At 58.4% G+C, this 57,671-nt stretch carries 49 protein-coding genes and 1 tRNA gene (1 of these 50 running past the window's edge); 20 read left to right on the forward strand and 30 right to left on the reverse strand.

The window, feature by feature from the left end:
• Nucleotides 1-179: 179 nt before the first annotated feature.
• The 7 genes from pqqB to ptaA all read right to left on the reverse strand — a co-directional run bounded on the left by pqqB (nt 180) and on the right by ptaA (nt 8,263).
• Complete coding sequence (gene pqqB / locus TU81_RS28405; protein ID WP_048397792.1) at nt 180-1,091, reverse strand: pyrroloquinoline quinone biosynthesis protein PqqB; 912 nt, start codon at nt 1,089-1,091, stop codon at nt 180-182.
• Between the two features lie 84 nt (nt 1,092-1,175).
• The gene (gene pqqA / locus TU81_RS30000) at nt 1,176-1,250 is read right to left on the reverse strand and encodes a pyrroloquinoline quinone precursor peptide PqqA (RefSeq protein WP_009045898.1); all 75 of its coding nucleotides are present in this window, start codon (nt 1,248-1,250) and stop codon (nt 1,176-1,178) included.
• Between the two features lie 156 nt (nt 1,251-1,406).
• Nucleotides 1,407-3,845: a pyrroloquinoline quinone biosynthesis protein PqqF gene (gene pqqF / locus TU81_RS28410; protein ID WP_048397798.1), complete on the reverse strand. Its 2,439-nt coding sequence runs from the start codon at nt 3,843-3,845 to the stop codon at nt 1,407-1,409.
• A gap of 38 nt (nt 3,846-3,883) precedes the next feature.
• On the reverse strand, nt 3,884-4,678 hold the full coding sequence (locus TU81_RS28415) for a carbon-nitrogen hydrolase family protein (RefSeq protein WP_048397800.1): 795 nt from the start codon (nt 4,676-4,678) through the stop codon (nt 3,884-3,886).
• A gap of 12 nt (nt 4,679-4,690) precedes the next feature.
• Entirely contained in the window at nt 4,691-6,373 is a 1,683-nt protein-coding gene (locus TU81_RS28420) for a flavin monoamine oxidase family protein (RefSeq protein WP_048397802.1), read from the reverse strand.
• Between the two features lie 229 nt (nt 6,374-6,602).
• Nucleotides 6,603-7,064 (reverse strand): Lrp/AsnC family transcriptional regulator, encoded by a 462-nt coding sequence (locus tag TU81_RS28425; protein WP_007980298.1) that lies wholly within the window; start codon nt 7,062-7,064, stop codon nt 6,603-6,605.
• Nucleotides 7,065-7,165: 101 nt separating this feature from the next.
• Entirely contained in the window at nt 7,166-8,263 is a 1,098-nt protein-coding gene (gene ptaA / locus TU81_RS28430; RefSeq protein WP_038981211.1) for a pyoverdine biosynthesis transaminase PtaA, read from the reverse strand.
• Between the two features lie 202 nt (nt 8,264-8,465).
• Between ptaA and TU81_RS28435 the strand changes: the two genes are divergently transcribed.
• Nucleotides 8,466-9,113: a zinc metalloprotease gene (locus TU81_RS28435; RefSeq protein WP_082157894.1), complete on the forward strand. Its 648-nt coding sequence runs from the start codon at nt 8,466-8,468 to the stop codon at nt 9,111-9,113.
• 19 nt (nt 9,114-9,132) lie between these two features.
• Here the strand turns inward: TU81_RS28435 and TU81_RS28440 are convergent, their stop codons facing one another.
• Nucleotides 9,133-9,924 carry a helix-turn-helix domain-containing protein gene (locus TU81_RS28440; RefSeq protein ID WP_038981213.1) on the reverse strand — a complete coding sequence of 264 codons (792 nt, stop codon included), beginning with the start codon at nt 9,922-9,924 and terminating at the stop codon, nt 9,133-9,135.
• Nucleotides 9,925-10,063: 139 nt separating this feature from the next.
• Between TU81_RS28440 and TU81_RS28445 the strand changes: the two genes are divergently transcribed.
• The 3 genes from TU81_RS28445 (at nt 10,064) to TU81_RS28455 (ending at nt 11,822) form a co-directional block, all read left to right on the forward strand.
• Nucleotides 10,064-11,167: a polyamine ABC transporter substrate-binding protein gene (locus TU81_RS28445; RefSeq protein ID WP_048397803.1), complete on the forward strand. Its 1,104-nt coding sequence runs from the start codon at nt 10,064-10,066 to the stop codon at nt 11,165-11,167.
• Nucleotides 11,168-11,226: 59 nt separating this feature from the next.
• Nucleotides 11,227-11,412 (forward strand): hypothetical protein, encoded by a 186-nt coding sequence (locus TU81_RS28450; protein WP_038983593.1) that lies wholly within the window; start codon nt 11,227-11,229, stop codon nt 11,410-11,412.
• 164 nt (nt 11,413-11,576) lie between these two features.
• Nucleotides 11,577-11,822: a hypothetical protein gene (locus tag TU81_RS28455; RefSeq protein ID WP_038981217.1), complete on the forward strand. Its 246-nt coding sequence runs from the start codon at nt 11,577-11,579 to the stop codon at nt 11,820-11,822.
• Between the two features lie 490 nt (nt 11,823-12,312).
• Here TU81_RS28455 and TU81_RS28460 read toward each other — a convergent pair whose 3' ends face one another.
• From TU81_RS28460 to rpsU, 7 genes are all read right to left on the reverse strand, one after another.
• Entirely contained in the window at nt 12,313-12,555 is a 243-nt protein-coding gene (locus tag TU81_RS28460) for a hypothetical protein (protein ID WP_048397804.1), read from the reverse strand.
• Between the two features lie 10 nt (nt 12,556-12,565).
• Complete coding sequence (locus TU81_RS28465) at nt 12,566-13,066, reverse strand: hypothetical protein (RefSeq protein WP_048397806.1); 501 nt, start codon at nt 13,064-13,066, stop codon at nt 12,566-12,568.
• Nucleotides 13,067-13,537: 471 nt separating this feature from the next.
• Nucleotides 13,538-13,614, reverse strand: a tRNA-Ile gene (locus tag TU81_RS28470).
• Between the two features lie 15 nt (nt 13,615-13,629).
• Nucleotides 13,630-17,376, reverse strand: a complete 3,747-nt coding sequence (locus TU81_RS28475; RefSeq protein ID WP_038981223.1) for a bifunctional diguanylate cyclase/phosphodiesterase — start codon at nt 17,374-17,376, stop codon at nt 13,630-13,632.
• A gap of 123 nt (nt 17,377-17,499) precedes the next feature.
• Nucleotides 17,500-19,347, reverse strand: coding sequence for an RNA polymerase sigma factor RpoD (gene rpoD / locus TU81_RS28480; RefSeq protein ID WP_038981225.1), 1,848 nt, complete (start codon nt 19,345-19,347; stop codon nt 17,500-17,502).
• A 67-nt stretch (nt 19,348-19,414) separates the two neighbouring features.
• On the reverse strand, nt 19,415-21,388 hold the full coding sequence (dnaG, locus tag TU81_RS28485; RefSeq protein ID WP_038981227.1) for a DNA primase: 1,974 nt from the start codon (nt 21,386-21,388) through the stop codon (nt 19,415-19,417).
• A gap of 482 nt (nt 21,389-21,870) precedes the next feature.
• Nucleotides 21,871-22,086, reverse strand: a complete 216-nt coding sequence (gene rpsU / locus TU81_RS28490; protein WP_002551877.1) for a 30S ribosomal protein S21 — start codon at nt 22,084-22,086, stop codon at nt 21,871-21,873.
• Between the two features lie 199 nt (nt 22,087-22,285).
• Here rpsU and tsaD point away from each other — a divergent pair, with 199 nt between their 5' ends.
• Nucleotides 22,286-23,311, forward strand: coding sequence for a tRNA (adenosine(37)-N6)-threonylcarbamoyltransferase complex transferase subunit TsaD (gene tsaD / locus TU81_RS28495; protein ID WP_038981234.1), 1,026 nt, complete (start codon nt 22,286-22,288; stop codon nt 23,309-23,311).
• Nucleotides 23,312-23,334: 23 nt separating this feature from the next.
• Here the strand turns inward: tsaD and plsY are convergent, their stop codons facing one another.
• On the reverse strand, nt 23,335-23,904 hold the full coding sequence (gene plsY / locus TU81_RS28500; protein ID WP_048397809.1) for a glycerol-3-phosphate 1-O-acyltransferase PlsY: 570 nt from the start codon (nt 23,902-23,904) through the stop codon (nt 23,335-23,337).
• Between the two features lie 74 nt (nt 23,905-23,978).
• On the opposite strand from plsY, the gene folB reads away from it, so the two are divergent.
• Both folB and folK read left to right on the forward strand, forming a co-directional pair.
• Complete coding sequence (gene folB / locus TU81_RS28505) at nt 23,979-24,335, forward strand: dihydroneopterin aldolase (protein ID WP_038981239.1); 357 nt, start codon at nt 23,979-23,981, stop codon at nt 24,333-24,335.
• Nucleotides 24,326-24,844 carry a 2-amino-4-hydroxy-6-hydroxymethyldihydropteridine diphosphokinase gene (gene folK / locus TU81_RS28510; protein WP_048397811.1) on the forward strand — a complete coding sequence of 173 codons (519 nt, stop codon included), beginning with the start codon at nt 24,326-24,328 and terminating at the stop codon, nt 24,842-24,844. Before folB ends, folK begins: the two co-directional genes overlap by 10 nt.
• Before the next feature lie 100 nt (nt 24,845-24,944).
• Here folK and TU81_RS28515 read toward each other — a convergent pair whose 3' ends face one another.
• The 11 genes from TU81_RS28515 to TU81_RS28565 all read right to left on the reverse strand — a co-directional run bounded on the left by TU81_RS28515 (nt 24,945) and on the right by TU81_RS28565 (nt 39,096).
• On the reverse strand, nt 24,945-26,174 hold the full coding sequence (locus tag TU81_RS28515) for a multifunctional CCA addition/repair protein (RefSeq protein ID WP_048397813.1): 1,230 nt from the start codon (nt 26,172-26,174) through the stop codon (nt 24,945-24,947).
• 64 nt (nt 26,175-26,238) lie between these two features.
• Nucleotides 26,239-27,801 (reverse strand): SpoVR family protein, encoded by a 1,563-nt coding sequence (locus TU81_RS28520; protein ID WP_048397815.1) that lies wholly within the window; start codon nt 27,799-27,801, stop codon nt 26,239-26,241.
• Complete coding sequence (locus TU81_RS28525) at nt 27,798-29,069, reverse strand: YeaH/YhbH family protein (protein ID WP_038981246.1); 1,272 nt, start codon at nt 29,067-29,069, stop codon at nt 27,798-27,800. The genes TU81_RS28520 and TU81_RS28525 overlap by 4 nt, the downstream gene beginning before the upstream one ends.
• 203 nt (nt 29,070-29,272) lie before the next feature.
• Nucleotides 29,273-31,195 carry a PrkA family serine protein kinase gene (locus TU81_RS28530; protein WP_038981248.1) on the reverse strand — a complete coding sequence of 641 codons (1,923 nt, stop codon included), beginning with the start codon at nt 31,193-31,195 and terminating at the stop codon, nt 29,273-29,275.
• Between the two features lie 297 nt (nt 31,196-31,492).
• On the reverse strand, nt 31,493-31,822 hold the full coding sequence (gene glpE / locus TU81_RS28535) for a thiosulfate sulfurtransferase GlpE (protein ID WP_030130002.1): 330 nt from the start codon (nt 31,820-31,822) through the stop codon (nt 31,493-31,495).
• A 33-nt stretch (nt 31,823-31,855) separates the two neighbouring features.
• Nucleotides 31,856-32,737 carry a symmetrical bis(5'-nucleosyl)-tetraphosphatase gene (locus tag TU81_RS28540; protein ID WP_048397817.1) on the reverse strand — a complete coding sequence of 294 codons (882 nt, stop codon included), beginning with the start codon at nt 32,735-32,737 and terminating at the stop codon, nt 31,856-31,858.
• Nucleotides 32,737-33,117 carry a Co2+/Mg2+ efflux protein ApaG gene (gene apaG / locus TU81_RS28545; protein WP_048397818.1) on the reverse strand — a complete coding sequence of 127 codons (381 nt, stop codon included), beginning with the start codon at nt 33,115-33,117 and terminating at the stop codon, nt 32,737-32,739. The genes TU81_RS28540 and apaG overlap by 1 nt, the downstream gene beginning before the upstream one ends.
• A 115-nt stretch (nt 33,118-33,232) precedes the next feature.
• Nucleotides 33,233-34,051: a 16S rRNA (adenine(1518)-N(6)/adenine(1519)-N(6))-dimethyltransferase RsmA gene (gene rsmA, locus TU81_RS28550; RefSeq protein ID WP_038981253.1), complete on the reverse strand. Its 819-nt coding sequence runs from the start codon at nt 34,049-34,051 to the stop codon at nt 33,233-33,235.
• Nucleotides 34,048-35,037 carry a 4-hydroxythreonine-4-phosphate dehydrogenase PdxA gene (gene pdxA / locus TU81_RS28555; RefSeq protein WP_048397820.1) on the reverse strand — a complete coding sequence of 330 codons (990 nt, stop codon included), beginning with the start codon at nt 35,035-35,037 and terminating at the stop codon, nt 34,048-34,050. Before pdxA ends, rsmA begins: the two co-directional genes overlap by 4 nt.
• Nucleotides 35,034-36,350: a peptidylprolyl isomerase SurA gene (gene surA, locus TU81_RS28560; protein ID WP_038981255.1), complete on the reverse strand. Its 1,317-nt coding sequence runs from the start codon at nt 36,348-36,350 to the stop codon at nt 35,034-35,036. Before surA ends, pdxA begins: the two co-directional genes overlap by 4 nt.
• Entirely contained in the window at nt 36,331-39,096 is a 2,766-nt protein-coding gene (locus tag TU81_RS28565) for an LPS-assembly protein LptD (protein ID WP_048397822.1), read from the reverse strand. The genes surA and TU81_RS28565 overlap by 20 nt, the downstream gene beginning before the upstream one ends.
• A 130-nt stretch (nt 39,097-39,226) precedes the next feature.
• Between TU81_RS28565 and TU81_RS28570 the strand changes: the two genes are divergently transcribed.
• The 3 genes from TU81_RS28570 to TU81_RS28580 are packed head-to-tail and all read left to right on the forward strand — an operon-like array spanning nt 39,227 to nt 41,683.
• Nucleotides 39,227-40,246 carry an aminoglycoside phosphotransferase family protein gene (locus TU81_RS28570; RefSeq protein ID WP_048397824.1) on the forward strand — a complete coding sequence of 340 codons (1,020 nt, stop codon included), beginning with the start codon at nt 39,227-39,229 and terminating at the stop codon, nt 40,244-40,246.
• Nucleotides 40,243-40,914 (forward strand): N-acetylmuramate alpha-1-phosphate uridylyltransferase MurU, encoded by a 672-nt coding sequence (gene murU / locus TU81_RS28575; protein WP_038981260.1) that lies wholly within the window; start codon nt 40,243-40,245, stop codon nt 40,912-40,914. Before TU81_RS28570 ends, murU begins: the two co-directional genes overlap by 4 nt.
• Before the next feature lies 1 nt (nt 40,915).
• Entirely contained in the window at nt 40,916-41,683 is a 768-nt protein-coding gene (locus TU81_RS28580) for a TerB family tellurite resistance protein (RefSeq protein ID WP_048397826.1), read from the forward strand.
• Nucleotides 41,684-41,822: 139 nt separating this feature from the next.
• Here the strand turns inward: TU81_RS28580 and TU81_RS28585 are convergent, their stop codons facing one another.
• On the reverse strand, nt 41,823-42,815 hold the full coding sequence (locus TU81_RS28585; RefSeq protein WP_048397829.1) for an alpha/beta hydrolase family protein: 993 nt from the start codon (nt 42,813-42,815) through the stop codon (nt 41,823-41,825).
• Nucleotides 42,816-42,888: 73 nt separating this feature from the next.
• On the opposite strand from TU81_RS28585, the gene TU81_RS28590 reads away from it, so the two are divergent.
• The 10 genes from TU81_RS28590 (at nt 42,889) to trpE (ending at nt 55,399) form a co-directional block, all read left to right on the forward strand.
• Nucleotides 42,889-45,285: a PAS domain-containing sensor histidine kinase gene (locus TU81_RS28590; protein ID WP_038981265.1), complete on the forward strand. Its 2,397-nt coding sequence runs from the start codon at nt 42,889-42,891 to the stop codon at nt 45,283-45,285.
• A 118-nt stretch (nt 45,286-45,403) separates the two neighbouring features.
• Nucleotides 45,404-46,045: a response regulator gene (locus TU81_RS28595; protein ID WP_173667515.1), complete on the forward strand. Its 642-nt coding sequence runs from the start codon at nt 45,404-45,406 to the stop codon at nt 46,043-46,045.
• A 366-nt stretch (nt 46,046-46,411) separates the two neighbouring features.
• Nucleotides 46,412-47,536: an ABC transporter ATP-binding protein gene (locus TU81_RS28600; RefSeq protein WP_030130015.1), complete on the forward strand. Its 1,125-nt coding sequence runs from the start codon at nt 46,412-46,414 to the stop codon at nt 47,534-47,536.
• 48 nt (nt 47,537-47,584) lie between these two features.
• Nucleotides 47,585-48,628: an ABC transporter substrate-binding protein gene (locus tag TU81_RS28605; protein ID WP_038981267.1), complete on the forward strand. Its 1,044-nt coding sequence runs from the start codon at nt 47,585-47,587 to the stop codon at nt 48,626-48,628.
• A gap of 207 nt (nt 48,629-48,835) precedes the next feature.
• On the forward strand, nt 48,836-50,083 hold the full coding sequence (locus TU81_RS28610) for an ABC transporter permease (protein ID WP_038981269.1): 1,248 nt from the start codon (nt 48,836-48,838) through the stop codon (nt 50,081-50,083).
• Nucleotides 50,084-50,095: 12 nt separating this feature from the next.
• Entirely contained in the window at nt 50,096-50,920 is an 825-nt protein-coding gene (locus TU81_RS28615) for an ABC transporter permease (RefSeq protein WP_048397832.1), read from the forward strand.
• 202 nt (nt 50,921-51,122) lie between these two features.
• Nucleotides 51,123-52,271 carry an iron-containing alcohol dehydrogenase gene (locus TU81_RS28620; protein WP_038981272.1) on the forward strand — a complete coding sequence of 383 codons (1,149 nt, stop codon included), beginning with the start codon at nt 51,123-51,125 and terminating at the stop codon, nt 52,269-52,271.
• A gap of 86 nt (nt 52,272-52,357) precedes the next feature.
• Nucleotides 52,358-53,032 carry a ribulose-phosphate 3-epimerase gene (rpe, locus tag TU81_RS28625; RefSeq protein WP_007906892.1) on the forward strand — a complete coding sequence of 225 codons (675 nt, stop codon included), beginning with the start codon at nt 52,358-52,360 and terminating at the stop codon, nt 53,030-53,032.
• Entirely contained in the window at nt 53,029-53,847 is an 819-nt protein-coding gene (locus TU81_RS28630) for a phosphoglycolate phosphatase (RefSeq protein ID WP_038981273.1), read from the forward strand. Before rpe ends, TU81_RS28630 begins: the two co-directional genes overlap by 4 nt.
• A gap of 70 nt (nt 53,848-53,917) precedes the next feature.
• A complete protein-coding gene (gene trpE / locus TU81_RS28635; RefSeq protein WP_048397836.1) occupies nt 53,918-55,399 on the forward strand; it encodes an anthranilate synthase component I in 1,482 nt (493 codons plus the stop codon).
• Nucleotides 55,400-55,571: 172 nt separating this feature from the next.
• Here trpE and estP read toward each other — a convergent pair whose 3' ends face one another.
• Both estP and TU81_RS30385 read right to left on the reverse strand, forming a co-directional pair.
• The gene (gene estP / locus TU81_RS28640) at nt 55,572-57,479 is read right to left on the reverse strand and encodes an esterase EstP (RefSeq protein WP_048397837.1); all 1,908 of its coding nucleotides are present in this window, start codon (nt 57,477-57,479) and stop codon (nt 55,572-55,574) included.
• On the reverse strand, nt 57,476-57,671 hold the 3' portion of the coding sequence (locus TU81_RS30385) for a hypothetical protein (RefSeq protein WP_156320540.1). The gene runs 167 nt beyond the window's last position; 196 of the gene's 363 nt are visible here — the last part of the coding sequence; its start codon lies beyond the right edge, outside the window; the stop codon is at nt 57,476-57,478. The genes estP and TU81_RS30385 overlap by 4 nt, the downstream gene beginning before the upstream one ends.

Genomic DNA, 57,671 nt, shown 5'->3' on the forward strand with positions numbered 1-57,671 from the left:
ACAACCAAGCGAATGGCTTCTGCTTTTTCCTCTGACGTTACAACCCGATAACCCATGATGCTTCCTTAGATCGACGCTCCTACATCATGGTCTAAAAACATTCGACCACAACAGCCTCGCTCCTACAGAGATAGCGCTATCTCTGTAGGAGCGAGGCTTGCCCGCGAAGAGGCCGTCCGCTACAACACAATACTCATGCCGTCATACGCCACTTCAACCTCGCGCCGAACCAGCTCCGCGCGCTCCGGCGAATCCTCGTCGAGAATCGGGTTGGTGTTGTTGATGTGGATAAGTACTTTGCGCTGCTTGGGCAACTGTTCCAGTACTTCGAGCATGCCGCCGGGGCCGTTCTGCGCCAGGTGACCCATCTCCCGGCCAGTGCGCGTGCCGACACCACGGCGCTGCATTTCGTCGTCGTCCCACATCGTGCCATCCACCAACAGGCAATCGCTGCTGGCCATGATTTTCATCAGCGCTACGTCGACCTTGCCCAGGCCCGGTGCATAGAACAGTTTACCGCCGGTGCTCAGGTCTTCGACGATCAGGCCGATGTTGTCGCCCGGGTGCGGGTCGAACCGATGCGGCGAGTACGGTGGTGCGGCGCTACGCAGGGGCAGCGGGGTGAAGCGCAGGTTCGGGCAGGCCGGGACGGTGAAGCTCTGATCGAGTTCGATACGGTTCCAGTTCAACCCGCCATTCCAGTGAGTCAGCATGGTGAACAACGGGAAACCGGTGCTCAAATCTTCGTGGACCATGTCGGTGCACCAGACCTGATGCGGGCAACCTTCGCGCAGGCTGAGCAGGCCGGTGGTGTGATCGATCTGGCTGTCCATCAGGATGATTGCACTGATGCCGGTGTCACGCAGCGCGCGACCTGGCTGCATTGGAGCGAAGTTCTGGAGCTGGGCGCGGATGTCCGGCGAAGCATTGCACAGCACCCAGTTCACGCCGTCATCGGAAATCGCGATGGACGACTGGGTACGCGCCTCGGCCCGCAGGCTGCCGTCGCGAAAACCTGCGCAATTCACGCAGTTGCAGTTCCACTGGGGGAAACCGCCGCCGGCGGCGGAACCTAGAATCTGGACAAACATGGCCGCTCCATCATTGAAAGCTGAAAATAAAAACGCCCCGGCGAGCCGAGGCGTAGCACTGCATTCTCTACCAGACGGCAGAGCTTAGCGGCTTGCGAAGTACATGGTGACTTCGAAGCCGATACGCAGGTCGGTGTAAGCAGGTTTGGACCAGGACATAGAAGCGCTCCTTCAGGTGGATGGGACAGTTGAGACCTATACATATAGTCCACCTCCAGTCGGAGATGTTCAGATAGTTAGGCGGCTATGTTACTCAAAATTACAGAGCGATTGGCCACGAATCTTTGAGAAAGCTAATTGCAGCACCGGTAATGATCATTTTGCCACTTGCCAAAGCTCAGTGGGGCACGTTCCGTTGGCCAGGCAGCGCCATCCGCCGTCGGCCCGATTCAGTCGTTGTGCCGCCGCCAGCAAGGCTTCACGGTCGATCATCAGAATTGCCTGAGGCAGACGATTCAGGTAGTCAGACGAATGGCCGGCCAGTTTGCCTTGCCAGAGCAGTTCGGCGGCCTGGGCGTTGGGCAGGGCGGTGTTGTCGAATTGATCGGCCAGAGCTTGGCGCTGATCGATGTAGGTCGCGTCATCGATGCTTTCGATCATCCCTTCCAATTCGCTGAGGAACTGTTCGATGTGCTCCAGCAAATCCAGAGGCGCGACGCTCGGCGATTGCACGCCGAACAGCAGCCCGGCGTGACCGTTTATCTGGCGTAGTCCGCTGAACACGGCGTATCCGAGTTGCAGCTCTACCCTGAGGCGCTGGTAGAACGGCGTCTGGCACATGTGTGCGAGCAAACGCCAGGCAGCTTCATCGACGATGTCATGGGTTGCCGTCGGACAAAAGAGTAACAGCGCGTGTTCGCTGGAGCCGGTATCGACGGAGTTCCACAGATGCTGCGAGCGAATCGACGGAGACGGCGTCAGTTGACTGTCCGCAGTGCCGGGAATACGACTCAAGGCAAGCCCCATCGCCGCTTGAGTCTGGGCAGACAGGCCTATCGCCAGGCCATCCCAGCGTGCGCCCGACCAGAGTTGCTGCAACTCATCTGAGGCTTCGGTGTGCTCAAGGCATAGATCAGGCAATGCCTTGAGAAGCTGTCGAATCGGCATCAACGCAATGGCCGCCGACTCTTCCTGTGAGAAATCGGCATCAGGTTTTGTCAGTTCTTTCAGCGCATGTTCGAGGACTGTCGGCATCGGTTCCTGCAGGCCCGTCATCTTCAGCAGCCATTCATTGCCCGAAGCGCTGAAGGAAAAGTCGACACCGGCCTGACGCGCATCTTCGCGCAGCATTCGCAGGCGGCTCTCCAGATTCGACTGAAGGCGATCGTGAGGTGCGAACTCCAGACGCCAGCGCAGATAAACCGCACCTTCATCCGTGTTATCCGGCAGCGCCTGGCTGAATTGCATCGGCGATCGTTCGCGGCGACTGCGTGAGCGATCCTGGGCAAAAGTCCGCAGGCCGCGATGGGCGCTGGTCTGGCCGCGAATCAATCCGGCATTCGAGGGTGGAGTCTCGGCGCGCAAAAACGGGTTGGGGGTCGGCAGTTGCCACTGGCCGGTGAAGTTATCCACAGCGCCAATTTGTTTGAGGATTGCCTTGAGGGCGACAACGCCCTGTTCGAATAACTCGGGTTCAAGCTGTTCGCTGTCTCGTCGGGCCAGTTGCAAGGCGCTGCTGACTTGCTGTTGGCGCTGCAGCAGAGCTGCATATTCTTCGCGCAATTCGGCCCAATCCTGATGAGAGGCAAAAAAGCCCAGCCAATCCAGGAGCCGATCGCGGATCACGTTGGCCGGTTGGGTGGCATGGGCGGGCCGTGTGAATTCGATGTGCAGCAAGGCTTGGTCAGCGTAGTGATAGAGCGACGCGGCTTTCAGATTGTCCGCCAGCCCATGCTCTCGCAGCTGCGCCAACAGGCCGCCGGGTTTTTCGGCATTCAGCCAGTGGCACAGGAAGGCCAGCGCTTCGGGCGATGAGTCGGGCAGTGCTTCGAAGGCGAACAGCAGATCAAGCCGACGTTCTCCAGCCTGTTGATAACTATTATCTGAAGAATCCATCAACGGGGTGGATTTTGCCTGAGAGACTTTTTCGCCGGGGGTAATAGCAGCGGCAAACGCCTGAGCCATCCCCTTCAATTCATCGAGATTCTGTGGCCCGGCCAGGCTCAGTGTCATCTGCCCGGTCTGATAAAACTGCTGATAGAAACCCTTCAACGCTTGCTGGAATTCGGGCTGCGGCACCGGCAGGCTGTAACGGTTTCCCGCATGAAACGCCCGCAACGGATGAGCCGCCGCGAGCCCGTCGAACAAAGCAAATTGCTGCTGAGCTGTCGCATCCCGCGACCAGGCGACAAATTCGGCGTGGAGCACTTCCCGTTCCCGCCGCTGATCGTCCGGATTCATACGCGGATGAGCGAGCATGTCTGACAGACGCTCCAGTCCATCCCTAAACGCCTGAGGTGGCAGCTCGAAAAAGAAGTCCGTCGTACGTTCGCTGGTTCGCGCATTCACCTGCCCGCCATGACTTTGTACGTAGGCCATCAGCCCTTGCTCTGCGGGAAAGCGCTCTGTACCCAGGAACAGCAAATGCTCAAGAAAGTGCGCCAGCCCCGGCCAGGCCAGTGGCACGTCGTGACTGCCGGCATCGACCCGCAACGCGGCGGCGCAGCGCTTCAAATCGGGAGCATGACGCAGCGTCACCCGCAGGCCATTGGCGAGGGTTTCAGTGTGGAGGCGAGGGTGATTCAGCGCAGGCATGAGCACTTCCAGAACAGAGAAGCGCTAATGCTAGCGGATTAGGGCTTGTTCAGCTCGCCGTATAGCTCAGGACGGCGGTCGAGGAAGTAGCGATTGGCGGCGCGGGAATCGATCATCAGCTGACGATCCAGTTCACCGACAATCAGCGCTTCATCAAGTCCGGCCTGGGCGATGCGGCTGCCATCCGGTGCGGCGATGCTGCTTTGGCCGCAATACTGGATCTCGCCTTCGTGCCCGCAGTAGTTGGCGTAGGCCACATAACACTGGTTTTCGAAGGCCCGTGCGCGGACGGTGACGTCGGCGATGAAATCGTAGGGAATCATGTTCGCCGTCGGCACCAGAATCAGTTCGGCGCCGGCCAATGCCAGACGCCGGGCGTTCTCCGGGAACTCCAGGTCGTAGCAGATCAAAAAGCCTAGCTTCCAGCCGTTGAGTTCAATCAGCGGAAACTCATCCGGCCCGGCGCTGAACATCGAGTGATCGAGGTCGCCGAACAAGTGAGTCTTGCGGTAGTTGCACAACCGCTCGCCATTGGCGTCGATCAACTGCACGGCGTTGTAGATCTGCCCGTCTTCGGTGCGCTCCGGGTAGCCATACAAAATGGCGATCCCCGTCGCTTTGGCAATGCGCGCGATTTGCTGCGCCGATTCACCGTTGTGCACCTCCGCCAGTACGCTGACGGCATCGATGCCGATGTTGTAGCCGGTCAGGAACATCTCCGGCAGCACCAGCAAGTCTGCGCCCTTGGCCTCCAGCGCCAGTTGATGCAGGCGTTGCAGATTACCTGCGACATCCAGGGGCAGCGGTGGGCATTGGTAAAGGGCTACGCGCATTTCGGATTCCTCTTACTCGGGCAGGGCGATCGGACCGATTTCGTTGAACACATCTCCTGGACCCGGGTTTTCGGCGTGAGTTTCACCGCCGAAGTGTTTCATGATCCCCCACACCGCGTTGAGCGAGGTCTGCACCGCGCCTTCGACCCAGGCCGGCGTCCACGAAACGTCGTCGCCGGCGATGAAAATTCCGCGTTGCTCGGCCGGCATGTCGTCCTGCATGAAGTGCGCGTACATGCGCTGGTTGTAGCGGTAGTGGCCGGGCAGGGCGCCTTTAAAGGCCCCGAGGAAATGCGGGTCGGCTTCCCACGACACGGTGATCGGATCGCCGATGATCCGCGCGGCGATGTCGACTTTCGGGTAGATCTTCTTCAATGCGTCCAGTGCCAGTTTTACGCGTTTTTCCACCGGGTGCGGGAGCATTTTCAGCGCGTCGCTCATCCACGAGTACGACAGGCAAATCACCCCTGGCTTGTCGTCGCCGTTGTCGAAAAGGTAAGTGCCGCGTGTCAGGCGATCGGTGAGGGTCATGCTCATCAGGTCGCGACCGGTTTCAGGGTCTTTGTCCTTCCAGAATGGGCGATCGACCATCACGAAAGTCTTCGATGATTGCATGTAGCGGGTGCGGTCCAGGGCCATCCACATCTTTTGCGAGAACAGGCTTTCGTCGCATTCGATCTGGGTGGTCAGCAGCCAGCTCTGGCAGGTGGTCAGTACTGCTGCATATTCACGGGTGTCGCCGTAGTTATCGGTAACGGTAAAACGCCCGTTCGGTGCATGGGCAATTTTTTTCACGCCGGAGCGCGGCGCGCCACTGTGCAACGAACTGAGACTGGTGCCTTCAGGCCAATGCACGCAACGCTCCGGCACATGGCGCCAGATGCCCAGCGGCACTTGTTCCACTCCGCCGACCACCAAGTGCTGGTGATCGTCGCAGTTGGTCATCACCACACGGAAGATTTCCAGCATCGAGTTGGGGAAGTCCGAGTCCCAGCCGCCAGTACCGAAACCGACCTGGCCGAACACTTCGCGGTGATGGAACGAGAGCTTGGCGAAGGCTTCGGAGGTGGCGACGAAATCATAGAACGTGCGGTCGTCCCACAGCGGCACCAAGGTGTTCCACAGTTCCTTGAGGCGCGGCACGTCGCGGTCACGGATCGCTTGCTGGATATCGGAGAACTGCGAGCCGGCTTCCAGAGCATCCGCCCAGGCGTCAGCAACTTCCTGGAACAGTGCAGGAAGATCCGCCAATTTCTGTGCGTAATGAGTTTTGCCTTCCAGATCGATCACCGTGCTGCCCGACGCAGGTGTCAGCGGGTTCGGGAAGGGTTTGGTCTGGAGGCCGAGCTTGTCGACGTAGTGATAAAACGCGGTCGAAGACACCGGGAAACGCATGCCGCCGAGTTCGGCGATGATGCCTTCAGCGCCGTTGAAGGCCTGTGAGCGCAGACGGCCACCCATCTTCGAGGCTTCGTAGACGACGGGTTTAAGACCCAGCTTCATCAATTCGTAGGCGGCCACCAGGCCTGCAATGCCAGCCCCGACTATCGCCACTTCGGCGCCATGGTTCTGCGCAGGAATGCTGCCCAGCCCGGCCGGGTGTTCGATCCAGTCGTCGAAGGCGAAAGGAAAGTCCGGGCCGAAAACGGTGACCGGTTTTTTACCGTCTGCAGGATGGCGATTGTTCTTGTTCATGGCTGACCTTGCTGGCGACCTGACGCAGAGTGCGCGTCTGAGTATAGGAAAAGATGGCAGCCATTCTAGAGAGCGTAGAACACGTTAATAAGACGCAATGTGTCGTCATTTTGCTTTGCGTCTACACATTGTGACGACACAGCGCGGCGTTACGACGAAATTAGTCTGTAGGAGCGAGGCTTGCCCGCGAAGAGGCCCGACCAGATACCCAAGACCTAACGGCGGAAACTCAAACCGGCTGCCCCCGATCAATCTTGCTACTCAAGATGATCGAAGTCGTCGTCTTCTCCACGCCATCCACACTGCCAATCTGATCCAGCAACTGATCCAGTTGCTCCGGCGAGTCGGTGCGCAACCATGCCACATAATCAAATTCGCCACTCACCGCACACAACTGCTGAACCTGCGCCATGGCGCTGAGACGCCGCAGCACTTCCTTGCCGGACCGCGGTTGCACCGTAATCCCGACGTACGCCTGCAATCCGCCATCCACCACGCGCTGCCCCAGACGCACACCATAACCGGTGATCACTTTGGCCTTTTCCAGCCGCGCCAGGCGTGAAGTGACGGTGGTGCGGGCGATACCCAGTTGCCGGGCGAGCATGGCCACGCTTTCGCGGGCATTGATCTGCAAGGCCGCGATCAATTGGCGGTCGATTTCGTCGAGAACGGGCGGGCGGGTGTCAGGCAAAGGGGCATCTCCAGCGGCACAGATCAATGGGCAGGCATGTTACAGGCACATCCTGCGCGGTGCTCGTGGCGGTTGTCTGAACCAGTCCCACCTTCGTCCTTTTAGTCTTGGGTGACCTGCGCAAACGCCTCACGAAACCGCCGCATCTGCTCATCTGTACCCACACTGACTCGAACCCAGGTCGGCCAGCTCTGCCACACCCGACCAATCCGCACACCGCGATCGGCAAGTGCTTTCACGACTTCGTCTGCCGGGCGCCGGACATCAATCATGAAGCAGTTCGCCTGCGATGCCGTGCAGCGAAAACCGCGTGTTTTTAGCCAGGCGCTGGTCTCATCACGCAGTCGGGCATTGTTCTGTTTTCGCTGGGGCAACAGTTCGGCGTCCTCAAGGCTGGCAATCCCGCCCAGCAATGTCGAGACGGCTGGCACGTTGTAATTGCCGAACACTTCCAGTTGCTCAAGCAATGCCGGATGACCCACCGCCACGCCGAGGCGGGCACCGGCCATGCCATAGATCTTGGAGAACGTGCGCAGCACCAGCAGCTCAGGGTGATCCTTGACCAGCGGAATGCAGGTAGGCTCATCCGAAAAGTCGAGGTAGGCCTCATCAACCAACAGGATCGAGCCTTTGGGCTTCTCGGCGAGCGCCCGTTCGATGTCCGCGCGCGGGGTGATTGTGCCTGTCGGATTATTCGGATTGCACAGGTAGATCAATCCGGCATTCGAGTCAGCCGCCAGCATCCCTTGAACGTCGTGGGCGTGTTGAATATTGAGCGGCACTTCATGCACCGAGACTTTTCTGCCGCGCGCCGCTTCAACGGGATCTTCGTAGGAGGGCGTAGCGACCACCAGACTCCCGTTTTGTGTAAAAGCGTGCACCGCGTGCTGCAGGGCTGCTTTGGAGCCGCTATAAGTCTGAACGTACTCTTCCGGCACGCCTTGTTGGCGGGCGAACAGGGCATTGAGTTTATATTGGGTTTTATAGGGGTAGCGCCCGCATAAGGCGATCCCTCGTTCCATCGCTTGCCGGGCAGCAGGCACAGGCCCCCACGGGCTTTCATTGAAGTTGATCAGCACTTCATCGGACGGAACGGGCTCGGCGACCGTCGGGCTCTGCGCGCGAACCCACGGTGTGTGCGCCAGAAAGGGCAGGGCGGCAGCAAACCCCATGATTGAACGACGCGTGACATCAACCATAAAAATTCCTTTTTCGGATCATCAGATACGCCTCGGTCGGGTTACCAGGACACTGATGTAACGAAATGGTTAATGGCTGATTTAAGCTGGCGGAATGGCTGGAGTAATGATGCGGAGCGGGCTCTACATCGATAGCATGGACACGAGCCGTTACTCTCATAGTCGAATACGCAACGCAGGGCTGTGACGGGAGATGATGGGAATGATGAAGAAAATGCCTCCCGCTATACGGGATCATGCATTGCAGATTGCGAATCACGAAATGGGGCACTACGTGGTTGCCCGAGCCTTGGGCTTTGAAACGGGTGATGTGACGCTGAAAGTCACCATGGACTTGAGGCATCAGGCCGGGGCTTCCATTATCTTGACGCGGTCAATTTCCTCGATAGAAGAAATGAAGGAACATTTGGAAGGTCGGTTGATAGTCCTTTTTGCTGGCGCTATGAGTCAGACCTTACCTGCAAAGCATTCAGCCAGGAAACTCGTCGATAAAACGAAAGCGACAGCCATCCTGAATGGAGAACTTGGGGCGGAACAGGATTACGCAAAAGTAAGGGAGTTACGGCACTTGTTGCGAAATATCTCCTACCCCGATACGGATCCAGCGTCGTCCGAGCGCATAACTGCCGAGCTTAAAGAGATTACTGATCGTGTGTGGTTGCGGACCCAACAAATCGTAGAGGCATTGGCCGACACGATTACCGGCTTGGGCGCGGCGCTGGTAGACGGCATGGTCATTGTGGAGCAGTGGGGGCGGCCGGCGGATACTTATGAAGTCGTGTTGACGGGGGAAATGCTTGAGCGGTTGCGGCCTGTGCAAGCCATTCCATCGTTGAGTGTTTGGGCCTGAAAAGTGCCAGGCGCTGACTTCAATTTGTAGGGCAGATATCCTGTTTTGGCATAAAGAATCGAGCAAATAATTCGGGTTGTGATTTGATGTTCAATTTAGCGTAAATATTTCGGCGATGAACTTTTATTGTTTCTGCCGACAAGGAAAGTTTTCCTGCTATCTCTTTGTTAGAGAATCCGCTGAGTAATAATTGGAGAACGTCCTTTTCGCGCGTTGTTATTTGTGTGCCAAGCTGGAGAATCGTTTCTGGCCATAGAGTCGGTTCTGGGAGATCTTTTTCTACGTCAACCTCAAAGCACATGCGTTGATGCATTAATGCAGTTACCCATGGTTTGATAATATCAAGTATTGTTATTTGCTCTTGGTTAAAGCGGGCGTTACTGCCAAAGGAAATGCATAGCGTTCTATCGGAGTCGAGCTGGACATTGTACTGTGCTTCATCTACAGAAATGTACTGTGCGAAATATTGATGATAGTACTCAGTTTCAAGGAAGTGCTCGGGTGCAATATCCAGCATATGAAAGAAACCGCTCTGTGGGTTTTCTCGATTAGCTATATAAAATGGATCGAGCATATAAAGTCCCTTCACGTAGCGATGAATGAATGCATCTACCTCTTCTGTGTCTGCTACTTCAGGAAGACTAACAACTTGCACTTGTTGATTGCTGAATATTAACACCACCCAGTTATCGATCTGCACATATTCATTTAAGGTACGAATAAGTGAACTCCAGAATTCTGGGCGATTCAACTGCATGATCAGCTTTCCAATTGATCGATGCCAAGCCAGGCTATGAAGGTCGAGTGGCATTTTCTACCCCTTTAGGGTTAGGGATTCGTAGGTCGCGGGTAAGTATTCGTAGGTATTTACTATTCGTCAATGCCGGGTATATTCACGATCAGGATTCACGATGGCCATGAGGGCATGTCGTCTTGACAAGGATAGTTGTATGAGCAAATCACCTTTGCGAACCCTTTTTGCAGCCTCGCTTCTCTGTGCAGGGATCAGCACATCAGTGGGGGCTGTAGAGCCTGGGGTGTATCTGTACAACTGGTTCGGGCTTATCGCACCGGAAACTCCAGAGGAGTTTGAGCAGGAAACCGGCAGCCGAATTCATATGGATGCGTTCGACAGTGCCGAAATCATGCAGAGTAAAGTGATGGCTGGGCGCACGGGGTATGACGTGGTTGTGGCTACCTCCAATGTGCTGCCAAGCCTGATCCAGGCGGGAGTACTTCAGCCGTTGGATCGTAATCAACTGAGTAATTTGTCACATATCGATCCTGATATTTTGTCCCAGCTAGCGGTCAATGATCCTGGTAACCGCTACGCTGTGCCCTATTTATGGGGTACCACCGGCATTGGTTATGACGTTGCTAAAGTCAAAGCGGCATTGGGTGATGATGCTCCGGTGAATAGCTGGGATTTGATCTTCAAAGAAGAAAACATCAGCAAACTCAAGTCGTGTGGTGTGGCAATGCTCGACTCTCCAAGTGAGATCATTTCGATTGCTTTGCATTACCTTGGGCTCCCTAGCAACAGTAAGAATCCGGATGATTACCAGAAGGCTCAAGCCCTACTGTTAAAAATCCGTCCCTACGTCCTCTATTTCGACTCATCCAAAATCGACTCTGACCTGGCTGATGGCAATATTTGTGCAGTTGTGGGATGGGCTAATGGTGCCCTCGCTGCGCAGGCCATCAACGAGAAGGCCAACACTGGACGCAAGATTGCCTACAGCCTTCCTCGCGAGGGAGCGCTGGTTTGGTCGGAAAATCTGGTTCTGTTAAAAGATGCTCCCCATCCAAAGGAGGGGATGGCGTTTATTAATTATATGTTGCGACCAGAAGTTATTGCCAAGACTTCAAACCACACTCTGTATCCTAACGCTAATAAAGATGCCTATGAGTTTGTTGAGCGGAAGCTGCGTGACAATGCTTGGATTTATCCAGACCCAAAGACCGTTGCTACACTTGTTCCACTTGAGCCGCTGCCATTGAAGTTGGAACGAATCCGCACTCGGATTTGGACCAAAGTGAAGAGTGGTACGTGATCTGACTGGGGTGTCGTCTTTGTTGTTCTATGGGGGTCTTTATTTTATATGAGGGTGCTATGGGGATTTACAGAGAAATTAAAAGCGAAATTAAAGAGTTGGTAGTGCTGATAAAAATGACTGAGCGATATGAAGCGCTCATTGCAAATGGCTTTATGTCGCTGGATAACCAGTCAATTGTCTTTAATGATCAGCGGTTGAGCCGTATTGAAGAATTGCTCCGTAAGTATGATGTGAGTTTATAATTTAAAAGGAGGTTGATCTATTTCGGTTTGGCCTGCACGTGGCTTTTCTGGATTTTTCGGCTTGCCAATTTGGAGCACTGGTAATCACGTAGGGAGCAAGAGCAGCCCTTATCAACCGACTGACTTAGGGGTTGTCACAGAGGTTCTAGGGAAGGAGAAAAATCATGTACCAGGGTGATTGCCAGTGCTACTTGGAGTCGGATGAATACAAAGCCTACAAGGAAATTGAGGAGCAGATTGGCCACTGCGCGCCCGAACAAGCCTGGGCCATGTACTACGTCTCGGTCGGGATGGTGCGTGAAAACATCGCCTTGGCGGTGATGGAGCACATCGCCAGGGGTAACAAGGCACTGCTTGTTGAGTTCCCCGAACTTGCACCGGCTGACCAGGGAGTTCACGAATCGAGCTAAGGCGGATCACGCAAGCCTTTACAGCGAAGGAGTCACCAGTCTTCGCCCACGATCTTCTGTAGTGCCCCCGGGCTAATTCTCTCGCAGCTCCAAACCACGTTCCATTCACAGATCGAGCAGCAAAACGCGGCTTGGCCTAAGGCATGCGTATAGTCTGACTTAAAAGGTTGGCGATTGCGGTGACCTTTCATGTGCGCTAGATCCGTGCTGTCTAGGATCAGAATTACGCCGCGCCCGCAGAGTTGGCGAGGCTGGTCAATGTGGCATTACACATTTCCGACTGCACCTGGCCTGCGTTACAGCCGCCACCCATCATTTAACAGTGATTTTGGCGGCATCTAACCTACGTTAGGAGTTACCAGTATGTTCAAAGTGACCCCCATCCGCCGGCAAGGTCCAACGCTAAGATCATCGATCAACGCGCTGTTGATCGACTGTTGTCCCATATGATTTTGGGTCAGAGACGGCACCGAGAAATCGTGCCAGGGCTTCAGTCCCCCTCCGTGAACCGCCGCCGCGTCAGGAAAAGCACCACGCCCAGCGGCACGGCCAGCAGTGCTAGCAGCTCCAGTTCAAAGCCCAGCACCTGCTGCTCACCAACCTTGAAGATGCTGACCAAGCCCGTTGCCAGCAGCGCCAAACCCAGCCACTTGCGCAGCGTGTATGGTTTCAGAAACTGAACGAGGATCGCGCCCAGCACCAGAAGGACGACAGTTTGCATGATGTAGGGCATGTGCAGTTCCTCAGACCTTGATGACCAGCGTCACGACAGAGCGCTGTGGGCCAATCCCGCCATGGACCTCTCCCTCGATGCTGACCAGCACGTCACCTGCATGCAGGTTCGGCAGGGCCCCTTTGAGGTACCAGTTGACACCTGTCGTCACGACTGCACCTGAAGCCCAGCCAATGAGCGGCCCGCCCAACGCACCTACCCTCCCGGCAACGCCACCTGAGGCCGCAGCAATTCCCTTGGCGACGTTGCCGCGCATAGTGCTGATAGCATCGGCCTGCTGCCGGGTCAGGGGATTGGAAATGCAGACTGTCAGCAGGCATGGCAGGTTTCGAGCCTGCATTCGGTCGTACATATCGACGACCATGCTGTTGACTTGGTAATGGGCGCGTTTCGCTTCGCTAAAGTGCAGCTCGCGCAGGCGACCTCGGTCGCTTTCCATGAGGGTGATTTGAGACAGATTGAAGACGATCCCTTCCTCGGACCTGTACTGCGTGGTCTTCTCGAACTTCATGCGCGTATCCATTCGTGCAAAAAGACGATGATCTTCTACAAGCGGTGACTAAGATGCAAACGGTCTTTGATGTGTGGACTCCTTCTCACCGTTGACTGTGGTTCGCACGTTCAGTCTAACGATTAAGCTAAGGGGCGCGAGGCACGCGGTCCCGAGTGAGCGAGGCGAACGTATTTTGATACGCTTTACTTAAGGTAAGCACTTAACTGCTCTGCAATCTTTTTAAGCGCTTTTGACTCTCTCAACCCATCTTTAGGAGACGCGACAGGGGTGACGGCAAGCCCGACTGCGGTAAAGATTCAGGGTAGCAGGACACCACCTATTCGCCATTAGCTTGTCGGCTCGTAGCCCAGCACGGCGGAATCTGCGTCCCGACAGGTGGCAGGCCCGCCTTACAGACTTTATATAGGTACGAAAACCTGTACCCAACAAAAAAGGCCTACGCCGTTAAGCGTAAGCCTTTGATTTGTTTGGTGGGCCCAGTAGGACTCGAACCTACGACCAAGGGATTATGAGTCCCCTGCTCTAACCAACTGAGCTATAGGCCCTCAGTAGGCCGCGGATTATAGCGATGGTTTCTCGGCTGTGCTATCCGAAAAATCCAATATGGCTGTACGAAGAAACGTCGCGGCGAATTCGTCCGGTGGCAAGGGCAGGCTGACGATGTAACCCTGGATCTGTTCACAGCCCTCCGCAGCCAGGAATTGCTGCTGGGCCTGGGTTTCGACGCCCTCGGCGATGACGGTGAATTGCATGCTGCGGCCCAGGGCGATGATTGCGCGAACAATGGCCGCGTCGTGTGGGTCGTCCGGCAGGCCGCGGACGAACGATTGGTCGATCTTGAGGATGTCCAGCGGCAGGCGTTTGAGGTAGCTCAGGGACGAATAACCGGTGCCGAAATCGTCGATTGCCAGTTGCACACCCAGGCGTTTGAGTTGATGCAGCACCGCTAGCGCTTCTTCGGCCTGACTCATGATGAAGTTTTCAGTGATTTCCAGTTGCAGGAAGCCGGGTTTGAGGTGGTTGTCCTTGAGCAATTGCTCGATCCGGCCAAGCAGGTTCGGCTGACGCAGTTGAGCGCCCGCAAGGTTGACTGAGAGTGGGCCCAGGCACTCATAGACCTGATTCCACTCGTACATCTGTCGGCAGGCGGTCTCAAGTACCCAATCGCCGATTTGCAGGATCATGCCGTTTTCTTCGGCCAAGGGAATGAAGTGCTCGGGGGGTACATCGCCGAAGTTGGGGTGACGCCAGCGAATCAGCGCTTCTGCGCCCACCACTCGATGATCGTCCAGACTGATTTTGGGTTGGTAGTACAAAAACAGCTCATTACGCTCGATGGCGCGCCGCAGTTCATGTTCCAGCGCCACGCGCTCGCTGGCTTGGGCGGTGAGGTCGCGGGTGTAGCTTTCAACCCGGTTACGGCCCTTGGCCTTGGAGCGATACATCGCAGCATCGGCGTTCTTGACCAGTGTGGCGACGTCGCAGCCGTCCTTGGGGTAGAGGCTGGTGCCGATGCTGGCGCTGATGAAAAACTCGTGCTCGCCGGCCTGGAAAGGGGCGGAGAAGCAATTGAGGAGCTTGGTGGCGATGTTGTCGGCATCGCTGGACTGTTGCAGGCCGGGGAGCAGGATGATGAATTCGTCGCCACCCAGCCGCGCTACGGTGTCGATATCGCGCAACTGTTCCTTGAGGCGCACGGCGATGCCTTTGAGCAGCAGGTCGCCGACCGGGTGACCGAGGCTGTCGTTGATGTGTTTGAAGCGGTCCAGGTCGAGGAACAGCACCGCGCCTTGGCCCCCGTTTTCCTGCTGATTGTTCAGTGCGCTCAGCAGTCGGCTTTCGAACAGCGTGCGGTTTGGCAGGCCGGTCAGCGGGTCGTGGTGCGCCTGGTAGTCGAGTTTGGCCTGCGCGTGCTTGAGGCTGGAAATATCCGCGAACACCGCAACAAAGTGGGTGATGAATTTATCCCGGTTGCGCACTGCGCTGATGGTCAGCCAGCTCGGGTAGAGCTCGCCATTCTTGCGCCGGTTGGAAATCTCGCCTTGCCAATGACCGTCGGCGGTCAATTGATGCCACATCGCCGCATAAAATGCGCTGTCATGCAGGCCCGAGGCGAGCAAGCGAGGGGTATGGCCCAGCGCTTCGCTCTCGCTGTAGCCAGTAATTTCGGTGAATGCACGATTGACTGCGCTGATGTGCTGCTGGGTGTCAGTGATCAATACACCCTCGGCAGTGCTCTCGAACACCGTGGCGGCCTGCTGCAGTTTCTCCTGCATCAAGTGTCGCTCGGTAATATCCCGGGCGATGGTCAGCATGCAGTCCTCATCGCCGATGGGCAACGGCCTGCTTGAAACCTCACAGAGCCGGATTTGCCCGTCTTTGCGGCGGATGTGGCAACTGAAGTCGCGGACGAAACCATCCCGGTGCAACAGCTCGAGCATCTGTTTGCGCTCGTTGAGATTGACCCAGATCCCCAGGTCCAGGGCCGACCGATCCACGGACATCGCGCTATTGAAACCGGTAATACGGCTGAAGCCTTCGTTGACTTCCAACAGCAAGCCGTCGCTCTGCCGGGACAGGAGCAAGCCGTCGGGGGAGGCATGAAAGGCCTTGGCGAACTTCTCTTCGGAGGTTTGCAGCTGCTGCTGGGTTTCCTTGAGTTGACTGATGTCCCGCACGACGACCACCAGGGCCGGGGTGGTATCGAGATCGAAAGGCTCGGCGGATATCAGGCCAGTAAACACCTGGCCATTGCTGCGGCGAAAGGGCATCTCCAGATTGCGGATGCTGCCTGCCTGCAAGCGCTGCAACAAACCCGGCCCCACGCCGGGTACGCCCCAGATGTTCAGGTCGGTGGCGGTCTGGCCTATGACGTCTTCGGCCTTGAGGCCGATTTGTTCTTCGAACGCTTCGTTGACTTCCAGCAGGCAGCCGTCAGAAAGCCGCGCAATTACCAGAATATCCGGGCATTGCTGGAATACCGACGCGAACTTCTGTTCCGACAGGCGCAGCGCCTCTTCGGTGCGCTTGGCTTCGCTGATGTCGATCATCAGCCCGCGCAGTACCGGTTCATGGGCGTGCTCGATCAGGCTGACGATATCGCGGACCCACAGGCAGCGGCCATCAGCGGTGATGACCCGGTAATCGACGCTGTGATCGCGCCCGGCCGCCACTTCACGGTCGCAGAAGGTCTGGGCCCGGGTCAGATCCGCGGGGTGGATGATGTTGCGCCAGAAGCCCGGAATCAGCCAATGGGGCAGGGGATAACCGAGGAGGTCCTGAGCGTGAGGTGACACATAACTGTAGGTGTAGTCGCTGATCCGGGCTTCCCAGGCAATGGCGGAAAGACTCTCCACCAGCCCGCGGTAATGGTATTCGCTGCTGCGCAGCTCCTGTTCCAGAGCGACCCGGCGGGCAATTTCCGAACTGAGTCGACGGTTGATCCGGATAACCACTGCCAGCACGATCATCAGAAACAGTAATCCTGGCAGGCCGTAACTCAGTGCGTCCAGCCAGAAGGTTCGATGGTCCAGGACGTTGCCGACCCAATGTTCCTGGATGGAACTGATTTCACTCGGGGTCATGTCTGCCAGGACTTTGTCCAGGATGCTGACCAGCAGTTTGTTGTTCGGGGGCACGGCCATCGCCAATTGGTAGCGATAGGGTGTTTCACCGCTGACGTAGAGCCCGTCCAGCTTGAGCTGGCGCAGACTCCACACACTGGAGGCGAGATCGCCCACTACGGCGTCCACAGCGTCGGTGGCGAGCGCCTGCAGCGCCGAGCTGACATTGGGCATCGCCACCAGATTCAGGTCGGGATGGTGGGTGCGCAATAGTTCATGGGGGGCATAGTTTTCCACCACGGCGATCTTCAGCCCGTACAGGTCTTCGAGTTTGCGCGGTTGGGGACCTCCGACGTGAGCCAGAATGACAATCGGAAAGTCGAGATAGGGGCGGGTGAACGATAGATACGTCTGACGCTCGGGAGTCGACATGATGCCCGGCAAGATGTCTAGCTTGCCTTGTTTGGCCTGTTTCAGGACCTCGGTCCAGCTGACCGGCTCGATGGGCGTGAGTTTGATGGCCAGCCGTTGACGGATGACGTTGATGTAGTCCGCTGCCAGGCCCTGATAACGCCCATGTTCGTCGCGAAATTCAAACGGCGGCCAGGACGCGTCCACGCCCAGGCGCAATTCCGGATGAGCCGTCAGCCAGGTACGTTCTTCGTCGGTAAGAGTCAACGCACCAGCCGTTGCGGTCCAGGTCATCAGCGACAGCAAAAAAAGCACGGTCGGCCATCTGGGCATAACGGTCTCGTTATGGCTTGGGGGGAATGTTTCGAGTGTAGACGGGCTATTCGGCGGGGGGGGTGTACAGGGCATTTAATCTGTATAAAGCAGAACCCCCGGCCTGGGCCGGGGGTTCTGTGATCACTCGTCGAGGAAGGAGCGCAAATGCTCGCTTCTCGTCGGGTGGCGCAGCTTGCGCAGCGCCTTGGCTTCAATCTGACGAATCCGTTCACGGGTCACGTCGAACTGCTTACCAACCTCCTCGAGGGTGTGGTCGGTATTCATGTCGATACCGAAGCGCATGCGCAGAACCTTGGCTTCACGGGCCGTGAGGCCGGACAGGACTTCGCGAGTCGCTTCTTTAAGGCTCTCAACAGTGGCGACATCGATTGGCGACTGCATGGTCGAGTCTTCGATGAAGTCACCCAGATGAGAATCTTCGTCATCACCGATCGGGGTTTCCATGGAGATCGGCTCTTTAGCGATCTTCAATACCTTGCGGATCTTGTCCTCAGGCATTTCCATGCGTTCGCCCAGCTCTTCCGGGGTCGGTTCGCGACCCATTTCCTGCAGCATCTGCCGGGAAATACGGTTGAGCTTGTTGATCGTCTCGATCATGTGCACCGGAATACGGATGGTGCGGGCCTGGTCGGCGATCGAGCGAGTGATCGCCTGACGGATCCACCAGGTGGCATAAGTCGAGAATTTGTAGCCGCGGCGGTATTCGAACTTGTCTACCGCTTTCATCAAACCGATGTTGCCTTCCTGGATCAGATCGAGGAACTGCAGACCACGGTTGGTGTACTTCTTGGCGATGGAGATCACCAGACGCAAGTTCGCTTCGACCATCTCTTTCTTCGCGCGGCGGGCCTTGGCCTCACCGATCGACATGCGACGGTTGATGTCCTTGATCTCGGCGATCGTCAAACCGGTTTCGGTTTCCAGCGCGGTCAGCTTCTGCTGGCAACGAATGATGTCCGGTTGCAGGCGACCAATGGCTTCAGCGTATTTGCTTTTGCCTTTGGCCAGTGCATCGGTCCAGCTTTCGTCGACTTCATTGCCCGGGAACTGGCGCAGGAAGTCGGCACGCGGCATACGGGCATCACGAACGCACAGCTGCATGATCGCGCGCTCTTGCTGACGCAGACGATCCAGGGCACTGCGAACACGCTCGACCAGGCCTTCGAATTGCTTCGGCACCAGTTTGATCGGCATGAACAGCTCAGCCAGGGCGATCAGCTCGGCGATTGCCAGCTTGTTGCCACGACCGTGCTTTTTCAGCGCCTTGCGGGTGATTTCCATCTGATCGGAGACAGCGCCAAAACGCTGTGCGGCGATGACCGGATCCGGGCCGCTTTCGGCTTCTTCTTCGTCATCGCTTGCTTCGGCGTCATCGTCGTCGGTGTCGTCGGCAGCTGGAGCTGCTTTCGGGTCGACAGGCGGTGGCACTTCGGCTGCAGGCGGCGCAATGCCGTCGTCCGGGTCGATATAACCGCTCAGGACGTCGGACAGGCGGCCACCTTCGGTGGTGACGCGAGTGTACTCGGAGAGAATATGGTCAACCGTGCCAGGGAAGTGCGCGATTGCGCCCATCACTTCGCGGATGCCCTCTTCAATACGTTTGGCGATTTCGATTTCGCCTTCACGTGTGAGGAGCTCTACCGTACCCATTTCACGCATGTACATGCGCACTGGGTCGGTGGTGCGACCAATGTCGGTCTCGACCGCTGCCAACGCTGCTGCTGCCTCTTCGGCCGCGGCTTCGTCGGTATCGGCGTCGGCCAGCATAAGGGAATCCTTATCTGGCGCAACCTCGAATACGTTGATCCCCATGTCATTAATCATGCGGATGATGTCTTCCACCTGTTCCGGATCTGAAATATCCTCCGGCAGGTGGTCGTTGACCTCAGCGTAAGTCAGGTAGCCCTGCTCACGACCAAGTGTGATCAACTCTTTGATACGAGACTGCTGTTGCGCTTTTCCGGACATAACACCCTATCCACTGAAGGTCTTGGCGGGCAAAAAACAAGCCGAGGATTATACCTGAGCTATGACCTCACGCGCCAGTTGAGGTCGGGCTTGATGCGGAAACATTGCGACTTAAAAGGTCGCGCAGTTGATTTTTCTCTTCGGTGCTCAATTCACTTTGACGTGCTTTTCGAAGAAGTTGTTCCAGGTTTCGCTCGCGTTGGCGGGCTGACAAGCTAGTAATGGTGTCGAAAAACTGTTGTTCAAGGTTATCTCCATCAATCAGCCATTCCTTTTCTGCCAGCGCTTTGAGCAGTCGGCCTTGTTCGGTGCCGTGCCAACGCGCAATCAGTTGAAATGAGTTTAGCTTGGGATTCTTCTGTACGGCTTCGAGCAGGGCGACCAACAGTTGCGTGTTGGTATGGTCCTCGGCAGCGAAGTGCCCGGCATCCTCGACTTTCTCGGCCAGTTGCGGGTGATGCAGTAGCGTGCGCAAGGCGGCCAGGGTGGGCGGCTCTACAGCGGCCGGCACCCTTGGCGCGCGCGGTTGATCGCGATCGCCGCCACGTTTGCCGTTCTTGTCCCACGGCTTCTTGTCCCACTTCTTGCCGCCTGCGCCAGGCTTTTTCGGCGTCCATTCCTGCTGCGGCGCGTACATCTCTTGCGCCTGCGGCTGATGGTAGTCGCTGTAATCCGGCATGGCGTCGTAATCGATGCCCGGATCGTAAGCGGGTGGCGCTTCCTGAGGCTGAGGCGTGCTTTGCACGAGTTGGCTCACGGCTTCACCGCTAAGCCCGGTAATTTCGCTCAGGCGCTGGCGCATCAAGATGCGCAGGTTGGCGCCCGGGACTTTGTCGATCAGCGGCGCAGCGAGGGTGGCCATGTGGGCCTTGCCTTCGAGGGAGCGCGGGTCCGATTCCTCGGTCAACTGTTGAAAAAAGTAATCGGCCAACGGCTGGGCGTGCTGATTGATTCGCGCGCGGAAGGCGTCAGTGCCCTCGGAGCGGACCAAGGTGTCCGGGTCCTCGCCTTCGGGCAGGAACAGAAAGCGCGCCCGGCGTCCGTCCTGCAGGCAAGGCAGGGTTGCCTCCAGCGCCCGCCAGGCGGCATTTCGTCCCGCCTGGTCGCCGTCGAAGCAGAACAGTACGTTGGGCACGACGCGAAACAGGCGCTTCAAGTGCTCTTCGCTGGTGGCGGTGCCCAAGGTTGCGACGGCATTGCGCAGGCCTTGCTGGGCGAGGGCGATGACGTCCATATAGCCTTCGACGACGATGATTTCGTCGAGGTTGCGGTTGTTCTTGCGTGCTTCATAAAGGCCGTAGAGTTCCTGGCCCTTATGGAATACCGGGGTTTCCGGTGAGTTCAGGTATTTCGGCTTGTCGTCGCCCAGCACTCGGCCGCCGAAGGCGATGATGCGCCCGCGACTGTCGCGAATCGGGAACATCACGCGATCGCGGAAGCGGTCATAGCGCTTGCCGGTTTCGGCGTTCTCGATCAGCAGGCCGGCATCGATCATGGCCTTTTGCTGCAGGGTATCGCTGCTCAAGTGCTTGTACAGATTGTCCCAGCCGGGTGGGGCAAAGCCGAGGCCGAAATCCCGGGCGATTTCACCCGTTAGTCCACGACCCTTCAAATAATCCACGGCGGCTTTGCGCGACGGATGGTTTTTCAGGGCCTGACGATAAAAGTCGGCGGCAGCGGTGAGCAGCGGATACAGCGGCGAATCAGTAGGCTGGCGCGGTTTGTGCGGCCGGCCGCTTTCTTCGCGGGGAATTTCCATGCCGGCGGCTTTGGCCAGCTCTTCGACAGCCTGGACGAAATCCAGGTTGTCATGGTCCATCATGAAGCCGAGGGCGTTACCGCCAGCGCCACAGCCGAAGCAGTAATAGAACTGTTTGTCGGGGCTGACGCTGAAGGAGGGGGTTTTCTCTTTGTGAAACGGGCAGCAGGCAGTGTAGTTCTTGCCGGCTTTTTTCATTTGCAGGCGCGAGCTGACCACGTCGACGATGTCGGTGCGGTTCAGAAGGTCGTCAATGAAGCTCTGGGGAATTAGCCCGGCCATGGCGTTCTCGTCATCTGCGCTGAAATGGACCCAAAACGAAGGGCGGCCAAACGCGGGTCGTTGTTTGAGGCGCGCAGGGTGTGCGGCTCGACCGGTGTCGTCTGCGTAATCGCTGTCGGGAAGTGTATCTGCCGAAAATCCACTGACGTTAGTACCAATCAGTATTCGACTATTTGAAAGTGTTTCGCTGAATCCGGCGACGGCCAGTCATTGGCCTCGGATAGCTCATAAGCGGGCACGCAAGAAGGTGCCTTGGGCTGATCGTCGTGAGAGGAATCAGTGGGTGTGCTCGTCAGTAGCCTTGGAAGGCTCGTCAGAAAAGACGTGCACCGCTGGCAAAAGAGCCAGGTCTGACGCTGTGAAGCAGATTTGTCTCGGTCGCGTCTGCGGCTTTGACGGTGAAGCATCAAGCGTTGTCCGCAAATGCCATTAGCCCGGCTGAGAGCCGGGCTTGGCAGAAGCTTGCTACGATCGTCTGTGTATTAGTACAGACGAACGGCGCGGCGCTGTTCGCGCTGAACTTTCTTGGCGTGACGCTTAACAGCGGCTGCTGCTTTACGCTTACGCTCAGAAGTTGGCTTCTCGTAAAATTCGCGGCTACGAACTTCAGCCAGTACACCGGCTTTTTCGCAGGAGCGCTTGAAACGACGCAGAGCTACGTCGAAGGGTTCGTTCTCTTTTACTTTGACGGCTGGCATCCAGAGCTACCTTCATTCATTACCGGGGTCAACATCCTCGCGGCAAAAGAGCACTTGAAGACGTCGGTTTTTAAGGGTTGCGGATGTTAACCCCTCATCGCTCGGAATGCAAAGCCTCTGATCGAAAACCGCTGGTCGGGGCATCACGCGACGACTATTATGCGCGCCTTCGAATTCAGCCTCTACAAGGCGCAAACCCATGCTAGTACTGGGATTAGAAACCTCTTGCGACGAAACCGGTGTCGCACTTTACGACAGTGAACGCGGGCTGTTGGCCGACGCGCTGTTCAGTCAGATCGATCTGCATCGTGCCTATGGCGGCGTGGTGCCGGAGCTGGCTTCGCGTGATCACGTCAAACGCATGCTGCCCTTGATTCGTCAGGTCCTGGCCGAGGCCGGCTGTGTGCCAACCGAGATCGACGCCATCGCGTATACCGCGGGTCCTGGCCTGGTCGGAGCCTTGCTGGTGGGGGCTTCCTGCGCCCAGGCGCTGGCCTTTGCCTGGGGCATTCCGGCCTTGGGGGTGCACCACATGGAAGGTCACTTGCTGGCGCCGATGTTGGAGTCGCAACCACCGGAGTTCCCGTTCGTCGCTTTGTTGGTGTCGGGTGGTCATACGCAGTTGGTTCAGGTCGACGGGATCGGCCAATACACGCTCTTGGGCGAGACCCTCGACGATGCTGCCGGCGAAGCGTTCGATAAAACCGCGAAGATGATGGGCCTGAATTATCCGGGCGGCCCGGAGATCGCTCGTCTGGCAGAGCAGGGCGTTGCAGGGCGTTTCACTTTTCCGCGTCCGATGTGTGATCGTCCGGGCTTGGCTTTCAGCTTCAGCGGCCTGAAAACCTTTGCGCTGAACACCTGGCAGCAGAGCGTCAGCGCCGGGGACGACAGCGAGCAAGCCCGTTGCGACATCTCGCTGGCGTTCCAGCAGGCCGTGGTGGAGACTTTGACCATCAAGTGCAAGCGTGCCCTGAAACAGGCGGGTCTCAAGCGTCTGGTGATCGCAGGGGGCGTCAGCGCCAACAAAGCGCTGCGGGTTTCACTCGAGAAAATGCTCGGCGACATGAAGGGCGATGTGTTTTATGCCCGTCCGGAATTCTGCACCGATAATGGCGCGATGATTGCGTTTGCTGGCTGCCAGCGTTTGCAGGCGGGTCAGCATGAAAGCCTGGCGATCAGCGTGCAGGCGCGCTGGCCGATGGAGCAACTGTCGGCGCTGTGATGAGCGGCGCTCACGTGCGGTATTTAAAAATGCCGTTCGCGCCCGGCAAACAGGTCGCGTAGATTGCCGCGATGACGCCAGACAATCAGGCCCGTGAGCGCGCTCATGGGCAGTAAGGCCGCCGGTTCTTGCCAAGCAAGCAGTGGCAAGGTCAATGGTGTGGCAATCAGGGCGGCGAGTGAGCTGGTGCGGGTCAGGTAGAACGTCAGCGACCAGGCGCAGACCGCCAGCAGCGCGGCGGGCGGGTAGAGCCCCAGCAGCATGCCGGCTGCGGTGGCGACGCCCTTGCCACCACGAAAGCGGAAGTACAGCGGAAACAGGTGACCGATAACGGCACAGACGCCGATCCAGGCCTGTTGCTGCAGTGAAAGGCCCGCTGCACCTGCGATCAATACGGGTAGCAGGCCTTTGTTCAGGTCGCCGAGCAAGGTCAGGATGGCGAGTTTCTTGCCGGCCAGACGCAACATGTTGGTGGCACCGGCATTGCCCGAGCCACTCATTCGCGGATCGGGGTTACCGGTCAGGCGGCTGAGCAAAATGGCGAAGGACAGAGAGCCGAGCAGGTAGGCGAGGATCGCCAGTAACCAAAACATGCTAACTATTCCGGGCGAGGACGCCCTGATTCTAACGGCGCATTGCGCCCTTGTCGTGCAGTGGAGAGAAGTGCTTGGACAGAGTGTTTATCGAGGGCCTGGAAGTCGACACCGTGATCGGTGCCTACGACTGGGAGCGAGGCATCCGACAGTGTCTTCGACTTGATCTGAGCTTCGCCTGGGACAATCGTCCGGCCGCCGCCGGTGATGACCTGGCCCTGGCGCTCGACTACGCGAGCGTTTCGTCGCGCATTCAGGCGTTTGCCGAGCAGGCGCAGTTCCAGCTGGTCGAGACCTTTGCCGAGCGTCTGGCGGAAGTGCTGATGAGCGAATTCAAGATCACCTGGATGCGCCTCAAACTGACCAAGCCAGGTGCCATCCCGGCTGCCACGGGTGGTGTGGGCGTGGAGATCGAGCGCGGATGTCGCTGACTCAGGTGTACCTCGGGCTCGGTAGCAATATCGAGCGTGAATCCCATTTGCAGGCAGGCCTGGACGCCCTGGCGGGTTTCCTGGTGGATATGCGCTGCTCGGCGGTATTCGAAAGCCAGCCGGTGGGGATCAAGAGCGGCCCGTTTTTCAACTTTGTGGTCTCGGCCTTCACCGATCTGCCACTGATGGAGCTGGATCGACGGTTGAAATTCATCGAAGCGGATAACGGCCGTTACGCGCCGGACCGAAAGGGCTTGCCGCTGGATATCGACGTGCTGCTGTTTGGCGATCTGGTGGGCAACTTCGATGGCTTGGTTTTGCCCCGGGCAGAGATTCTGAAAAATGCTTTCGTGCTGTGGCCGTTGTCGCTGATTGCGCCGGATCGTGTGCATCCGGGCGTAGGCAAGAGCTTTGCAACCCTGTGGGATGAAGCGCAGATCGATCAAGTGCTGGCGCCGGTGGCTTTTGAGTGGCGCGGTGAGCAGCTGACTCCTTTGAATTTGCTGTGACCCTACGGGCGTCTTCGCGGGCAAGCCTCGCTCCTACAGGTTGGCGTCGAACATGTGAACGACACCAACCTGTAGGAGCGAGGCTTGCCCGCGAAGCTTTTTACGCCGACGCCGCCTCTTTGTAACCCTTCAGCGCCTTGAGCCGCTCGCCTTTGATCGCCTCGCCCAACTCCGGTCCCTTGAATCCCTTCTCCAGCAATGGCTGAACGGCAACACTTCGCGCCGCAGTTGCTGCGCCACGTAAATAATCCGCCTGTGGATAACTTCTCTGCTCCAGGCCTTTACGCCCCCGAGCGTCCATCTCGCACGCCGCGATAAACTCCTCAAAGCGCTGAGGTCGACGATAGACGTCGAAATTCTGCAGCAACTCCAGCAAGGTCGACGGTTTCAGTTCCAGCGCACGATGGCTGTGGGTGTGATATTCGCCCACCAGAAGCGCCAGTTCCTGACAGTCCTTCGGTGCCTTGAAGCGTTCATTGACCGCTTTGATCAGCTTCAGGCCTTTGTGCTCGTGGGCGATGTGACGGGGCCATTCTTCCTCGGGCGTCAAACCTTTGCCCAAATCATGCAGTAGGCAAGCCCAGCGTACGGTCAGCGGTTGTTTGTGCAGCGCCGCTTGCTCCAGCACGCTCAGGGTATGCACGCCCGTGTCGATTTCCGGGTGATGGGCTTCAGGTTGCGGTACACCAAACAGCGCGTCGACTTCCGGCATCAGTACCTTGAGGGCACCGCATTCACGCAGCACCTTGATGAATACTTGAGGTTGGTCTTCCATCAGCGCGCGAGCGATTTCTTTCCAGCTGCGTTCGGGGGTCAATGCCTCCAATTCACCCGATTCGGTGAGTTGGCGCATCAGCTCCAATGTCTCGGGGGCGACGGTAAAACCAAGTTCCGCATAACGCGCGGCGAAGCGGGCAACGCGCAGAACACGGAGCGGATCTTCGGCGAACGCGGGGGAAACGTGACGCAGCAAGCGGGCCTCGAGATCCCGTTGACCATGGTAAGGGTCGGTCAGGTTCTGCTGATCGTCTTCGGCCATGGCGTTGATCGTCAGGTCGCGACGAATCAGATCTTCTTCGAGGGTGACGTCGGGGCTGGCGTGGAAGATGAAGCCGCCGTAGCCGCGCCCGTTTTTGCGTTCGGTGCGGGCGAGGGCGTATTCCTCACCGCTTTTGGGGTGAAGAAACACCGGGAAGTCCGCGCCCACCGGACGAAAGCCCTTGGCGAGCATTTCTTCGGTGGTGGCGCCCACAACGACCCAGTCGATATCGGTGACAGGCTTGCCCAGCAGGCGATCGCGTACTGCACCGCCGACTTTATAAATCTGCATAAAAAACCTCCGTTAGCCCGACAGAATAACCTTTGCGTCGAACTTTCGGAGGCAGAAAACAGGATCAAAGATGAATGACTGCCAAGTCCAGCCGGCCGTAATCCCCCTCGGCATGCTCGCTTCTGGGCGGAACATGGTGGGTTTTCATCACCTGATCCCCTTGCAGGGTTTCCAGGTGAATGTCGAAGCCCCAGAGGCGGTGCAGGTGCTTGAGCACTTCGTCGGTGGAATCACCCAGCGGTTTGCGGTCGTGTTGCTGGTGACGCAAGGTCAGGGAACGGTCGCCACGCCGGTCAATGCTGTAGATCTGTATGTTGGGTTCGCGATTGCCCAGGTTGTATTGCGCTGCCAGGGTTTCACGAATGGTTCGATAGCCGTCCTCGTCGTGTATCGCCGGAACCAGCAGATCGTCCTTCTGATCGTCATCGAGGATGCTGAACAGCTTGAGATCGCGGATCACTTTGGGTGACAGGTACTGCAGGATAAAACTCTCGTCCTTGAAGCTGCTCATGGCGAATTTGATGCTGGACAGCCAGTCGGTGCCAGCGATTTCCGGAAACCAGCGATAGTCCTCTTCGGTGGGCGCTTCACATATCCGGCGGATATCGCGATACATGGCAAAACCCAGGGTGTAGGGGTTGATGCCGTTGTAGTAGGGGCTGTCGAAGCCGGGTTGAAAGACCACGCTGGTATGGGAAGTCAGGAACTCCATCATGAAGCCTTCGGTGACCAGGCCTTCGTCATACAAGTCGTTCATCAAGGTGTAGTGCCAGAACGTGGCCCAGCCTTCGTTCATCACCTGGGTCTGGCGCTGTGGATAAAAATACTGGGCGATCTTGCGCACGATCCGCACGATTTCGCGCTGCCAGGGCTCCAGCAGCGGCGCGTGTTTTTCGATGAAGTACAGGATATTTTCCTGAGGTTCGGCGGGGAAGCGTGCGTTGTCCTTATCGCTGTACTTGTCCGCGCCTTTTGGAATGGTCCGCCACAAATCGTTGATCTGCTTCTGCAGATGCTCCTCCCGATCCTTCTGCCGACGGCGTTCTTCTTCGGCGGAAATCGGATAAGGGCGTTTGTAACGGTCGACGCCGTAATTCATCAGCGCATGGCAGGAATCGAGCAGGTCTTCTACCGCGTCGATGCCGTGGCGTTCTTCGCACTGCATGATGTACTGCTTGGCGAACACCAGGTAATCGATGATCGAGCTGGCGTCGGTCCAGGTGCGGAACAGGTAGTTGCCTTTGAAGAAACTGTTATGGCCATAGCACGCATGAGCCACCACCAGCGCCTGCATGCAGATGGTGTTTTCTTCCATCAGATAGGCAATGCAGGGGTCTGAGTTGATCACAATCTCGTAGGCCAGTCCCATCTGGCCGCGACTGTAGGACTTTTCGGTGCTGAGGAAATGTTTGCCATAGGACCAATGGTGATAACCCAAGGGCATGCCGACAGAGGCATAGGCGTCCATCATCTGCTCGGCGGTGATCACTTCGATCTGGTTGGGATACGTATCCAGCGCGTAGCGGGCCGCGAGACGACTGATTTCGCGGTCGTAGGCCTGGATCAGCTCGAATGTCCATTCGGAGCCGGTGGAAATGGGTTGGCGCTTCTGCTCTTTGGCGGTCATGTCACTAACCTGCGCTGGAAGAGTTCACGAAAGACCGGATAGATATCCCCGGCCGAGACCAGTTGCTGCTGGGCAAAAGTGTCAGAGAAGGCTTCGGCGATGCGTTCGTACTCGAACCACAAGGCCTGATGTTCGCGCGGGGTAATCTCAACATAAGTGTAGTACTGCACGAACGGCATGATCTGATTGATCAGGATGTCGCGGCAGATCGGCGAATCGTCGTTCCAGTTGTCGCCGTCGGACGCCTGGGCGGCATAGATGTTCCATTCATTGCTCGGATAACGCTCGGCCATGATCTCCTGCATCAGTTTCAGAGCGCTGGAGACGATGGTGCCGCCGGTTTCCCGGGAGTAGAAAAACTCCTCCTCATCCACTTCACGGGCGCTGGTGTGGTGGCGGATGAACACGACGTCGATTTTGTCGTAGTTCCGCTTGAGGAACAGGTACAACAGGATGAAGAAGCGTTTGGCGATGTCCTTGGTCGCCTGGGTCATGGAGCCGGATACGTCCATCAGGCAGAACATCACTGCTTTGGAACTGGGGTTCGGCTGCTTGATCAGCAGGTTGTACTTGAGGTCGAAGGTGTCGAGAAACGGCACTCGGTGAATGCGCGCGCTGAGCTTCTCGATTTCTGCTTCAAGCTCCTGGATATCGCCGAAGTTGTCCGGTTCTTCCCGTTTAAGCCGCAGCAGTTCTTCTTTGACTTCGCGCAATTTCGCCCGGCTGCTGCCGGACAAGGCAATGCGCCGGGCATGGGCCGAACGCAGCGTGCGGATAATGTTGATCCGTGATGGGTTGCCCTCGTTGCTGATGCCTGCGCGTACGGTCTTGAAGGTGTCGGTGCCGGTCAGGTGGCGTTTGACCAGATTAGGCAGTTCAAGGTCCTCGAACATGAATTCGAGGAATTCCTCCTGGGTAATCTGGAAGACGAATTCGTCCATCCCTTCACCCGTGTTACCGGCCTTGCCGGGGCCTCTGCCGCCGCCACCTCCGGGTGGACGGGCAATGTGCTCGCCGCTGGTGAATTCCTTGTTGCCCGGGTGCACGATGGTTTGCTTGCCGCCACGACCGTGGTGAAGCACTGGCTCGTCGATATCGCGGCCGGGAATGCTGATCTGCTCGCCGTGTTCCATATCGGTAATGGAGCGCCGGCCGACCGCCTCTTCGACGGCCTTTTTGATGTGATCACGGTAGCGCCGCAGAAACCGCTGGCGGTTTACCGTGCTCTTGTTCTTGCCATTGAGACGTCGGTCGATCACATAGCTCATGACTGCTCCTTAGAAGCTGTCCTGAAAGGGCGAGCGTTAACGCAGCAAATAAAGCCAGAGCTTGGGGGGGGGCACGCTCCTCCAAACGCTTTGGATGCTGCCTGAACCTCTCTACCGAATTTCGGACACCTCCAGAGGCCTGTGTAACAGAAAAAACGCAAACAGGCCTCGGGCTAACGACAACCGGTCTGACCGGCAGCGGGTTACTGGGATTTTCTGACCCGCAGGTACCACTCGGACAGCAGTCGTACCTGTTTGTCGGTGTAGCCCCGCTCGACCATCCGTGTGACGAAGTCGTTGTGCTTCTGCTGGTCCTCTTTGCTGGCCTTGGCGTTGAAGCTGATGACCGGCAGCAAGTCCTCGGTGTTGGAGAACATTTTCTTCTCGATGACCACCCGCAGTTTTTCGTAGCTGAGCCAGGTTGGGTTCTTGCCGTTGTTGTTGGCTCGGGCGCGCAGTACGAAGTTGACGATTTCGTTGCGGAAATCCTTCGGATTGCTGATGCCGGCCGGTTTTTCGATTTTCTCCAGTTCTTCGTTCAGGGCTACGCGGTTGAGGATCTCGCCGGTTTCCGGATCGCGGTACTCCTGATCCTGAATCCAGAAGTCGGCGTACAGCACGTAGCGATCGAAGATGTTCTGGCCGTACTCGCTGTAAGACTCGAGGTAGGCAGTCTGGATCTCCTTGCCGATGAATTCGATATAACGCGGCGCCAGGTACTCTTTCAGGAAGCGCAGATAGCGTTCGCGGGTCTCGGCCTGGAACTGTTCCTGTTCGATCTGCTGTTCCAGCACGTAGAGCAGATGTACCGGGTTGGCGGCGATTTCGTGCGGATCGAAGTTGAAGACCTTCGACAGAATCTTGAAGGCGAAGCGGGTCGACAGACCGTTCATGCCTTCGTCGACACCGGCTGCATCGCGGTATTCCTGGATCGACTTGGCCTTCGGATCGGTGTCCTTGAGGTTTTCGCCGTCATACACCCGCATCTTGGAGTAGATGTTGGAGTTTTCCGGTTCCTTGAGGCGCGAGAGCACGGTGAACTGAGCGAGCATTTTCAGAGTGTCGGGCGCGCAATGGGCCTTGGCCAGCGAGCTGTTGAACAGAAGCTTGTCGTAGATCTTCACCTCGTCGCTGACGCGCAGGCAGTACGGCACTTTGACGATATAGATCCGGTCGATGAACGCTTCGTTGTTCTTGTTGTTACGGAAGGTGTGCCATTCCGATTCGTTGGAGTGGGCGAGCAGGATCCCGGTAAACGGAATCGCCCCCAGGCCTTCGGTACTGTTGTAGTTGCCTTCCTGGGTGGCCGTCAGCAATGGGTGCAGCACCTTGATCGGTGCCTTGAACATTTCGACGAACTCCATCAGGCCCTGGTTGGCCCGGCACAGCGCCCCCGAGTAGCTGTAGGCATCGGCGTCGTTCTGCGGGAACTCTTCCAGTTTGCGGATATCGACCTTGCCCACCAGTGCCGAGATGTCCTGGTTGTTTTCATCTCCCGGCTCGGTTTTCGCGACCGCAATCTGGTTGAGGATCGATGGGTAGAGTTTCACCACGCGGAACTGGCTGATATCGCCGCCGAATTCGGCCAGGCGCTTGGTGGCCCATGGCGACATGATGGTATTGAGATAGCGCCGGGGAATGCCGAAGTCTTCTTCGAGGATCGCGCCATCTTCGGTGGCGTTGAACAGACCCAGAGGCGACTCGAAAACCGGCGAACCCTTGATCGCGTAGAAGGGCACCTTCTCGATCAGCTGTTTCAGCTTTTCGGCCAGGGACGATTTACCGCCACCGACAGGGCCCAGCAGATAGAGGATTTGTTTCTTCTCTTCCAGGCCCTGAGCGGCATGGCGGAAATACGACACGATCTGGTCGATGCATTCTTCCATCCCGTGGAAGTCCTCAAAGGCCGGATAGCGGCGGATCACCTTGTTGGAAAAGATTCGCGACAGCCTCGAGTTGGTCGAGGTGTCGAGCAGCTCCGGTTCGCCGATGGCCAGCAAGAGACGCTCGGCGGCGGAGGCGTAGGCGCTACGCTCCTTCTTGCACAGTTCCAGGTACTCCTGCAGGGAGAATTCTTCCTGGCGTGTGGACTCGAAGCGTTGTTGGAAGTGGCTAAAGATACTCATGACGTCACCTCGCTCGATACGTGGAGCCGACGCCGGATCAGTCAGTCGATGCTGGCAAGCAACTGAATATGCAGTTGCTGTTTACCCCCCAGAACACCTTCAGGGTATCAACCCCGAAAGCTACTCCCGATGACCCGCGCGCCGGTGTACCGGCTCTCCCCTGTTTTGGATGGCCTGCGCTTAAGGATAGTTCGGAATCTTGAAGGTAAAGGCGCAATAAGTAATTAGTTGTGGCAGACCGTTCGTCAGCCAGCGCGCGAGCCCACGGGGGCCGGGCCTTGCGCGCCTTGAAAAAAATTATTCGGAAGTGCCTTGCGCCGTTTCCGAAGGATAGGTCGTACGCCACAGCTCAAAACCGCCATCCATGCTGTAGACGTCGGAGAAGCCCTGACTGATCAGGTAAGCGGCCGCGCCCTGGCTGGAATTTCCGTGATAGCAGACCACTACCGTCGGCGCGTCCAGGTCAGCGCCCTGAATGAAAGCATGCAGAGAATGATTGTCCAGGTGCTTGGAGCCGGCAATGTGCAGCGCGGCAAAAGTTGCCGGATCGCGGACATCGACCACCACCGCGCCTTGTTCGCGCAGGGCCTGGGCCTGTTCTGGGGGGATACGTTTGAATTCGCTCATGGCGGGCTCCTGTGGCTCGGCTGAAAGCGCAGTCTAGCGCGGGGCGCTGGCTGACGTTTGTTCGGGAATAGAGGCGGCGACAGCCGGCCGAGCGTGGCCATGGGCGTCGCATTTACATTGCAGGCGCTCGCCGGTGTCGACGTTCATCAGGGTCATGGCGCCACCCCAGACGCAACCAGTGTCGAGCGCAAACAGACCCGGCTCGTTGCACTGGCCTTCGAGCGCCGCCCAGTGGCCGAAGATGATCTTCAGGCCTTTGGTCTTGCGCTCCTTGTGGGTGAACCACGGCGCATAACCCGGCGGTGCGGTGTCGATGCCTTCCTTGCCCTTGAGATCAAGCTTGCCGTCACTGGTGCAAAAGCGCATCCGGGTGAAATAATTGGTGATGACTCGCAAGCGCGCCGCGCCTTTGAGGTCGTTGTCCCATTTCACCGGTTCGTTGCCGTACATACCGTCAAGGTAAGGTGCGAAGCGGTTGTCGTCGTGCAGGGCTTCTTCGACTTCGGCGGCGCACTTCAAGGCTTTGCGCAGCGACCATTGAGGCGGGATGCCGGCATGGACCAGGGCGATATCGCGTTGTTCGTCGTAATGCATGAGCTTTTGTTGCCGAACCCACTCCAGCAGCTCCCCGCAATCGGGTGCCTCAAGAATTTCGCGCAGCGTGTCGGCCTTCTTCAGGCGTTCGATGTTTTGCCCGACGGCCAGCAAGTGCAGGTCATGATTGCCGAGTACACAGATCAGCGATTCGCGGATGCTAAAGAGGAAGCGCAAGGTATCCAGCGACTGTGGGCCACGGTTGATGAGGTCGCCCACCAGCCATAGACGGTCCCGGGCAGGGTCGAAGGCGACTTGCTTGAGCAGGCATTGCAGCGGTTCAAGGCAACCTTGCAAGTCGCCGACGGCATACGTCGCCATCAGTGCAGGGCTCCGGGTACTGCCAGACGAAACGGAGCGATGACAGCATCGAAGTGTTTACCGTCGTCGGCGATCATTTCATAAGTGCCTTGCATCGTGCCGACCTTGGAGGTCATGACAGTGCCGCTGCTGTAAGTGTGGCTCTTGCCCACGTCGATCAACGGCTGCTGGCCGACGACGCCTGCGCCGCGAACCTCCTCGACATGCCCGTCACCGTCGGTGATCACCCAGTGCCGTGAAAGCAGTTTGGCGGGCACCAGGCCATTGTTCTGCACGGTGATGGTGTAGGCGAAGGCAAAGCGATTTTGCTCGGGTTGCGATTGTTCTGCCAGATAGCGGGTGACGACGCTGACGTCGACCTGATAACGAGGATCGGACATGCAAAAGGCCTTAGAAACGAAGCGGGACGCGGGGCATAGCTGATAGAACTCAGTCTAGGCCAAGTATCGGGTAGTAAACCAGAGTGGCGTCCTACCCGATAGCGCTCATCGCCTTTCAGTCGGTGACAGGCTTTTGTAGGACTTGTTCGCTGAGCTTGTCGGCCAGGCGCACGAAGGCAGCCAGATCGAGCTGCTCGGGGCGCAAGCTGCCATCTACGCCGGCGGCTTCGATTTCGGCGTTGCTCAGCAGCAATTTGAGCGTGTTGCGCAATGTCTTGCGGCGCTGGTTGAAGGCTTCGCGCACGACGCGCTCCAGCAGTTTGTGATCTTTGGCTGGATGCGGGAGTACCGCATGAGGCACCAGACGCACGATGGCCGAATCGACCTTCGGCGGCGGATTGAATGCGCCAGGGCCAACGTTGAACAGATGTTCGACCCGGCAGTGGTACTGAACCATGATCGACAGGCGACCCCAGTCACCGCCACCAGGACCGGCCGCCATGCGTTCGACCACTTCCTTTTGCAGCATGAAGTGCATGTCGCGGATCAGGCTGGCGTTATGCAGCAGGTGGAAAATCAGCGGCGTAGAGATGTTGTACGGCAGGTTGCCGACTACCCGAAGACTGCCCGGTGCTGCGTTCAGACTGGTGAAGTCGAACTTCAGCGCATCACCCTGGTGCAGGTTGAAATTGCTCCTGCCGGCGAACTGCTGATTGAGGATCGGAACCAGGTCTTTGTCGAGCTCCACCACGTCCAGCTGGGCGCCGCTGTTGAGCAGGCCTTGGGTCAGTGCGCCCTGGCCCGGGCCGATTTCCAGCAGACGGTCTTCGGGTTTGGCATGAATGGAACGCAGGATGCGGTCGATAACGCCGGCATCATGCAGGAAGTTCTGGCCGAAGCGCTTACGCGCCCGGTGTTGGTAATGCTCGGTCATAAACGGGTCTCGGCCATCTGGTAGGCGGTTTCCAGGGCGACTTGCAGGCTGCCGGTATCGATTTTGCCGCTACCGGCCAGATCCAGGGCAGTGCCGTGGTCGACCGATGTGCGGATGATCGGCAAGCCGAGGGTCACGTTGACTGCCGCGCCGAAGCCTTTGTATTTCAGCACGGGCAGGCCCTGGTCGTGGTACATCGCCAGCACCGCGTCGCAGTGCTCCAGATATTTGGGGGTAAACAGAGTGTCGGCGGGCAGGGGACCGCGAAGGTCCATGCCCTCGCCGCGCAGGCGCTCTAATGTAGGTTCGATGATGTCGATTTCTTCATGGCCCAGGTGACCGCCTTCACCGGCGTGCGGGTTAAGCCCGCACACCAGGATGCGTGGCTGGGCGATGCCGAATTTTTCTTGCAGGTCGGCGTACAGGATCCGCGTGACCCGCTCCAGGCGCTCCGGTGTGATTGCATCGGCAATCTCGCGAAGGGGCAGGTGAGTGGTGACCAATGCCACGCGCAAGCCGCGGGTGGCGAGCATCATCACCACTTGCGCGGTATGAGTCAGGTCAGCGAGAAATTCCGTGTGCCCGGAAAAGGCGATTCCGGATTCATTGATCACGCCCTTGTGCACAGGGGCGGTGATCATGCCGGCGAAATGCCCGTCCAGGCAGCCCTGGCCAGCACGCGTCAGGGTTTCCAGAACGAAAGCCGCATTGGCTTTGTCCAGTTGCCCGGCGATGACCTTGGCGTTAAGCGGCGTATCCCACACATACAGGCTGTTGGCCGGGGCTGGAATATCTGGCCAGCTGTCTGGCGTTACCGGCAGCAGATCGACAACCACGCCCAGCTGCGCGCCCCGCTCGATGAGCAGGTCGCGGCTGGTAATGGCAATCAGAGGGTGTGGCTGGGCTTGCGAGGCGAGCAGCAGGCACAGGTCAGGACCTATGCCGGCCGGTTCGCCGGGGGTCAACGCGAAACGCTTGGGTTTCACTGCGTTGCCTGGTCTGCACCAGGGAGCTTGATTTCTACATACGCTTCGTCACGGATCTGGCGCAGCCAGGTTTGCAGCTCTTCATCGTATTTGCGGTTACGCAGTACGGTCATCGCTTGCTGCTCACGGGCCTGGCTGGTGCTGTCGGTGGCGCGGCGGCCAAGGACTTCCAGAACGTGCCAGCCATATTGGGTCTGGAACGGCTTGGACAGCTGACCTTGTGGGGTCTTGGCCATTACTTCGCGGAATTCAGGCACCAGTGCATTCGGGTCGATCCAGTTCAGGTCGCCACCGTTGAGGGCGGAACCCGGGTCTTCCGAGAAGCTTTTCGCCAGCTCACCGAAATCTTCGCCCGCTTCGATGCGGGAATAGAGCGATTGAGCCAGGGCTTTGGTTTTTTCTTCGTCGCGGATCGGGCTCGGCTTGACCAGGATGTGACGCACGTGCACTTCGTCACGCACCTGGGCTTCGCCGCCACGCTTGTCGAGGATCTTCAAAATGATGAAGCCGCCCGGTGTACGCATTGGCTGGGTCACGTCACCCACTGCCATAGTGCCCAGCAGGCGATCGAACGGAGGTGGCAGTTGAGCGGCTTTACGCCAGCCCATGTCGCCGCCTTCCAGCGCGGTTTCGCTGGCGGATTTGGCGATTGCCAACTGACCGAAGTCAGCGCCTTGCTTGAGCTGCTGGTAAACCGCGTCGGCTTGTTTGGCGGCATTCTGAATTGCGTCGGAATTGGCGCTTTCCGGCGTAGGAATCAGGATGTTGGCCAGACGAAACTCTTCGGACAGCTGCATCTTGCCAAGGTCGGAAGCGAGGAAGTTCTTCACTTCCTGCTCGGACACCTGGATGCGTTCAGCTACACGGCGCTGACGTACACGGCTGATGATCATTTCGCGGCGGATCTGGTCGCGAGCGTCGTCATAAGACAGGCCGTCACGAGACAAAGCGGAGCGGAATTGCTCAATCGACATGTTATTGCGCTGGGCAATGGTGCCGACAGCCTGGTTCAGTTCTTCATCGGTAATGCGGATGCCGGAACGCTCGCCGATCTGCAGTTGCAGGTTTTCGACGATCAGACGCTCGAGTACCTGCTGATCCAGCACGCCTGCAGGCGGTACGGCAGCACCGCGTTTGGCGATGGTTTGCTGAACTTCGTGAACACGCTGGTCCAGTTGGCTCTGCATGACCACGTCGTTGTCGACGATGGCCACCACTTTATCGATGGACTGTACCGCGGCGTTGGCCGCGGTACCCAGGAACAGCGCGCCCAGCATCAGCGGGCGCAGACAATCAGAAAGCTTGGTCTTCACGTTCACGATAACCTTGGATGCCTTTGTCGAGGAAGCTCTCTACCTTGGCGCCGGTGAGGCCGCCGAGTCCCTTCAGAACAATTTGGAGGAAGATGCCGTGGTCGCCTTTTTCGTTTTCCGGGGCGTTCTGACTGAACTCGTCATAGCTGACCCAGTAACGGTTGATCAGGCGCAATTTCCAGCAGCAGTTGTCGTATTCGAAACCACCGAAAGCTTCCAGAGTACGGTTGCGGTTGTAGTCATACTGCCAGCGGCTGATAGCGTTCCACTGCGGCACGATCGGCCAGATCACCGAGAAGTCGTGCTGTTTGATCTTGTAGTAGTCCTTCACGTAGCCAGGTTGGCCCGGGGTGCCGTAGTCACCACCGCCCACTTGCCATTGACCGGTGTTCTGGTCATAACGAATCTGGTCATTGCGATAGCGATAACCGGCGTTGATGACCTTGTTCGGGTTGTCTTCAGGCTGGTAGTGGAACATCGCGCTGCCCGAGCGAGGGCTGCGGCTGTCCGGGTCCCAGTTGTAGTCGGCAGTGGTGCGCCAATCGCGGTTCCAGCGGTATTCGTATTCCAGTGCATACGGCGAGACGTTGGCTTGAGCATCCTCGCGGGTTTTCGCATCGATACCTGGCAGCTGGACTTCGCGGTCCTTGAAGTACAAGGCCTGGCCGACGCTGATGCGTTGACGTTCGAAACCGTTTTCTTCGATCCAGCGGTTGGTCACACCCAGCGACAACTTGTTCTCGTCGCCGACACGGTCGGAGCCGGAGAAGCGGTTATCGCGGAACAGCGAGGCGTAGTTGAAGGTGTATTCGCCGGTGTCGAATACCGGAATATCCGTTTGGTCTTCCTCAGGTACATAGAGGTAGAACAGGCGAGGTTCCAGGGTCTGGCGATAGTTCTTGCCGAACCATTGCGTGTCGCGATCGAAGTACAGGCCACTGTCGATACTAGCAATCGGTACGCCTCGGCTCTGGTTGCGGCTGTAGCTCTCATCTGCAAGCAGAGTGTTTTTGCCCTGCTGATCCAGATCCAGGTCGTACTGGGTGTACTGGTACTTGAGCGATGGCTTAAGGAAGCCGTAGCTCGCGTTCATCGGCAGGCTGACACCCGGCTTGAGGTTCAAGCGGTTGCCGTTGGCGCGAGCCAACCCAGCGACGCGAGTGTCTAGGCGATCTTCAACGCTACCATCTTCATTAGTGTATGTGCCATTGAGCAAATCACGCTCAAACCGCACAACCTCTGTTTCGTAATCGAAGTTCAGACCTTCCGGATGATACGGCAGCTGACCATTAAAGGTGATCTGCGGCAAACGATCATACGGCGTGATGTTCGAAACGGTCGCCAGCTGATAAGCCTGGGCATTCAAACGAGCGACATAACTGTCGCCACGATAGCTGACAGAACCCTGCTGGTTCACGTAATCGGAGCTTTTCACACCGATCTGATCACTCTGCAGATCCTGGAAGTAATACGGATCGCTGATCTTGGTGTAATCGACCTGCGTAAAGACGCGCGAGTCCAGACCACCCTTGTGCTGCCAGTTGTACATGTAGCGGGTTTTTTCGTAATCGGTCTGCTTGCTGCGCTCGGTTTCCTCGTCGTTGAGGTAGGCGGCGCCAAACTGACCTTCGCTGGACTTGGTCAGGTAGCGGAATTCGCCTTCCATCAACAGGCCGCGTTTGCCCATGTAGCGCGGGTACAACGTGGCATCGTAGTTCGGTGCCAGGTTGAAGTAATACGGGGTGACCAGCAATAAGCCGGTATCGCTGCCGGTGCCGACGGTCGGCGGCAGGAAGCCGGACTGGCGACGGTCGTCGATCGGGAAGTAGATGTACGGCGTATACAGAACCGGAATGTCCTTGACCCGCAGCGTCACGTTGGTCGCGGTACCGAAACCGGTAGCCGGGTTCAAGGTGATGTTGTTGCCCTTGAGCTGCCAGGCGTTGCTGTCCGGTTCGCACGTGGTGTACGTACCATCCTTGAGGCGGATGATCGCGTTCTCGGCACGTTTGGCGTACAGCGCGTTACCGCGGATACGCGATTTGTGCATCACGTATTCGGCGTTGTCGATCTTGGCTTCACCGGTGTCGAGTTGCACGTCGGCGTGGTCGCCCACGATCAGTGCGCCATTGTCGCGAATGCGCACGTTGCCGCTCAGTTCGCCACGGCTTTCGGCCTGGTACAGGTTCGCTTCGTCGGCTTCGGCCTGCATGCTGCCCTGGCGCATGACCACGTCACCGGCCAGGGTAGCGACCTGCTCATCCTGCTTGTAGCGAGAGGCTTTTGCACCGAGAAAGGTCGGAGCGTCACTTTTATTCGTCTTGTCATTCATGCCAGGACGAATCGGTTCGATATAGGAACCAGCGCAGTAAGGACCGGTTTCGGCCAATTGCGCTGCAGTGAGCTTCTCGCGCGGAACCCAGTCGAGGTGGCTGTAGTCTTCACTACGCGACTTCAGGCCGCGGCCCTTGGACTCGGTAACCAGTACGGGTTTGGCGTCAGTGTCTGCGGTGTCGGCCGGAGCTTCGCCAGTGGCGGAAACTGCGCTGCCGTCATGGACGGGGCGTGGCGGCAATGCAGCAGCCGGTGCCTTAGGCGCACAGTCCCAGGCACCCGAAGCAGAGACTGAGCAGTCATACTGTTCCGCGGCGACCACGAACGAAGTGGCTAGAGGTTGCAGGGCCAGCAGACTGCCGGTAACCAACAACGGAAATTTTTTACGAAACGCGGGGGATTTCAATGCCATCTTATTAGTCCGGGCTTCCTGCGTGCCATCTGCCCGCGGTGTGGGCCGCACGCCTCTCGATGGTCTGAAAAAGATGCTGGATAATAAAGCATGACCCGCTTGACGGCTAGCGCCGTCGGAGACCCTTGCAATGCCTGACCAAGATGTACGCTTGCAACACCTGAAAGTTTGGCTCGATGAACAGTTGGCTATCCTCTTTGCAGAACAAGGTTGGGGTGCCGTGCCCCCGGCCACGTTGACTGCGGCCAGTAGCGACGCGAGTTTTCGGCGCTATTTCCGCTGGGAAGGCGCAGGCAGAAGTTTTGTCGTGATGGACGCGCCGCCACCCCAGGAAAACTGCAAACCCTTCGTGGATATCGCTTTTCTGCTGGCGAAATCCGGAATAAACGTGCCGAAAATTTATGCCGAAGACCTCGAGCGTGGTTTTCTTTTACTCAATGACCTGGGCAACAAGACTTACCTGGACGTGATCGACAGCGAAAACGCCGACGATTTGTTCAAGGATGCCCTGCAAGCGCTGCTGGCTTTCCAGCAGTTGCCGATGGTGGCGCCGCTGCCGAGTTATGACGTGGCGCTGCTGCGTCGCGAGCTGGAACTGTTCCCCGAGTGGTACGTGAAGCGCGAACTGGGCATCGAGTTCGACTCGGCGCAGCAAGCGCTTTGGCAGCAGGCCAGCGACTTGCTGATCGACAGCGCCCTGGCTCAGCCCAAAGTCCTGGTGCATCGCGACTACATGCCGCGCAACCTGATGCTCAGCGAGCCGAATCCCGGCGTGCTGGATTTCCAGGACGCGGTTTATGGCCCGGTGACCTACGATGTGACGTGCCTGTTCAAGGACGCCTTTCTCAGCTGGCCTGAAGAGCGTGTGCGTGGCTGGCTGGAGGATTACTGGCAGCAAGCCGGCGCGCTCGACATCCCGGTTCAGCCAGACTTTGAGGATTTCCTGCGCGCCAGCGACCTGATGGGCGTGCAACGACACCTTAAAGTCATCGGCATTTTCGCCCGCATCTGCCATCGCGATGGCAAGCCGCGCTACCTCGGCGATGTGCCGCGCTTCTTTGCTTATATAGACGCGGTCATCGCCCGTCGCCCTGAACTGGCGGAGTTGGGTGAATTGTTGGCCAGTCTGCGTGCTGGAGCGACGGCATGAAGGCAATGATTCTGGCCGCGGGTAAAGGCGAGCGCATGCGTCCGCTGACCCTGACCACGCCAAAACCGCTGGTTCGCGCCGGCGGAGTGCCCCTGATCGAATATCACCTGAGGGCGTTGGTGGCTGCAGGATTTACCGAGATCGTGATCAACCATGCCTGGCTCGGTCAGCAGATCGAGGATTATCTGGGCGATGGTTCGCGGTATGGCGTGAGCATTCAGTACTCGGCGGAAGGTGAACCTCTGGAAACCGGTGGCGGCATTTTCCGTGCGTTGCCGTTGTTGGGTGACGAGGCCTTTGTGGTGGTCAACGGTGACATCTGGACCGACTACGACTTCAGCGTGTTGCATCAGCCCATCGTCGGGCTCGCTCATCTGGTATTGGCGGACAACCCGGCGCATCACCCGAGTGGAGATTTCACTTTGGTCGATGGCCATGTGCAGGACGGTCGGCCGGATACATCAACCCTGACCTACAGCGGCATCGCCGTGCTGCACCCGCAGCTGTTTGACGGGTGCTCGGCCGGTGCCTTCAAACTTGCGCCACTGCTGCGCAAAGCCATGGCTGACGGGCAAGTGACCGGCGAACGCCTGAATGGGCATTGGGTGGATGTCGGTACCCACGAGCGCCTGGCCGAAGTAGAAACTCTGATAGAAGCGAGACGCTGACATGTTGTGGCCAGGGACTCTGATTGGAGCCGGAGCGGGCTTTGCCATAGCCAGCATTCCGGGGGCCATGCTCGGCGCTTTATTGGGACAGGCGCTGGACCGGCGTTTGCACCTGCAGAGCTGGGCGCATTTATGGGAAAAATTCGGTGGTCGCTCGGTGCTGCGCAACGATGAACTGCTATTCGTGTTGCTGGGCCGATTGGCCAAGAGCGATGGGCGCGTAGTGGATGGCCACATCCAGCAGGCGCGGCAGGAAATGCGTTCGCTGGAAATGACCGAATCGGCGCAACGTCGAGCGATTGCGGCGTTCAATCGCGGTAAGTCGGGACATGACCGGTTGCGCGGTTATCTGCGCCGCCTGAGTACCCAACCCTACGCGGCGGAAGGGGTGTTGCGTGCCTGTTGGCGGATGGTCTGGGCCGATGGCCGCGCCGGTAGCAGTGAGCGCGAGCTGATTGCCCAGTGGGGCAAATGGCTGGGGTGGACGCGGCAACAGGTGCAGGCCTTGGCGACTGACTATGAGCCGCAGAAACGCCCATCGGTCAGCAACGCTGTAACTTATCAAGATGCGTTGCAGCTATTGGGAGTGTCGGCGACCAGTGAGCCGGCGCAAATCAAACGCGCCTATCGACGCCTGCTCAGTCGTCATCACCCGGACAAGATTGCCGGCAGCGGTGCGACAGCATTGCAGGTTCGCGAGGCTACGGACAAGACTCGTGAATTGCATACTGCCTACACGTTGATTCGTGAGCGGCGGGATTTTCGTTAGCAGGGATGAGTTGTGTTGCCAGTGAATCCGTCTTCGCGGGCAAGCCTCGCTCCTACAGGTTTTATGATTGCCGCATATTTGGACACGACACAAATCCTGTAGGAGCGAGGCTTGCCCGCGAATGGGCCAACCCGGTCTATCAGTCCGCCGCTGGTTGAGGATTCAACCAACCCCGCACCCGACGGACCAATTGCTCTTGCTCGGCCCTGGCGTTCCCCGGCAGCGCCTTGAGCGAAACCTGACTGAACCCCGACGTTTTCAAGCGCTTGCTGGCCTGTAAACGTTCCAGCGCCGCGTTACGATCCCCCGGCTTATCCATATAGAAGATATCTGCGGTAGGCAGCTTCAAGGCGGGTGTGAGCTCAGCCAGTCCCGGCGTCGCTGTAACAGGCGTCTGAGCGGCGACCATCACCAACTTCTCGACTTGCGATGGCTGCTTCTCGCTCAGATAACGCGCGGCCCAGTAAGCGCCGGTACCATGGCCCAACACGATGATGCTGCGAGCGCTTTGCTGTTCGGCGTAGGCGATGGCGGCATCGATGCGCGCGAAGATTCGCTCCGCGTCGGCTTTGGCCTGTTCTTCGGTGGTTTCGACGATGGCCTTGTCGGCCACATCCGCTTCGCCGCCGGCCACCTGTTCGATGGGCGCCGCAGTCGTGGCGTCTTTGCTGCCGGCATCAGGCGTTTTGGGCGCTGGCGCCACTTCGACAATACGTGGCGCAATGGCTTCGCTTTGCAGGTCCGGCAAGGTGATACTCAGGCTGCTCCACTCGGCGTCCGGCAACTTGCGCCGCAATGGGCTGATCGCTTGCGGCCAGTCAACGGTTTCACCGGCGCCGGGGATGATAATCACCGCGCCTTTGGGTTCGGCGGTATTGGCCGGTTTCCACAAGGCGAGAAAGCTGTCGGTGCCGGCTTGCAGCTGTTGCTGTTCTTGCGCAGGGATTTTTCGCTCAAGTGCAGTCGCTTCTTCCTGACTACGCTCAAGCAGCGGCTGACGTTCGACCGGTTTTTCTTCTGCGGGTTTTTCCGCAGCGGCAGGTGCCGGGTCGGCCGCCTCAACGGAAAACGCGCAAGGCAGGATCAACGACAGGCACAATGCTGGCAGTGCCAGGCGGTAGACAGGGGGCATCGGATATTCCAGGCCAGAAGTTATTCCGGCAGCCTAATGGGTTGGTCAGTATTTGTCAGTGTGTGAGACTTTGATAATGCATTTTCGCTGCCTGTGGGTTATCGGCTGTTTATGGTTTCCCTTGATGGGCTGGGCGGCGCCCGCGCCACCGGCGCACGTCGTGCACCTGTCGCCAGCGCAACAGCAATGGCTGGCGCAGCATGGCGAGTTGCGGGTCGGAGTGGTGTTGCAAACGCCCTATGCCCAATACGATCGCCGCTTGCAGCGCCTGTCCGGGGTTAACATCGAGCTGATGAAGTGGCTGGCCAAGGCACTCAAGATCGAACTGAGCTGGCGTAATTATCCTGATCTTGCGCAACTGGAAGCCGCAGCGCGTGAAGGCGATATCGATATCGCGCCAGGGCTGACGCAAACCCCCGCGGCATTGCGACTCTGGCAATTTTCCGACCCTTACATGCGGGTGCCGCAACTGGTGGTCAGCGCCCAGAAAAGCACCGGTGCGGTAGAGCTGGAAAAACTCGACAGCCAGACCCGCGTCGCGGTGCGCATGCCCAGCGTCACCGCCGATTATCTGCGCAGCAATTATCCCCATCTGAACCTGCAAGGCGTGCCTCTGGAGCGCCAGGCGCTGCAACTGTTGTTGAGTCAGCAGGCTGGTTACGCCGTGGTCGATGAAGCGCAGTTCGGGCGTCTGTCTGTCGAGCCTGAATTCTCCGGGCTGGCGGTGGTGGGCGATATCGGTTTCCCGCAACTGCTGCGCGTGGCCACGCGCCGGGACTGGCCGGAGTTGGCCGGCATCGTCGAAAGCGCGCTGCGAGCGATCCCGGCCAAGGACCTGGAGCAACTGCACAATCAATGGCTGCAACCCAAGTATCCGCGGCTGTCCGAGTCGCCGGGTTTCTGGCAAAACCTCAGCCTGCTCTTGGTGATGTTATTGCTGAGCAGCATGGCCATTGTGTTCTGGCAACGTCGTCAGCAACACAGCCTGGAGCAACGCTTGCTGGCGGCGCGCGAAGACATTGCCCTGCGCGAGGCCAGCGAAGAGGCCTTGCGCCTCACGCAGTTTTCCATCGATCAGAGCACTGTCGGCATCCTCTGGGTCAACTGGGACAGCCATGTGCGTTACGCCAACCGGGCGGCCGAAACCATGCTCGGCTACCCGGCGGGCGGGATCATTGATCGGCCATTGATCGACTTCGAGCCCGGTTTGCACATGGACCGCTGGCTGAGCCTGTGGAAACGCGCCCGGGCCAGTGAAGAAGGGCCGCAAAGTTTCGAAACCAATTGCGTGCGAGCGGACGGCAGTATTCTGCCGGCGGATGTTTCGTTGAGCTTCTTGCGCTTTCGCGACGGCGAATACCTGGTGGTTTACCTCAATGACGTCACCGAGCGTCGTCGCGCCCTGGCCGCATTGCAGGAGAGCGAGGCGAGGCTGCAAGGGATCGCCGCCAACGTGCCCGGCCTGGTCTTTCGTCTGGAACGCGCGCCGGTGACCGGGCAGATCGACTTTGCCTACATCAGTGAAGGCAGCGAGAGTCTGGTGGGGTACTCGCCGGCCACTCTGGCCCATCGGGACAAAGGCCTGCGCAGTCTGGTGCATCCGGACGACAAGGCCAGTTACCATCAGACTCAGGACCATGCGCTGGACACCGACAGCGACTGGTCGTGGCAGGGACGGATTCTGACCCGTCAGGGCGAGCAGCGCTGGGCCGAGATCAAGGCCATCACCCGCCGGCTCGAAGATGGCGCCTATGTCTGGGACGGAATCGTCTGGGACATCACCGAGAGCAAGCGCATCGAACTGGAACTGGCCAGCTCCCGCGAGCAATTGCGCGAGTTGTCCGCCCACCTGGAGAGCGTCCGGGAAGAGGAAAAGGCGCGCATCGCCCGGGAAGTTCACGACGAGTTGGGTCAGATGTTGACCGTGCTAAAGCTGGAAACATCCATGTGCGAACTGGCCTACGCCCAGCTCGACCCGGGCCTGCACGAGCGCTTGAACAGCATGAAGCGCTTGATCGCTCAACTGTTTCAACTGGTGCGGGATGTGGCCACGGCGCTACGGCCGCCGATTCTCGATGCCGGGATCGCCTCGGCCATCGAGTGGCAGGCGCGGCGGTTCGAGGCGCGCACGCAGATCCCGTGTCTGGTGCAAGTGCCGGATAACTTGCCGGTGCTCAGCGACGCCAAGGCCATCGGGCTGTTCCGCATCCTTCAGGAAGCGCTGACCAATGTCATGCGCCACGCCCAGGCGCATACTGTTGAACTGACGCTGACCCTTGAGGGCAATGAACTCTGTCTGACTGTCAGCGATGATGGCGTAGGATTTGTCGCCGCCACTGGCAGGCCGACATCCTTCGGTGTGGTCGGCATGCGTGAGCGGGTGTTGATCATGGGCGGGCAGTTGTCGCTTGAGAGTGAACCGGGGGAGGGCACGACCCTGAGTGTGCGAGTGCCACTGGATGAAGCCTGATGGTTTTAAGTTGCTTGGACTGGCGCCTTCGCGGGCAAGCCCGCTCCCACAGGGGGAACGCATTCCAAATGTGGGAGCGGGCTTGCCCGCGATAGATCTTGGCTCTGACATAACAAGAATGGAGAAGAACGTGATCCGTGTACTGGTAGCCGAAGACCACACCATCGTTCGCGAAGGCATCAAGAAATTGATCGGCCTGGCCAAGGACTTGCTGGTGGTAGGGGAGGCGAGCAATGGCGAGCAGTTGCTCGAGACCTTGCGCCATGTTCCCTGCAAAGTGGTGTTGCTGGATATCTCCATGCCAGGGGTCAACGGCCTGGAAGCGATTCCACGGATTCGCGCACTGAACAATCCCCCGGCGATTCTGGTGTTGTCGATGCACGACGAAGCGCAAATGGCCGCACGAGCGTTAAAGGTCGGCGCCGCAGGCTATGCGACCAAGGACAGCGATCCGGCATTGCTGCTGACGGCAATCCGCAAAGTGGCGGCGGGCGGGCGATACATCGACCCGGACCTGGCCGACCGCATGGTCTTTGAAGTCGGCCTGACGGATTCACGGCCGTTGCACTCGTTGCTGTCGGAGCGTGAGTTCTCGGTATTTGAACGCCTGGCCCAAGGCGCCAACGTCAACGACATCGCCCAGCAACTGGCCCTGAGCAGCAAAACCATCAGCACCCACAAGGCGCGGCTGATGCAGAAACTCAATATCACCTCCCTGGCCGAACTGGTGAAGTACGCGATGGAGCACAAACTCCTCTGACACGCCCCTTCCACGGGTTCACTGCAAATCCCTGTGGGAGCGGGCTTGCCCGCGATTGCGATTTGTCCGTCGATAAGATTCTGAATGTTCCACCGTCATCGCGGGCAAGCCCGCTCCCACAGGAAGGCGGTGGCATGTCCATTTGCGACATGCACACAAAGCCGCTTTTGCCTGTTTTTGCGGCTTGCAGCTCACCGCCTGTCGCGATCCCGAATCGACATATCCATCCCCGCCATCCTTGTAGGGCAATCCCTACCCCCAATCTTCCATCCGGCTGAGGCGATTCTCTCCTGCGCCCCGATTTGCGCCGCTCCCAGCGTCCACTAGGCTTAGTCCACAGCAGTCATCAATAACAAAGGTGTGGGTATGAGCCAGGTTGATTCAAGCGCAGGGGCCAGCGATATTCTGGTCAGCTTTCGTGGAGTGCAAAAGAGCTACGACGGCGAGAACCTGATCGTCAAAGACCTCAACCTGGATATTCGCAAAGGCGAATTCCTCACCTTGCTCGGGCCGTCCGGCTCCGGCAAGACCACCAGTCTGATGATGCTCGCCGGTTTCGAAACACCGACCGCCGGGGAGATTCAACTGGCCGGGCGTTCCATCAACAACGTGCCGCCGCATAAACGCGACATCGGCATGGTGTTCCAGAACTACGCGTTGTTCCCGCACATGACGGTCGCCGAGAACCTGGCGTTCCCGCTGACCGTGCGCGGCTTGAACAAAAGCGACGTCAGTGACCGGGTCAAGCGTGTTTTGAGCATGGTTCAGCTCGACACCTTCGCCCAGCGTTATCCGGCGCAACTGTCCGGCGGTCAGCAGCAGCGTGTGGCCCTGGCTCGCGCCCTGGTGTTCGAACCGCAACTGGTGCTGATGGACGAACCTCTCGGCGCACTGGACAAACAACTGCGCGAACACATGCAGATGGAAATCAAACACCTGCACCAGCGCCTCGGTGTGACCGTGGTCTACGTGACCCACGACCAGGGCGAAGCCCTGACCATGTCCGACCGTGTAGCGGTGTTCCACCAGGGCGAGATTCAGCAGATCGCGCCACCGCGCTCCCTCTATGAAGAACCGAAAAACACCTTCGTCGCCAACTTCATCGGCGAGAACAACCGTCTCAATGGCCGCTTGCACAGCCACACCGGCGACCGCTGCGTGGTTGAGCTCGGTCGCGGCGAAAAGGTTGAAGCCCTGGCGGTCAATGTTGGCAAGACCGGCGAGCCCGTCACGTTGTCGATTCGCCCGGAGCGCGTGAGCCTCAATGGTTCGAGCGAGTCCTGCGTCAACCGCTTCTCAGGGAGGGTGGCGGAATTCATCTATCTGGGCGACCACGTCCGGGTTCGCCTGGAAGTCTGCGGCAAGACCGACTTCTTTGTGAAACAACCGATTGCCGAGCTCGATCCCGCGCTCGCTGTCGGCGATGTGGTACCGCTTGGCTGGCAGGTCGAACACGTTCGCGCGCTCGACCCACTTTTAGAGGCGCATTGATCGCCCCCCTGCTTCACCAACACTAACCCTGCAGTTGGAGAACAATAAATGTTGAGATCCCTGAAGTTCACAGCCCTGACACTGGGCCTGATGGGTGCGGCACACGCAATGGCCGCCGGCCCTGATCTGACCGTGGTGTCCTTTGGCGGGGCGAACAAGGCCGCGCAGGTCAAGGCCTTCTACGCACCGTGGGAAGCGGCGGGCAACGGCAAAATCATCGCTGGCGAATACAACGGTGAGATGGCCAAGGTCAAAGCCATGGTCGACACCAAGAGCGTGTCCTGGGACCTGGTGGAAGTTGAATCGCCAGAACTGTCCCGTGGTTGCGACGAGGACATGTTCGAGCAGCTTGATCCGAAGTTGTTCGGCAAGACCGAAGACTACGTCAAAGGTGCTATCCAGCCGTGCGGCGTGGGCTTCTTCGTGTGGTCGACCGTGTTGGCTTACAACGCCGACAAACTGGCTTCCGCACCGACCAGTTGGGTGGATTTCTGGGACACCAAGAAATTCCCGGGCAAGCGCGGCTTGCGTAAAGGCGCCAAGTACACCCTGGAATTCGCACTGATGGCTGACGGCGTTGCGCCGAAAGACGTCTACAAAGTACTGGCTGGCAAGGATGGTCAGGACCGTGCGTTCAAGAAACTTGATGAGCTCAAGCCAAGCATTCAGTGGTGGGAAGCCGGTGCACAACCGCCGCAATACCTCGCCTCCGGTGACGTGGTCATGAGCTCGGCCTACAACGGCCGGATCGCGGCGGTACAGAAAGAAAGCAACCTGAAGGTGGTGTGGAACGGCGGTATCTACGACTTCGACGCATGGGCGATTCCAAAAGGCCTGGATAAAACCCGTGCTGAAGCGGCGAAGAAATTCATCGCGTTCTCGGTGGCTCCGCAGCAGCAGAAGACCTACTCGGAAAACATCGCCTACGGTCCGGCCAACACCCAAGCCGTGCCTTTGCTGTCCAAGGATGTCCTGAAAGACATGCCGACCACCCCGGAAAACATCGCCAACCAGGTGCAGATCGACGTCAGTTTCTGGGCTGACAACGGCGAGCAACTGGAGCAGCGCTTCAATTCCTGGGCTGCAAAATAAGACCACCCCGTGGGCTTATCCACTCTTGTAGGAGCGAGGCTTGCCCGCGAAGACGTCAGCACATTCAACATCAATGTTGACTGACACGCAGCTTTCGCGGGCAAGCCTCGCTCCTACAGGGGTGATGTGTAGCTAACAAGAACAGAGGTGGCATCCCGGATGTGGAATGCCACCCTCTGTAACGATCAAAGATTTCCGGAGTACGCCATGGCCACCGCCATTCCCCTGAACGCGGGCACTGACCCCACCTTGAAGCAGCGGCTCAAGCACGCCGAGCGGATCAACCGCTGGAAAGCACAAGCCTTGATCGCGCCGTTGGTGCTGTTTCTGTTGCTGGTGTTCCTGGTGCCGATCGTGGCGCTGCTCTACAAAAGCGTCGGTAACCCGGAGGTGGTCGGCGCCATGCCGCGCACCGTGGCCGCCATCGCCAGTTGGGATGGCCGAGGCCTGCCGGCAGAGCCTGTGTACAAGGCCGCCAGCGAAGACCTCGCCGAAGCCCGCAAGAATCAGACCTTGGGCGACTTGTCCAAGCGCTTGAACATGGAGTTGGCCGGCTACCGCAGCCTGCTGACCAAAACCGCACGCGCCTTGCCGTTCGCCACGGAGCCGGCTTCTTATAAGGAAGCATTGGAAGGCCTCGACGAGCGCTGGGGCGATCCGGCCTATTGGCAGGTTGTGCGCCGCAACACCAGTAATGTGACACCTTATTACTTGCTGGCCGCCGTCGATCATCGTATCGACGACCTCGGCGAAGTGGCCCCGGCCACCCCCGACCAGGCGATCTACCTCGACATCTTTGCCCGGACCTTCTGGATGGGCCTGATCATCACCGTGATCTGCCTGGTGCTGGCCTATCCGTTGGCCTACCTGCTGGCGAACTTGCCATCGCGGCAAAGCAACCTGCTGATGATTCTGGTGCTGTTGCCGTTCTGGACCTCGATTCTGGTGCGGGTCGCTGCGTGGATCGTGTTGCTGCAATCGGGCGGCTTGATCAACAGCGGCCTGATGGCCATGGGCATTATCGATAAGCCGTTGGAGCTGGTGTTCAATCGCACCGGGGTCTACATCTCGATGGTGCACATCCTGCTGCCGTTCATGATTTTGCCGATCTACAGCGTGATGAAAGGCATCTCACCGACGTACATGCGTGCAGCGATTTCCCTCGGCTGCCACCCGTTCGCCAGTTTCTGGCGGGTGTATTTCCCGCAGACCTATGCCGGTGTCGGTGCCGGTTGCCTGTTGGTGTTCATCCTCGCCATCGGCTACTACATCACCCCGGCGTTGCTGGGCAGCCCGAACGATCAGATGGTCAGTTATTTCGTCGCCTTCTACACCAACACCAGCATCAACTGGGGCATGGCGACCGCACTCGGTGGGCTGTTGCTGCTGGCGACCGTGGTGCTTTATCTGATTTACAGCTGGCTGGTGGGCGCCAGTCGCCTGCGCCTGAGCTAAGGGGAGAATGAAATGCTGAGTCCTTATATGTCGCCCATCGAACGGGTGTGGTTCTACGGTTTGCGGATTCTCTGTGGCTTGATTTTGTTGTTCCTGATCCTGCCGGTGCTGGTGATCATTCCGCTGTCGTTCAACTCGGGGAGTTTTCTGGTCTATCCGCTGCAAGGCTTCTCGCTGCACTGGTACCAGGACTTCTTTGCTTCGGCGGAATGGATGCGTTCGTTGAAGAACAGCATGATCGTGGCCCCGGCAGCGACGGTACTGGCGATGATCTTCGGCACGCTGGCGGCAATCGGCCTGACCCGGGGTGACTTTCCCGGCAAGGCGCTGGTGATGGCGCTGGTAGTTTCGCCGATGGTGGTGCCGGTGGTGATCATTGGTGTGGCGAGCTATCTGTTCTTTGCGCCGCTGGGGTTGGGCAACAGCTTTTTCTCACTGATCGTGGTGCATGCGGTGTTGGGCGTGCCGTTTGTGATCATTACGGTGTCGGCGACGTTGCAGGGGTTTAACCAGAACCTGGTGCGGGCCGCTGCAAGCCTTGGGGCTTCGCCGCTGACCGCGTTTCGTCGGGTGACCTTGCCGTTGATTGCGCCGGGCGTGATTTCCGGTGCGCTGTTTGCCTTTGCCACTTCGTTCGATGAAGTGGTGGTGACGTTGTTCCTCGCCGGTCCCGAACAAGCGACCTTGCCTCGGCAGATGTTCAGCGGTATCCGCGAAAACCTCAGCCCGACGATCGCCGCTGCCGCGACGCTGTTGATTGCGTTCTCGGTGATCCTGTTGCTGACGCTGGAATGGCTGCGCGGGCGCAGCGAAAAACTGCGCACCGCCCAGGTCTGACGCGGTCCCCTGCAGGAGCTGCCGAAGGTTGCGATCTTTTGACTTTGATTTTTAAGATCAAAAGATCGCAGCCTTCGGCAGCTCCTACAGTTGTTTTGTGTGGTTTTCGGGATTTACATTCATTCACCAATTCAATAGCAGACAAACCCCAATCCCCAGCTACTATTGTGCCCAGCTCCCCTATCTATAAGAGGCTGCGCACATGAGTCTTTCCTCTTTCAAAATCGCTCACAAACTGATCACCGGCGCAGGTGCCATCGAGCAACTGGCGGCTGAGCTCACACGCCTGGATGTCGACAACCCGCTGATCGTTACCGACGCCGCACTGCTCAAGTCGGGCACGGTGGAGCTGGCGCTGGCGCAGCTGGGCGAGCGCAGTTACGAGATTTTCGACCGGGTGTTGCCGGACCCGGAAATCGCCATCGTCGAAGATTGCATGCGGGTTTACCGTGAAGGCGGGCATGACGGGTTGATCGGCCTCGGTGGCGGCAGTGCCATCGACATCGCCAAGAGTGTTGCAGCCTATGCCGGTTACCACGGCGCCCTGGAGGATTTGTTCGGCGTCGATCAGGTGCCGCGCAAAGGCCCGCCGCTGATCGCCATCCCGACCACCGCCGGCACCGGTTCGGAAGTGACCAACGTGGCCATCCTCTCCGACAAGGTCGCGCAGCTGAAGAAGGGCATTATCAGTGATTACCTGTTGCCGGACGTGGCACTGGTCAGCCCACAAATGACCCTGACCTGCCCGCGCAGTGTCACCGCTGCCAGTGGCGTCGATGCGCTGGTGCATGCCATCGAGTCGTACCTGTCGCTCAATGCCTCGCCAATCACTGATGCCCTGGCCATTGGCGCGATCAAGCTGATTACCCAGGCGCTGCCCAAGGCCTACGCCAATCCATCCCATCTGCAAGCCCGCGAAGACATGGCCACCGCCAGCCTGATGGCCGGCATGGCATTCGGCAATGCCGGGGTCGGCGCGGTGCATGCGTTGGCGTATCCGCTGGGTGGGCGTTTCAACATTGCCCATGGCGTCAGCAATGCCTTGTTGCTGCCGTATGTCATGACCTGGAACAAGATGGCTTGCGTGGAACGCATGCAGGATATTGCCGAGGCCATGGGGGTGAAGACCGCTCATCTGAGCGCCAACGAAGCGGCGGACAAAGCCGTGGAGGCGATGACCGAGCTGTGCGCAGCGGTGGAAATCCCGTTGGGCCTGCGCAGTTTCGGGGTGCCCGAGGACGCGATCCCGGCCATGGCCGTGGAAGCCGCCGGCATCGAGCGCCTGATGCGCAACAATCCGCGCAAGTTGAGTGCTGTCGATATCGAGAAGATCTACCGAGCGGCCTATTAGTACCCAATCATCGCAGCACGGTGCGCGCGTCAAAGCATGAGGTATACAATGCGCGCCATCGTGATTCTGCTCAAAAAAGGTGCGTCATGCAGCCCTTCGTCATTGCTCCGTCGATTCTCTCCGCCGACTTCGCCCGCCTGGGTGAGGAAGTGGACAACGTCCTGGCCGCCGGCGCCGACTTCGTGCACTTCGATGTCATGGACAATCACTACGTACCCAACCTGACCATCGGCCCGATGGTGTGTGCCGCGCTGCGCAAGTACGGCGTGACCGCGCCGATCGACGCGCACCTGATGGTCAGCCCGGTGGACCGCATCGTCGGTGACTTCATCGAGGCCGGTGCGACCTACATTACTTTTCACCCGGAAGCCACGCAGCACGTCGACCGTTCCCTGCAATTGATCCGCGAAGGCGGCTGCAAGGCGGGCCTGGTGTTCAACCCGGCGACCCCGCTGGACGTGCTCAAGTACGTGATGGACAAGGTCGACATGATCCTCTTGATGAGCGTCAACCCGGGCTTTGGCGGGCAGAAGTTCATCCCCGGCACTCTCGACAAGCTGCGTGAAGCGCGGGCACTGATCGATGCCTCCGGTCGTGACATTCGCCTGGAGATCGACGGTGGGGTGAACGTGAACAACATTCGCGAAATCGCTGCGGCTGGCGCCGACACTTTCGTCGCCGGTTCGGCGATCTTCAATGCGCCGAACTACCAGGAAGTGATTGAAAAAATGCGCTCCGAACTGGCGCTGGCTCGCCCATGAGTGGTTTTGAGCAGCTGTTCCCCGGGCGTCTGCCGCGGCTGGTGATGTTCGATCTGGATGGCACGCTGGTCGATTCGGTCCCTGATCTCGCGGCGGCCGTGGATAACATGCTGCTCAAACTCGGGCGTCAACCTGCCGGTATCGAACCGGTGCGCGAGTGGGTTGGCAACGGCGTACACATGCTGGTACGCCGGGCCTTGGCCAACCACATCGACGCCGAGGGTGTCGATGAGGTCGAGGCCGAGCATGCCCTGGAATTGTTCAACGGCTTTTATGAGGACGGTCACGATCTGACGGTGGTTTACCCCGGCGTGCGTGACACCCTCAAGTGGCTGAATAAACAAGGCATCGAAATGGCGCTGATCACCAACAAGCCGGAGCGCTTCGTCGCGCCGCTGCTGGATCAGATGAAGATCGGCCGTTACTTCAAATGGATCATCGGTGGCGATACGCTGCCGAATAAGAAACCTGACCCGGCCGCGCTGTTTTTCGTGATGAAAATGGCCAACATTCCGGCGTCGCAATCGTTGTTCGTCGGCGACTCGCGCAGCGATGTGCTGGCGGCGAAAGCGGCGGGGGTCAAATGCGTGGCCCTCAGTTACGGCTATAACCATGGTCGACCGATTGCCGAAGAATTGCCGGCGCTGGTGATCGATGATCTGCGCAAACTAATTCCCGGTTGCCTGGATCCGGCCGCTGAGATAACGTTGCCCGACGCTGTTCAATCCCCTCCTGGAAACGCCATCGTGGTGGTCACTCGCAAACTCTGGATGAAAGTCATCAAGGCCCTGGCCCGCTGGCGTTGGCGCGCCTGACTTGTTCCTGGCCGGCGTACCGGCGCGTTTGCACACCTGACCGTTAGACCCTCAAGCCACGAGGCACCTCATGATCCGCGAAGAATTCCTGCGTTTGGCCGCTGCCGGCTACAACCGCATCCCGCTTGCCTGCGAAACCCTGGCCGACTTCGACACGCCATTGTCGATCTACCTGAAACTGGCCGACGAGCCGAACTCCTACCTGCTGGAGTCGGTGCAGGGCGGCGAGAAATGGGGCCGTTATTCGATCATTGGCCTGCCGTGCCGCACCGTGCTGCGGGTTCATGATCACCACGTCAGCGTGACCCACGACGGCGTCGAGATCGAAAGCCACGACGTTGAAGACCCATTGGCCTTCGTCGAAGCCTTCAAGGCGCGCTACAACGTGCCGACCATCACCGGTCTGCCGCGCTTCAATGGCGGTCTGGTGGGCTACTTCGGTTATGACTGCGTGCGCTATGTGGAGAAGCGTCTGGGCAAATGCCCGAACCCGGATCCATTGGGCGTGCCAGACATTTTGCTGATGGTCTCCGATGCAGTGGTGGTGTTCGACAACCTCGCGGGCAAAATGCACGCGATCGTCCTGGCCGATCCGGCGCAGGAAGATGCCTTCGAGCAAGGTCAGGCGCGCCTGCAAGCACTGCTGGAACAACTTCGTCAGCCGATCACTCCGCGCCGTGGCCTGGACTTCAGCAAACAGCAATCGGCTGATCCGGTGTTCCGTTCGAGCTTCACCCAGAACGATTACGAAAAAGCCGTCGACACCATCAAGGAATACATCCTGGCTGGTGACTGCATGCAGGTTGTGCCGTCCCAACGCATGTCGATCGACTTCAAGGCTGCGCCAATCGACCTGTACCGGGCGTTGCGCTGCTTCAACCCGACGCCTTACATGTACTTCTTCAATTTCGGCGACTTCCACGTCGTCGGCAGTTCGCCGGAAGTACTGGTGCGGGTCGAAGACAACCTGATCACCGTGCGCCCGATTGCCGGCACTCGTCCGCGAGGCGCCAACGAAGAGGCTGACGTAGCGCTGGAAAAAGACCTGCTGTCGGACGACAAGGAAATCGCCGAGCACTTGATGCTGATCGATCTGGGCCGCAATGACACCGGTCGCGTTTCGGAAATCGGTTCGGTGAAACTCACCGAGAAGATGGTGATCGAGCGTTACTCCAACGTGATGCACATCGTGTCCAACGTTACTGGCCAGTTGAAGGCCGGGCTGACGGCGATGGACGCACTGCGGGCGATCCTGCCGGCCGGCACCTTGTCTGGCGCGCCGAAGATTCGTGCGATGGAAATCATCGACGAGCTGGAGCCGGTCAAGCGTGGCGTCTACGGCGGCGCGGTCGGTTACTTCGCCTGGAACGGCAACATGGACACGGCGATTGCGATTCGCACCGCAGTGATCAAGAACGGCGAACTGCACGTGCAGGCGGGTGGCGGCATCGTCGCCGACTCGGTGCCAGCGCTGGAATGGGAAGAAACCCTGAACAAGCGCCGCGCCATGTTCCGCGCGGTGGCCCTGGCCGAACAAACCCCGGACACCTGAGTTCACCGATAACCCTGTGGGAGCGGGCTTGCCCGCGATGGGGCCAGTACATTCAACATTGATGTTGTCTGTCAGTCCGCTATCGCGGGCAAGCCCGCTCCCACATGGATAGTGCTCATTTCAAAAAAAACGCGGCACCTGTAAGACGGCCGCGTTTTTTATTGCCTACGATTTAGAAGTCCAGCGCAACCCCAACGGTCAAACCTTGCTGGGTAAAGTCATCATCCTTGCGCAAGGTATAGCCGCCACGCAGCGCCAGGTCTGCGGTCAATTTGTGGCTGACCCCCAGGCTTAAGCGGTTGAGATGGCTTTGCGGTGTGTAGCCCTGGAGATTGAAGTCGAGGGACGGCAGGCTGTTGAGGGCGATATTTACCTTCTGAACGTCATCTTCGTATTCACGCTCGTGGGCGTATTCACCAAACACCTGGGTCTGACGGGTGAAGTTGTATTTGCCTTGCAAGCCGACACCCAGGCGTTTCGAGTCTCGGGTCTGATCATCAAAAGTCAGTGCCGTGGAGCGGTTGCTGTTTTCCGAGTAGCCGTCGACTTCCACTTTGGCGTAATCGGCGCTGATGAACGGTGACAGGTGCCATTCGCTGCCCGGTTGGGCAATGTCATAGCCAAGGCGAGTGCTGAAGGCCCAGAGATGGCCATCGGTATCACCCTTTTCCGCGCCTTCGCTGGCACCCAGGTCGAATTTGCGTTCGAGATTGTCGTAATCCAGCTTGCCACCGGTCAACGCGGCATCGGCCCACCAGCGATTCTGTTGGAACTGGGCGAAGGCGGTCGCCAGATAGCTATTGAGTTTGTAGTCCGAATCGTTAGTACCTGCTTCCAGGTCCTGACGATAGAAGCCTGCTGCCACACCGACGCGCCAGGCGTCATTGAGCCGATAGCTGCCGCCGATATTCAGGTTGTAGCCGGTGCCATCAGCGCTGGCGCTGCTGCTTTGGCTATCAACATCCAGATGCTGACCACCACCGGCAACAATCGCGCGCCATTGGCCGACGGCTTGCCAGTTCTCCCAATCCGATTGCCACTGGCTACGCAGTTCGTCCTGGTGCGCGCGTAAGGTGGCGTGGGCCATTTCCGGCAGCAGTGTCAGTTCCCACGGCGCAGCCAGTAGGGAGTAGGCGTAGTCGGAAATCAGTTTTTGCCCGGCTTCAGTCGGATGGACTCCATCGTTGTAAATCAGCTTGCTGGGATCCGGCGTGGCACTGTTAATGCCATACGTAGGGTTTTCGGTGCAGCTGTTACCGCTGAAACAGCTCGCCGTCAGGTTCTGGCCTGTAGCAAAACCGAATCGCGCCGGGTCGGCGAAGGTTTCCTGCAGCAGCAACGGAATGTTCAATGGGATGATTTCGGCATCGATCCCTGCCAGTCGAGTGACCAGTTGCCGGTTGAAGGCGGAGCTCAGTAGTGAGGTGGGTGTCTGCTGGGGCGTGCCATTGATGGCGGGCGTCAAACCCAGGTCGGGCAGCAGCCATACCACGATGTACCGGGCGCCGGCGGCCTGCAAAACCTGGACGCTGTCGGCGAGGCGATCCGCAGCGGCATTCGCCTGAGCGCCACTTTGTACACGTCCCTGAAGAAAATCGTTACCACCCCCGGAAATGTAATACAGCGCATTCGGATCGGCGCTGAAGTTGTTTGTCGGCAGATAGCCCGAACGCGTGCGTTCACCCGTGGCGGATACACTGGTGATCGAGGTGAGGATCTGGTCGGTGCGGTAACCTCCAACGGCCCAGTTATTGCCATCCGGCAGGCCCTGGTTCGCACGCGCTGCCGAGGTTGAAGCGGCCGTCTGGTCCGGCGAAAACCCGAGCCTTTCACCCAGCAGTTGGGTCGAGTTGGCGGAATAGACTTCGCCGCTGCCGTTCTGGTAAACCGGTCCTGTCCGGTTGGTGAAGCGCAGGGTCGAACCGGGAGGGCCGCCCGTGTCGGTAAACTGCCCGGCATCGTTGAGACTATCGCCGAAGACGATGAAATTCGAATAAGGGTTGGGCGCCGCAATCGCCTGGGTGCAGGCCATGGCGAGCAAGCAGCCGGCAAGCGGTACAGCCAACGTCTGTCTGATCATGAGCAAGTCCGTTTGTTATTGTTGTAATGAGCAAAACGATAGTGCCAAAAACTATAGAGCCTGTTGCCGTTCGGCGCGAACCCGTCGATTGTTTTACGCGCTTCGATCGGCCCATATTGCACGCTCTGCCCAGCTAAGTTACTGTGCCAAGACGTATAAATGAGACCTTCCCCGTGTTGATCGTCAGCAAAC

The sequence above is a fragment of the Pseudomonas lini genome (genome assembly GCF_001042905.1).
Lineage (GTDB): Bacteria > Pseudomonadota > Gammaproteobacteria > Pseudomonadales > Pseudomonadaceae > Aquipseudomonas > Aquipseudomonas lini.

What these genes read in the sequence shown, in the direction of transcription:
- estP (WP_048397837.1), bottom strand. Translation starts at nt 57,479, where the DNA reads ATGATCAGACAGACGTTGGCTGTACCGCTTGCCGGCTGCTTGCTCGCC.
- rpe (WP_007906892.1), top strand. Translation starts at nt 52,358, where the DNA reads ATGCAGCCCTTCGTCATTGCTCCGTCGATTCTCTCCGCCGACTTCGCC.
- TU81_RS28600 (WP_030130015.1), top strand. Translation starts at nt 46,412, where the DNA reads ATGAGCCAGGTTGATTCAAGCGCAGGGGCCAGCGATATTCTGGTCAGC.
- trpE (WP_048397836.1), top strand. Translation starts at nt 53,918, where the DNA reads ATGATCCGCGAAGAATTCCTGCGTTTGGCCGCTGCCGGCTACAACCGC.
- TU81_RS28620 (WP_038981272.1), top strand. Translation starts at nt 51,123, where the DNA reads ATGAGTCTTTCCTCTTTCAAAATCGCTCACAAACTGATCACCGGCGCA.
- TU81_RS28540 (WP_048397817.1), bottom strand. Translation starts at nt 32,737, where the DNA reads ATGGCGACGTATGCCGTCGGCGACTTGCAAGGTTGCCTTGAACCGCTG.
- tsaD (WP_038981234.1), top strand. Translation starts at nt 22,286, where the DNA reads ATGCTAGTACTGGGATTAGAAACCTCTTGCGACGAAACCGGTGTCGCA.
- dnaG (WP_038981227.1), bottom strand. Translation starts at nt 21,388, where the DNA reads ATGGCCGGGCTAATTCCCCAGAGCTTCATTGACGACCTTCTGAACCGC.
- TU81_RS28435 (WP_082157894.1), top strand. Translation starts at nt 8,466, where the DNA reads ATGATGAAGAAAATGCCTCCCGCTATACGGGATCATGCATTGCAGATT.
- apaG (WP_048397818.1), bottom strand. Translation starts at nt 33,117, where the DNA reads ATGTCCGATCCTCGTTATCAGGTCGACGTCAGCGTCGTCACCCGCTAT.
- murU (WP_038981260.1), top strand. Translation starts at nt 40,243, where the DNA reads ATGAAGGCAATGATTCTGGCCGCGGGTAAAGGCGAGCGCATGCGTCCG.
- TU81_RS28475 (WP_038981223.1), bottom strand. Translation starts at nt 17,376, where the DNA reads ATGCCCAGATGGCCGACCGTGCTTTTTTTGCTGTCGCTGATGACCTGG.
- TU81_RS28450 (WP_038983593.1), top strand. Translation starts at nt 11,227, where the DNA reads ATGGGGATTTACAGAGAAATTAAAAGCGAAATTAAAGAGTTGGTAGTG.
- TU81_RS28415 (WP_048397800.1), bottom strand. Translation starts at nt 4,678, where the DNA reads ATGCGCGTAGCCCTTTACCAATGCCCACCGCTGCCCCTGGATGTCGCA.
- TU81_RS28515 (WP_048397813.1), bottom strand. Translation starts at nt 26,174, where the DNA reads ATGCAGATTTATAAAGTCGGCGGTGCAGTACGCGATCGCCTGCTGGGC.
- TU81_RS28440 (WP_038981213.1), bottom strand. Translation starts at nt 9,924, where the DNA reads ATGCCACTCGACCTTCATAGCCTGGCTTGGCATCGATCAATTGGAAAG.
- TU81_RS28595 (WP_173667515.1), top strand. Translation starts at nt 45,404, where the DNA reads ATGGAGAAGAACGTGATCCGTGTACTGGTAGCCGAAGACCACACCATC.
- glpE (WP_030130002.1), bottom strand. Translation starts at nt 31,822, where the DNA reads ATGAGCGAATTCAAACGTATCCCCCCAGAACAGGCCCAGGCCCTGCGC.
- TU81_RS28605 (WP_038981267.1), top strand. Translation starts at nt 47,585, where the DNA reads ATGTTGAGATCCCTGAAGTTCACAGCCCTGACACTGGGCCTGATGGGT.
- rpoD (WP_038981225.1), bottom strand. Translation starts at nt 19,347, where the DNA reads ATGTCCGGAAAAGCGCAACAGCAGTCTCGTATCAAAGAGTTGATCACA.
- TU81_RS28530 (WP_038981248.1), bottom strand. Translation starts at nt 31,195, where the DNA reads ATGAGTATCTTTAGCCACTTCCAACAACGCTTCGAGTCCACACGCCAG.
- TU81_RS28420 (WP_048397802.1), bottom strand. Translation starts at nt 6,373, where the DNA reads ATGAACAAGAACAATCGCCATCCTGCAGACGGTAAAAAACCGGTCACC.
- TU81_RS28465 (WP_048397806.1), bottom strand. Translation starts at nt 13,066, where the DNA reads ATGAAGTTCGAGAAGACCACGCAGTACAGGTCCGAGGAAGGGATCGTC.
- TU81_RS28580 (WP_048397826.1), top strand. Translation starts at nt 40,916, where the DNA reads ATGTTGTGGCCAGGGACTCTGATTGGAGCCGGAGCGGGCTTTGCCATA.
- plsY (WP_048397809.1), bottom strand. Translation starts at nt 23,904, where the DNA reads ATGTTTTGGTTACTGGCGATCCTCGCCTACCTGCTCGGCTCTCTGTCC.
- TU81_RS28520 (WP_048397815.1), bottom strand. Translation starts at nt 27,801, where the DNA reads ATGACCGCCAAAGAGCAGAAGCGCCAACCCATTTCCACCGGCTCCGAA.
- TU81_RS28525 (WP_038981246.1), bottom strand. Translation starts at nt 29,069, where the DNA reads ATGAGCTATGTGATCGACCGACGTCTCAATGGCAAGAACAAGAGCACG.
- TU81_RS28460 (WP_048397804.1), bottom strand. Translation starts at nt 12,555, where the DNA reads ATGCCCTACATCATGCAAACTGTCGTCCTTCTGGTGCTGGGCGCGATC.
- pqqB (WP_048397792.1), bottom strand. Translation starts at nt 1,091, where the DNA reads ATGTTTGTCCAGATTCTAGGTTCCGCCGCCGGCGGCGGTTTCCCCCAG.
- rpsU (WP_002551877.1), bottom strand. Translation starts at nt 22,086, where the DNA reads ATGCCAGCCGTCAAAGTAAAAGAGAACGAACCCTTCGACGTAGCTCTG.
- TU81_RS28445 (WP_048397803.1), top strand. Translation starts at nt 10,064, where the DNA reads ATGAGCAAATCACCTTTGCGAACCCTTTTTGCAGCCTCGCTTCTCTGT.
- pqqF (WP_048397798.1), bottom strand. Translation starts at nt 3,845, where the DNA reads ATGCCTGCGCTGAATCACCCTCGCCTCCACACTGAAACCCTCGCCAAT.
- TU81_RS28610 (WP_038981269.1), top strand. Translation starts at nt 48,836, where the DNA reads ATGGCCACCGCCATTCCCCTGAACGCGGGCACTGACCCCACCTTGAAG.
- TU81_RS28615 (WP_048397832.1), top strand. Translation starts at nt 50,096, where the DNA reads ATGCTGAGTCCTTATATGTCGCCCATCGAACGGGTGTGGTTCTACGGT.
- TU81_RS28565 (WP_048397822.1), bottom strand. Translation starts at nt 39,096, where the DNA reads ATGGCATTGAAATCCCCCGCGTTTCGTAAAAAATTTCCGTTGTTGGTT.
- TU81_RS28630 (WP_038981273.1), top strand. Translation starts at nt 53,029, where the DNA reads ATGAGTGGTTTTGAGCAGCTGTTCCCCGGGCGTCTGCCGCGGCTGGTG.
- TU81_RS28570 (WP_048397824.1), top strand. Translation starts at nt 39,227, where the DNA reads ATGCCTGACCAAGATGTACGCTTGCAACACCTGAAAGTTTGGCTCGAT.
- ptaA (WP_038981211.1), bottom strand. Translation starts at nt 8,263, where the DNA reads ATGGTTGATGTCACGCGTCGTTCAATCATGGGGTTTGCTGCCGCCCTG.
- TU81_RS28585 (WP_048397829.1), bottom strand. Translation starts at nt 42,815, where the DNA reads ATGCCCCCTGTCTACCGCCTGGCACTGCCAGCATTGTGCCTGTCGTTG.
- folK (WP_048397811.1), top strand. Translation starts at nt 24,326, where the DNA reads ATGTCGCTGACTCAGGTGTACCTCGGGCTCGGTAGCAATATCGAGCGT.
- TU81_RS28455 (WP_038981217.1), top strand. Translation starts at nt 11,577, where the DNA reads ATGTACCAGGGTGATTGCCAGTGCTACTTGGAGTCGGATGAATACAAA.
- rsmA (WP_038981253.1), bottom strand. Translation starts at nt 34,051, where the DNA reads ATGACCGAGCATTACCAACACCGGGCGCGTAAGCGCTTCGGCCAGAAC.